This is a genomic window from Citrobacter sp. Ce104, from assembly GCF_030334595.1.
GTDB lineage: Bacteria > Pseudomonadota > Gammaproteobacteria > Enterobacterales > Enterobacteriaceae > Citrobacter > Citrobacter europaeus.
Window position 1 is genome coordinate 1 of the sequence record NZ_JAOWDP010000046.1, and the last position, 57,671, is coordinate 57,671.

Sequence of the window (57,671 nt, forward strand, 5' to 3'; positions counted from 1 at the left end):
TGTAAATAGACCCGTTTTAGTTCCATGCATTTTTTGAGATCCCGGCCAAATAATGGTGCTGTCGGTATTCCTCCGGTGTCATATTGTTCAGTGATTCATGCGGGCGTTCACAGTTATATTCTGACAACCATTTCTCCGTAATTTCCCGCACTTCACTCAGCGTTCTGAACAGATAAAAATCGAGTATTTCTGTACGGTATGTCCGGTTAAAGCGCTCAATAAAAGCGTTCTGCGTCGGCTTACCCGGCTGAATAAATTCCAGTTTTACTGCATGTTGCTCTGCCCATTCAGCCAGTGCCAGAGAGATAAATTCCGGACCATTATCCATGCGTAGCATGACCGGATAGCCGCGATTTGCCGCAATCCTGTCGAGTACACGGACCACGCGCAAAGCTGGCAGATTCAGATCGATTTCAATCGACAATGCCTCACGGTTAAAGTCATCAACGACATTGAACGTGCGAAAACGACGGCCACAGACCAGAGCATCATGCATAAAATCGACAGACCAGCTCTGGTTCAGCGCTTCCGGTGTGGCCAGTGGCGAGGGATTACGCACCGGCAACCGTTGTTTGCCTTTACGGCGAAAATTCAGCTTCAGCAGACAATAAATACGATGGATCCTTTTGTGATTCCACGGGTATCCCTGCCGCCGCAGAACCTGGAAAAGTTTTGGAAAACCGTATCGTGGGTATCGCTCTGCCACTGCCTGCAACGCGACAATAACAGGTTCGTCACGCGTGGTATCCGGACGGTAATGGTAAACCGTTCTGCTCAGGTTCAGACTCCGGCAGGCCTGACGGATACTGAGTCCAAATGTCGTTATCAGATGAGTGACCAGCTCACGCTTAAAGGCTGGTTTTAAAGCTTTTTTTCGATAACGTCTTTCAGCGCCCGGTTCTCAAGGCTCAGGTCGGCAAACATCTGTTTGAGACGCCGATTCTCGTCCTCAAGATCCTTGATCTTTTTAATATCAGAAGCCTCCATGCCGCCGTATCTGGATTTCCAGTTGTAGTAGGTGGCTTCAGAGATACCGGCCTCCCGGCAGACATCTTTAACGGTTCGTCCGGCTTCAACCGACTTAATCACAGCGATGATCTGATGCTCAGTAAAACGGGCTTTACGCATAGCGCTCTCCTTCGTTGGCAGATTGATTATGCCGGATGAGCTCTAAATGTGAATGGCACGATTATGCGGGATACTTACACCTGAACCATATGAAAGTCTGCTGTAAATGGTGCTCATTCTGGTCATAACCTCACCTCCGATAATTCGGATGGCACTGTGTTTTTTAAATGGGTAGGTTTCACAGGCTGGATTTATCAACAAAGCACTTAGCGGGTATTTCTCTCGGACGCGAAATAAAAACTGTTCACCACAACAAAATTGAGATTATCTGGATTATTTACCAGCACAGGAAAATCCAGTCCTCTGAATTCATTAGAGCGATATGCCAAATAGTATAAAAGTACCAATTCACAAAATTTGCCCGCCAAGACACATTTCTTTTCAACCACGAGACTAAAATCAAATCCGAACAAAAAACAGGAGGACTAAAGTGTACAATTCAATTTTAGTACCAATTGATGTTTCTGAAGCCGATTTGACGCGTCAAATCATACCCTATGTTCAGGTGCATTCCGTATTGAACACAGCCAGGGTTCACTTGTTAACTGTAGTTCCTACACTACCCTATTACTCATCATTCGGTGTGGCATATACAGCCGAAATGCCAAAAATAAAAGAATTTCAACATGCTGCATTATTAAAGCTGGATGAAATTGTAAAGCAATTCAAAATTCCTCTGGAAAAAATACAAACACACGCAGTCTCGGGTTCCCCAAAAGACAAAATACTTGAGCTCGCTAAAGCTATAGACGCTGATTTAATTATTATCGCCTCACATCGACCGGATATCACAACCTATCTCTTAGGTTCTACTGCCGCCGCAGTTGTTCGGCACGCAAATTGCCCTGTTCTGGTGGTTCGGTAGCAAACTTAAGCCCGTGCGTCGCGGGCTTAACAGATAGTTCACCTGAAACAACGTTTAAGCTCTCCGCTCCTGGATTAACCAATTAGCTAACAACAATTAAACCTGATCAGATACTCTGCCCTCAGGGGAGTTCACCATCCGGATAGCGAACCTTTCCAAGAGTCTCGCGTCATAAAAAATGACATGATATCGATGTAATTATCCCTAAAACTGTTTACAGGGTGTACTATCAGAAGCGGATTACAGTAAAAGATAAGGAGGTAAAATGTTCCACCAGATAGTTAAATCTTCGAAAATAAAATCCATAGGTTACTTTCCTTCAGAGAAAATTCTGGAGATAGAGTTTATTAAGTATGGAACCTACCAGTACGTTAGTGTTTCAGCAAAAACTTACAACGCCTTTCTGAAGGCAAAATCTAAAGGGCGTTTCTTTGATGGCGTGATCAAGGATAAATATCTTTGCCGAAAAATTGGATAATTCAGTACTATGATTCTGCGTTAGTTATTTGCCGCTGTCGCCACATAAAAACTGTAGCAAAAATGAGCCAAATACCACGCCATAATCAATACCATTTACAAGGTCAAACACGCCAGCATCCATCAGGTCACCAGCAGCAGTCGTGCCGGGAACATGATCGGACATTAGCCTCCCTCTTCGCTGTAAGTTCTCTCAAAACGAGGGGAAGTAGCTTCAGCCTTCATGAGCTTGATTTATCAACAAAGCACGTAGCGGATGATTCCCCGTGAGCCTGAAATTGATGAGCATGTCTGAAAAATCAGAGACTTTATTAAAATAACTCGATAAGTGTGTTTAAATGAGAGTACGTTCTTAAAATTCAATTAGTACAAATGATAACCAAACCCTGCCCTTTTTGTGGATAACTTATCGCCCCACAATCTCTGATATGTTCACACTGCCTCGTAGCTACCCCTTTTGTGAAAGCGGCTCGAAGAGAGCGATTAAGGAATGTGCTTGCATTCACCACGGTTGCTTTGCTTCTGGTCGCATTAATGGTCTTACTTTATTTGTAAAGGTTATAATATAGAATCAACTGGAACGCCCAGCGGGGAATCACAGCATAGTGCGTGAAGCATCAGAGGCTATGATTGGACGACTCTCGCTGAGATGAGATTCGCCACGATTCAATACTACTCCTGGGCATGAACAGGGGATTTGCGAAAATCTACACAGAAAGGCGGCATGACCTGGGTGCAACAAACTATTCATGGGAGTATTTATTGAAAAAGCAATATAGCCTTCATGACTGGAGCACTGGACTTAAAGCCCTGGCATCAACCTTCATGTTTATCATGTTTATCATGTTTTTGGTTTACGCTGTCTAATGTTGATAACAGAATCAATACCTACCAAGCGCTGTCACTCATAAAAGATTAACACTATACCCGCCGGCTGGCTGGGATGTTTGGTCTGGTCCGCCACCGGGGTCTCGAACCTCGTACTAAAACATTATGTTGTCGCTCTTCCCGATGAGCTAGTGGCGGTTGGTGGCTCTTGCTGGACTTGAACCCGCGACCGGGCGATTATGAGTCGCACGCTCTAACCAACTGAGCTTAAGGGCCGGGAGCAGGATAATACATAGTTCGCGCAGTCCATTCAAATAATGTGAGCACTTTCAGAACATTCAAGTCACTGAAATGAAAAGGCTCCACTTAGTTGCGAGGCTTTATATTTGTGGAAGATTAGATCGACGATATGACAGGGGTACTGGTGCAATGCACCTCGCGAATACCCCTGTCGTATCGCCGGAAAGCAAAAACCCCGCGCTGGCGGGGTCTTCGTTATATTCAAATTGTTCGCTTTTCGTCGCTGCCATCGTGGCGCAGCTCTGCCAAGCATGAATGGATTATCTAACTTTCTGGGTAGTTTTCAATACCAGACACAAAAAAACAGCACAAAAAAGCAAAAACGTTATTCCTCGCTTTCCAATAGTGCTTTCGCTGACAGGTACACCTTTGCTCTGAAAATCTGTAAACACCACTTCACTCGCTCTCTGGCCTTTTCTTGTGTCAGCCAGGGCGCAATCGCCTGCAGTTCCCGGGTTATATCTGAGATTTTTTTTCGTGTGGTGTAATACTGAAGACCAACAACATAAACCGGATCGTTAATATCCAGCGCCTGCAGTACACATTGCTCAACAAAATCGACATCATCATTATGCAGGGCTTCATCAATCACACTGGCAGGTGACTGGGGCCAGAGAATGCTGTGCGCCCTGTTCATTGCCTGCTGCCCACGGAATCCCTCTTCTCGAGCCTGGTTCAACGCCGCGGTGAAGCGCTCTAACGCCTTATCTGACCAGTTCCGTCCCTTAAGTACATTCCAGCACGCGTGTCCTCGCGGCATACGTGGTGCTATTTTTCCACCCACACCATCACCCCATGTAGTGAGCAGGGATTTAATCCATCCGGACTGGATCCCTGTAAGGAGAATACATTTACCCAGCCAGCTTTTGCGTGGAGCAGAAGCCGCTTTACCCAGCGCTTCCAGATGATTGCGGCGTTGACGTGGTGTCATCCTGTTCTTCTCCTTACGCCAGAACACCGAGCCCATAAGCCCGGTCCAGCACTCTGATAATCATTACCGGCTGAGGTACATGTTTTTGCTCAAACTTCACCGGGTCGTTATGTAGTTCTGTATGGCACTGGCGACACAAAGGGATCGCGAAAATATCATGCGCCTTCGTTGCCATACCTCCCTGCCCCCAGCCAATTAAATGGTGTGGGTCATCTGATGATTTACCGCAGGATTCGCAGGGTTGTGTTTTAATCCATTCCAGATACCTGGGGGCCGTCCAGCGGACCCGCTTTGGACGTTTCATATAGGTTTGCGGGGACTCAGGATCGACCAGAACACCAACTATGGGCTTAACCGCAGGTACCTGCGCTGGTGGCAAGTTCACGGGTATTGTGCTGGCTTTAGCTGTAATGATGCTGGTGGCGGTTACACCCGGTTTGATATCGCATTCACGCATGACTGACTGATGTTCTTCCGAAGGAATACGGAGCGCCCGGCTGGCTACTGATTCGGGAATTACGTCGGTAATCCCCATACGAACAGCCCACCAGCAAAGCTCCGCTAGCGACAACTCTCTGGAAGAATCCATATTCAGCGCCACCATGATGCTGTTAATAATCCAGTTAACAACATTACGTCTCGCCAGCTCTGAAAGTTGTTCGCTGTAGTGGTCACGCAAATGGTTATCACAATGTCCACACAGGAGAACCGATCCAGGTTCATGACGCAGAGTGGTTAGCTCGTGATAATGGTAATCGCTGTGTGGCCACTGGCAGCAGCTACCGCCATAACGCAGAAGCCAGTAATCAAGGCCACTCAAATCACCAGCAGCCTTAATAACTTTTTCATCCAGGAAGAACGGCTTCAGGGAGTCGTCACTGGCAAGTGGCTGGCGAACGTCAGGAACACGGCCAGCAGGCAACCTTTCCATGCTTGCCGGCTGGCTTTCCACCAGCACACGTTCACAACTGAATAATGACATCAGCTCACTGCCCGGTTTGAGCAGCACAATTCCAAGCTCACGCGCAACCACCGGCTTCAGCAGCGCCCTCATTCTGCTATCTCCCCGATAATTATTTGTCCCTTCTCTCCCCATAATTTAGTGACGCGTGAATCCCAGATGTGAGCGTCATCTTCGTAAATGGCATCCATCAGCGCTTTCATCATGTTGTCGAAATCGGGTTTAGCCTGGTGTGGTTTACCGTTTAACTCAGCCCGTTTCTTTTTGCTCCAGCTCGCTGGCATCGGAAGCATGAAGGTGACATGCGAACCGCTTTCCGGCAGCTCAACACCCTGCAGACGAACTTCATCACAGAAAGCCCGGTAACGCAGAACCTCAGGACGCTTTTTCCATTTGTCAGCGCGCGTCATTCGGGGCTTGCCCATTGGGGTGATATCGTAGACTTTCACATTCACCTCCAGATCCGCTGTTGCCAGGTTCTGTCCTGGCGAGGAGGCTTAGATGCTTCCGGCAAGAACGCGCTGATCGTCCAGTGAATAAAGTCATTATCCAGACTACGCTCGGTCTTAATCTGCTTTGCTTTATAGCTGGCTTCCAGTTCGTCAGCCTGCTCAGTGGTGAGTTGTGTATGTTGAAACCAGCTTTTCTTCATAACGCACCTCTGGATGCGGCAAAAAGAAAATCGCTGGCGTTGGTTAACGTCAGTATGAGGGATTGCTTGAATTGATCTTGCGCCATGGGGCTTTTCTCCTGTGGCGCAGCAGGTATAGGTTGTTCAGGCCTATGACGGGAGTGTAACAGATTTTTGGGTAACGCGATAACCAGCCCTTTCCAGCATCTGGGTAAACAACGTAGGTGTACCAATAATTTCATTATCCTGAAGAGGCATGAAAGACACCATGCTACCGCGACGGTACATCAGGGCGCGCTCACACTCAGGAAATGATTGCAGCCTGGCAACGATGACTCCATCGTGACATCTGATGACTGCGTAGCCTTTTTTGGGCAATCCTAATTTTTCTTTCACTTAAACTCCCCCATGCAAACGGGATAAAAGTAACACCCAAAATAATTAATAAAACCAGTCGTCAGCACTTTCCCAGGTTTCCTGGAGGATAGTCTCTATTTTCTTTTTATCTTCCTTGTCACCACCAAGAACACTTAAGCCATCAGAGCCTGTACGACGTATGCTCAGGCTGCAGTTCTCATACTGATTACCCAACCTTTTAAGTAACTCTTTCTCCAGCGCCGGCACTGCTCCCTTTGGAAGTTCTTTAGTACGATCAATGGTGAGTTCAACTTTCATATTAGCCTCCACTGCATATACTGTATATTTGTACAGTACACCGATACATTGAAATGATCAATGACTTAAGAGCACAAATTGTTAACCTTAGCCTATAAATGAGATGCAAAAAAAACCCGCCGAAGCGGGTTCAATCCAATGAGGACTTGTTGTTTTGACACCATTGTAAGTATTGAGATATCAACGTCCTTAAATTTGGATAACTGCTTTGATTGGGATTGATTGCGCAACTTTCATATGCTCGTCTCCCCCTGCAACTTTTTCAGGTTCTGTCTAACATACCCAATCAAAATAACAACTGTGTCAGGTATCCCATAATAATCGCCATGCCCAAAATAACGGTCAGAAATGCAGCAATCAAGGGTGTTTTGAACATTGATTTAAGCAGTATTACTTCCGTCAGACTAGCTCCTGCGCTACCAATAATCAGAGCCATTACTGCTCCCGTTCCCATGCCTTTATCCATCAAGACTGATGCCAACGGAATTACTGCCTCAGCACGTATATACAACGGTATTCCAATAATTGCACTTAGTGGAATCGCAAACGGATTATCATTCCCAGCATGAGCAGCAATCCACTCTGCAGGTATAAAACCGTAGATAAACGACCCTATAACAATACCTAACATCAGATAAGGTAATACATCTTTAAATTGAGTCCAGGCATCCTGAAATGCCAGTCGTATCGCACCAGGCTCTCTTACTACACTTTTCGGGAAGAATTGTTTATTTGTTTGGCCCGTCTCGCAGCTCAATTCACAATTTGTGCCCCGAAATGCTGAGAAACTCTTAAACGTTTCTTGTGGTTTAGAACAACTATTAGCCCCTATGTCCTGTTGATTTGATACAGAACAGCAAGCTGAAACACTCTGTAGTTTAGTTTCAGGAGTTTTTCCACTGCTAACACCACAACAGCTAGCCAAGGATTTGGATGTTTCGACAATATGCCTGTCAAAACCAAGCACATCTAACAAAATACTTGCCAGTACAGAAACTGTAGCTGCTATAACAGCGTATAGCAGAGTCACTTTCCAACCAAAAGTAACCCACATCAGACCAATGATTATCGGGTTAAGCAGAGGCGAAACAAACAAGAATGTAAGTGTTGGACCAAAGCCTGCTTTTGCTGATAAGAGCCCGCGTAACATGGGAATTGTAGAGCAACTGCAAAACGGTGTTACAGCTCCTAACAACGATGCAAGAATGTACCCTTTCCCCTTTTTCGCACCTAACATTTTTTGAATCTTTTGGTCGGGTATCTTTTGTCTGATAAGGCTAACACCTGCACTAATCAGAAAAAAAAGGACTGACAACTCGACAGCCAGAAACAGGAACATCTCTGCTGCGCTAGTAAACATAGAAATCAAGCTATTCATAAAACCTCCAATAAACTACATTTCTAGAATATTCGAACTATATGTGTGAGAGCAACATATTTCTGGTATTATCGAAATGTTACTGAATGAGGAAGGCACCATGCAGCTAGAAGAAGTCGCCAAAGCTATGAAAGAGCTAGGCCATCCGACACGTTTGTTTATATTCAAACACCTTGTTAAAGCCGGTGAGCAAGGTTTACCTGTAGGCGATCTACAAAAACAACTTGCGATTCCTGCTTCAACACTGAGCCATCATATCTCCGCTCTAGTTTCTGTAGGACTGGTTAAACAAAATCGCGAAAGCCGCTCCTTAATCTGCGTTTCTCAATATGACAAGTTAGAGTCGATTATTGATTTTCTACGCGAAGAATGTTGCATCAACAGCCTAAAGAATTAAATTGAAGCATTCCATTGTTTTCATTTGATAAAGGAGCCACCCAATTATAGGCGGCTCTTTTGTAGGCTATTTCAGTCTTTTACCTGAATCATCAACAACTTTTTCACCGTCTTCCTTGGCGAAAGCTGCTTTCTGAGCATCTGGAAGGATATCCAGTACCACCTCGGAAGGACGACATAGTTTAGTACCTAGTGGAGTCACTACAATCGGACGGTTAATCAGGATCGGATGTTGCAACATAAAATCTATTAATTGATCGTCAGTAAATTTATCTTCTGCAAGACCCAGTTCCTCATACGGATCGACGTTCTTACGCAGCAAAGCCCGGACGGAAATACCCATATCAGCAATGAGTTTGACCAGCTCATCACGTGAAGGTGGAGTTTCGAGGTAAAGAATCACGGTCGGCTCATTACCGCTGTTGCGGATCATCTCAAGCGTGTTACGCGACGTGCCGCAGGCAGGATTGTGATAAATGGTGATGTTGCTCATATCAGTATCTCATTACAAAGTGAAAGAGAGACGTAGCGCCAGCGCTGCCAGCGTTACAAACAGCACAGGCAGAGTCATGATAATCCCGGTGCGGAAATAGTATCCCCACGTGATGGTCATATTCTTCTGTGAAAGTACATGTAGCCAGAGCAGCGTTGCCAGGCTACCAATAGGTGTGATTTTCGGCCCCAGATCGCAGCCAATCACGTTGGCATAAATCATCGCCTCTTTGATGACGCCGGTTGCGGTACTGCCATCAATAGAAAGAGCGCCAACCAGCACGGTAGGCATGTTGTTCATGATGGAAGACAGGAAAGCCGTCAGGAAGCCAGTACCCAGCGTCGCGGCCCAGAGTCCTTTATCAGCCAGCACGTTCAGAACACCTGAAAGATATTCGGTTAGCCCTGCATTGCGCAGACCGTAAACCACCAGGTACATCCCCAATGAGAAGATGACGATCTGCCAGGGTGCACCATGTAGCACTTTACCAGTGTTAATGGCATGGCCTCGTTTCGCCACTGCAAACAGAATTATCGCCCCAACCGCTGCAATCGCACTAACGGGAATACCGAGCGGCTCGAGGACGAAGAAACCAACAAGCAGGAGAATCAGAACTATCCAACCAGTGCGGAATGTAGCCGGATCTTTTATTGCTTCTGCTGGTTTCTTTAGGAGGGCCAGATCGTAAGTTGGCGGGATGTCCTTGCGGAAAAACAGATGCAGCATAATTAGTGTGGCAATAATGGCGGCGATATCGACCGGTACCATCACCGATGCATATTCGGTGAATCCCAGACCAAAGAAGTCCGCCGAAACAATATTCACCAGGTTCGACACGATAAGCGGCAGGCTGGCAGTATCGGCAATAAACCCGGCTGCCATGACGAATGCCAGCGTGGTACCTTTGCTGAATCCTAATGCCAGCAGCATAGCAATAACGATTGGTGTCAAAATAAGTGCCGCACCATCGTTGGCAAACAGTGCCGCCACCGCTGCGCCGAGCAGGACGATATAGGTAAAGAGCAAACGGCCACGACCGTTACCCCAGCGTGAAACATGCAATGCCGCCCATTCGAAAAAGCCTGATTCATCGAGCAGCAGGCTGATGATAATCACCGCAATAAAGGTCGCTGTCGCGTTCCAGACGATATTCCACACCACCGGAATATCGCCTATATGCACAACGCCAGAAATCAAAGCCAGGCCCGCGCCCAGCATTGCACTCCAGCCGATCCCTAATCCTTTCGGTTGCCAGATAACCAAGACAATGGTCAGGACAAAAATAGCGCCTGCCAGTAACATACACCCTCCTGACAGGGCGGAGCTGCCGCCCTGTATAAACAAAAAATTAACTCGCCAACTCTTTGAGTTTTTCAATACCTGTTGGCTCAGAAGCCAGTACCGGAACGAGCGCTATACGGTCAGCGTGCTGATTCTTAACAGCCTCAATCTGAGGCTGTTCCTGCTGAGCGCGCTGGCAAAGCAACGGAGAACGCGTATCCGCGATGGAAAGGCTGTTATTGATAATCCAGCCCCATGGATGAATCCCCGCTCTTTCAAGGTCAGCCTGTAGGCTTGCCGCTTCCAGTACCGGTGTGGTTTCAGGCAGAGTGACCAGCAGAACTTTGGTTCGTTCCGGGTCCTGAAGCTGCATCATTGGGGTAGTAAAATGACCTTTATCCCCCATTTTTTTGGCAATCTCTCGGTGGTAAGCCCCTGTAGCATCCAGCAACAACAGCGTGTGCCCTGTGGGAGCTGTATCCATGACAACAAACCGCTTACCTGCTTCACGAATCACTCGGGAAAAAGCCTGGAACACGGCAATTTCTTCAGTACAGGGAGAACGTAAATCTTCTTCCAATAGCCGTTTCCCTGCTTCGTCCAGATCTTTTCCCTTCGTCTCAAGAACATGCTGGCGATAGCGTTCGGTTTCATCGTGAGGGTTGATGCGGCTGACCTGCAGGTTTTTGAGGCTGCCGTTCAGCGTTGTACTCAGGTGCGCAGCGGGATCAGAGGTGGTGAGATGCACGTCATATCCCATGTCTGCCAGCCTTACGGCGATGGCAGCAGCCATCGTGGTTTTCCCTACGCCACCTTTGCCCATCAACATAATCAGGCCATGTTCACTGCGGGCGATATCATCGACCAGGTCAGAGAGCGATAAGTTTTCAGGCGTGTACAGGACGTTCGTTACCGGGAGCGGTAATGCATCAGAACGGGTATCCAACAGCCCCTTCAACGCAGACACACCAACCATATTTACTGGCTGGAGTAATAAGGTATCTCTCGGTAGCTCAGATAAACCAGCAGGAAGATTTGCCAGTGCTTCCTGCTCCCGTTGCCATATCGCAGCAGCCAGCGCGTCATGTTCAGCTTCGGCTTTAGGCAGCACACCATTAATAACCAGGTACTGGTTTTTCAGGCCAATTGCGGCCAGTTCTTCATGGGTGCGGGCTACTTCCTGCAGCGTAGATTTTTGCAGTCGTGCAACCAGAACCAGGCGGGTACGTTCAGGATCGGACAACGCCTCTACCGCATGAGCATACTGCTCACGCTGCTTTTCCAGCCCGGCCATTGGGCCAAGACAGGAAGCACCATCCGGATTACTTTCAATGAAACTACTCCAGGCACCGGGAAGCTGGAGAAGGCGAATCGTGTGGCCCGTCGGCGCTGTATCAAAAATGATGTGATCGAAGCGGGTCAGCAGGGAAGCGTCTGTCAATAAGCCGGTGAACTCATCAAACGCCGCAATCTCAGTCGTACAGGCTCCTGAAAGCTGCTCGCTGATACTGTTAACAACGTCTTCAGGCAGAAGACCTTTGATAGGATCAACGATTCTGGAGCGGTATTGTTGGGCGGCTTCCTGAGGGTCAATCTCCAGAGCGGAAAGTCCAGTAACTGCTGTCACAGAGCGAATGGTGTTACCGATAGCCTGGTCGAATACCTGACCGACATTGGAGGCTGGATCTGTACTGACCAGCAAAACCCGCTTACCTTGTTCGGCAAGGCGGATAGCCGTCGCGCAGGAAATGGACGTTTTTCCTACGCCACCCTTGCCAGTAAAAAACAGGTAAGGCGGGATATTCTCTAAGAATTTCATATGTCCTCCTGACATATTCAGCAACAGGAAGTATTACCACCACAGCAGCTGGTGGGAGCTAACCCTACCTTCTCCAGCGGAATACCGAACCAGCGAGCCAGCTCAGCGCGTTTTGGGTATCGCCCAGCCATCACCGTTTCACCGTCCAACAGCAGTAGCGGAAGCCCTTCTGCTCCAGATGCTTCGAGGAATACTTTCGCTTTCTCATTATGAACAAAGCTCATGGGCTGCTGCGCCAGGTTATAACGTTCAACCTGTACGCCACGTCCTTTCAGCCACTGCACATCAGCAGAGAAATCAACCAGAACCTGATCGACATCTGAGCCACATACGCCGGTACTGCAGCACATTGCCGGGTCAAACACCGTTAACGTCTTCATTCTGAATACCTCACATTCGAAAAATCATATATGTTCAGGCAAATTTTTTAGATGCAAACAGCCTTACCGCTACCAGAGCAGTTTGCCGATGCCAGCTTACGGGCGATGGCCTGTACGTCGTCCTGTTGGCTTAACCAAGCCTGCTCAATTACCTGAGCAGCCCATGACGGAATATGCGGAGATAAGCGGTAGTGAACCCACTTGCCCTGCTTGCGATCCAGTAATAATCCACTTTCCCGGAGCATTGCCAGATGACGGGAGATCTTGGGCTGCGACTGATCCAGCGCCGTACAGAGATCGCACACGCATAGCTCTCCCATTTCTCTAAGCAGCAACACGATGCCCAGCCGAGTTTCATCGGAAAGGTTTTTGAAGAGTTGTAGAGAAGTTAGTTCAGCCATTTTAGTCTCCTGAATTCTCTCCGTAGTTTCCTGCAATAGTTGAGTGTCGTCAACCATCACATTCGAAAATTCGAATGTGATGGCTATGTGGTTTTAATATCAGATTTACTGATTGTTCATTATTCAATTTGTTAATCCTGCCGCTTTTCGACGCCTGTATTCATCTATCAGTAATTGTGCTGGCGTTGGTCCTGCCGGATGGCGCGGCGCTTCCAGTTGACGTCGAATTGGTGGGACACTTAGTCCATTACCAACATGCTTCGACCACTTCGTGAGTAACTTTTCTGCCAGTCGTTTCAGCTCCCCCTCTGTCATTTGTCGTTCTACGCCCGTTCTCCGCATTTCAATGCAGATGTGATACAGCACGGGCTGAGGCCATGGATATTTATCGCTTCCTGAATACCGATATGACTCATTGCGCCAGCGCCGGTATTCCGTCATAACCTGCTCCGATTTCAGTCCGAATGGATTCGCCCCACTCTCTGAAACCAGAGAAACAAACTCAGCCAGGTCAGGCGGCCATGTATTTCCCATCGCGCAGCGCTCCATGCACAGCTGACAGACCAGTCTAATTTGCTGTTCAGTCATTGAACCTATCTGGGCTATCCAGATAGGCGAAGGCTCCGCCCCGTTCTTCTGGGTCCATCGGTTCGAATACACCTCCCCCATGACCTGCCACAGACGCCAGGCTGTTTCCGTCGCCATCAAGTCCATTCCTGCGGCGCCACTCTGCGTGGGCTGACTGAATTTGCTGAACTGCCCGGGATGCTGTTGGTTCTGATCCTGCTCCCACATGACTGTTACCTCCGGTTTCTGGTTTTACCTGCGTTCTCACCCGGGCTACATGTCGGGCAAATTTTTGTTCCCACTGGATTTGCGTAAAAACTTTCCCTTCCGACTCCCAGTACGCGGTGAATTCCGCGAGTTCAGTCAGAAGGTAATCTGGTTCAGGCAGGGAGATACCCCACGATGCGGCACGCTGTCTGAAGTCTCTGGAGGGAAGCCAGCTATCTGCCATGCTGAATTTCCCGATCGGTTCATCAACACCGTCCAGATATCGGGGCATGGCCGGGGATGGTAGTTCCTCGCCATTCGAATTATTCATCGCGCCCGCGCTAAGAGAGGGGGTTAAGATCTGTTTACTGCTAACTGCTTTCTGGATACCTGATGGCAAAGGTTTAGCCAAAGACTTAGCCTTATCCTTAGGCAAAGCGAAAGCCTTATCAAAAGCCGTCCCCATAGCGCCAGAAACCCCGTAGCAGGCGGCTTTGAGAGCTTTATATGCTTTATCTTTCAGTGAACATTCAGGCAGTAATTCAAACGATCTTGCCCAGGATTTGATCACATTCACTGATGCTGGCGGGTTATGTTTCACCGCATTAGGCAACCAAAAAACTCTGGCTTTAAGATCGGCTTCCACCATACCTAATGCTATGGCTTCGCCTAAGGCTAAGTCGAAGGCTTCGACATCCCAGTTTAATTCTTCGGCCATAGCCGCCCTTCCCGCCTTATACAGCCCGGGAATAATCCCTGTGAATGGACCTGTAAGCAGGTAAATAAACAGACTCTGCCCACTTGGCGGGAGTGGTGATAAGGCTCGAAACTTAGGATCATCCCACATGGTGATCTTCACCTTACGGTAAGGCTCGTTACTGGCCTTACTCTTAGGCATGGCCTTAGCCAAAGGATTAGGCATACTTCACCCCGCGAGTTGCAGTAATAATGGTCATTGGTCAAAACTCGATTAAAACAATTGCGGCGCTACGGCGCTTATACTCGCCAGTAGTGGTCCCGCCGCGTCAGCAGGTAACATGTTGAACAATGCGATTGCCGCTTCACAAATTTCCTTCTCCAGTTTCTGTAACGGAGCACCGATTAATTTCGCCTGGTGTGCCTCACTGCATTCTTTGATAGCGCTTGCCACCAACTCTGCTTCTGTGCTCGCATTACTTAACCCGTGCTTCCTGGCAATCTGAACTGGCATAACGGCAATAATTGAACCTGACAGCTGCATTACGTAAGTCGTGTACTTTTCTGACCCCCCTTCATTTTTCAAATACCGGAATAAATTCTGTTTATTAACAGCAATTCCGCGGCCATCTGTTTTGGCCCACTCTTCAGCCACCAGCTGAGCGATCCGTTCCTGTGCCTGTCCTGGTAAGGTCGATTCCCATTCACGAACGGCAACCCAGATTTTTTTGCACTTCATCCAATCCCGGCGACAAACAGAAAACTGATTTTTTGTTTTCTGAATTCTCACCATCGTCGGGGTATGGTTTTTAAAAGAGATGGTTTGCATGTTCACTCCTTAGGTAATCCATCCGTTGGATTTGGGTATAAGTCGGGTCTAAGTTCGTGGGGGGTAACCCCTGTAGCGCTAAAGACTTGAAGAACCCGTGATGAAGGAACAGTACCTTTTGCTTTCCACTGACTTACTGCCATTCCGCTTACACCAATCGTGCAAGCTAATTTATTGGCTGAGCCAGCTACTCGAATTGCATTATCAATGGCTGTCATAACTATCTCCTTTATGAATTGGGAGTAATAAACCATAGGTTTATATTAATTGCAAACTTTAAATTTATTGTGACTATAAACCAAACATTTACAATGGGTGTATGAAAAACACTGACGATCTCAATAACCAACTGGTAGCCCGCTTAGAAGAAATTACTCAAAGAGGGATCAGCAAAGCTGATATGGCTCGCATTGCAGGAGTTACGCCTCAAGCTGTGAATGGGTGGTTTAAGAAGGGAGTTATCAGTAAGAAGTCCGCCATAGCAATTGCGGAAGCCGCCAACGTGTCCGTTACTTGGTTGTTAGGTGAGAAAGTATCAGAAGATTCAGGCCTCAAGCCTAACGAGAGCAAAATGCTTAACTTATTTAGGCAGCTACCAGAGGCAGAGCAAGAGCGAATGATCGATACCTTTGCACTGCGGTTAAAGGAAATTGATGATTATGTTGAGAAATATCTTCGTGGTCGTTTTAAGGCTAACGACGTGAACTAAGATTTTATTCCCATCCATTGAAACCGGCGTTTGCCGGTTTTTTTTCGCCCTTTTGTCAGAACTTCCCTCCCTTTAGTTTTCCACGACTGATAAAGCAAATGTTTGCCTTGATATCAATTCTCGATTGACACAAACATTAAACCAATGATTTAATCATTTTGTCGAAAACGTCATCAAGGCAGGACGCCCACGAAGTAGCTGCCGGCGGCATACGAATCACCGGATGAGATGGCGAACATTAATGCGCAGCAGTCAGTACCGTTCCGCTTGCCAGCGATAAGGCTAAATGAAGAACCCCCCTGTATCACTGTTACTGGACACAGGGACAGAATGTTGAGGGAAACATTATGAGGATCGAAATAACTAAAGTTGGAGGCAAGGTTTGCTTAGTCATATCCCCTATCAAGTTCTCTGTCGCGGATCGCATAGCTACTGCCATGGAAAACAGCGAAATCGTTGCAGCTCTTGGTGCTTATTTCACAGCCATTGGAGAGGCACCAAACGGAGAACTCGTTGGGCTCTATCTCTATTTTAATAACTTGGATACCGCTACGTTCGTAACGCTCAATCATTTGATTGAAACGGATGAGCCAGTCCCGATAGTCATCAGGTAATACCCACGAATCGGTCAGAACTTCTTTACAGGAATCATACTGTGCGCGGTTCTTAAACCAAAAAACACTTATTGGTCGAGCGGCCATTTTTATGTCCTTGCTGGCTAGATGGGAAATACCAGCTTACCACCGAGCCTGAAATGGAGAAATGACCGGTAAAACAAGGAAACCAAAATGATTGATTTTGCGCGTAAACCAGTGCGGTGTCAGGCCGTACATCTAAATCGCATTGAAGTAATCATTCGACTGATTTGCTACATGCTCGCCCAGAAGGGCGACCCGTCTGCCGACCAACAGACTGCAGTTCGTTCATAACGAGTTTGACCAATGGCTGTTGCCAGCATCAGTAAGGAAGTGACTATGGAATTTGGAATGAAACGTGTGGTGGCATCTGTTCAGGTGGTTGCCATCCTCAACAGGATTTACAACGGCAGCCCTGTTTCCGTCGCATCTATCAGTAAAGAATCAAAGCTGTCTGTGTCTTACCTCGAGCAGATTTTCTCGAAGCTGCGCAGAAGTGAAATCGTCACCAGCCAGCGTGGCGCTGGTGGCGGGTACCACCTTAGCAAAGCAAACCCCAGCGTGGCTGACGTCGTTCGCGCCGTTACTCACACGCCTGATTCATTTGAGCCCGTGCTGAATGCTCTGGAGTGGGTCCCCGTCGCACAGCTGGCGCAGGGAAAATCCCCTACCCCATAAAGCACAAAACCCGCGCAAGGCGGGTTAAGTACCCGGTCAGCCGACCAAAGCTTTCCGGAACGAGTTTTGACCAATAACCACTACCTTAGGCGGCGATCATCAGCTGCCGGGTATCTTACAATCCTATGGAGCCCGAACGCAATGTTAACGTATGCGTATCTTATTAAAGCCAAAGCGAAAGCAACTGAGGCAAAAAACCTGTTTTGCTGGTTCTCTGCGAAATCAGATTCCCGTGCAGAACGCGAAATCCTCAATATTCTCGAAGACAACGATATTGCCGTCGGTCGTGGCGCCGACTATCAATTACCTGTCCGCACCAACTGGTTTGTTGTTGACGATCTTCCTGAGGAAAGCACACTTGATGACACATGGTGCGATCGTTACGAACTGGCAGAAGACCAGCAAACGTGGCAACTGAAACAGAAGCCGGATAATGAAAATCTGGAGGCTTCCAGCCAGCAAAAACCTGAAACCTCCAGTGCCAATGTACCCACCAGCGATGCGCCAGCATTGCTCCGCCCCATATCTCGCCTGCGCCTGTCTCAGCGGCTGATTGCGCACCTGTTAAATGACGGTGAAGAGAAGGAAATCAGTGAAGCACGGCACGTCCAGATCGGGCAAATGGTACTGGACGAAAATGATCTCTATGTACAAAACCTGTTACTGGCCGTTGCGAATGTGCCGTCGGTGAAAGAACTTTCTGCTCATGTTGAGTGGAAGCTGGCAAATGCAATAAAAGAAGTCTTTGACCGTGAGCAGGTCTATACCGTTGCTTCATTTGAGCAATTTATTTCCGAATGGATTGAAGAACCAGAAAAGCGGGCTCTTACCGTTCAGGAGTGGGTTAATGATAAGAAAGCACGAGTTGCGGGTGATGAACATGCCACTCCACCTGTAACGCCAGAGCTTATTACCGTTGCGACTCTGCCGCTACGCCAGCGCCTCTTAGCTCAGTTTATTTCTGAAGAATATGCTTACCATATTGATACTGAGCAGAAGAAAACCATTCAGGAACTCGAGCTGGATGTAGATAACAGCTATGTGCAGAACCTGCTGCTTGCCGCCGAGAATGTAGAACCATTCAGGAAAGCGCCAGAGATCGATATCTGGAAGATCGTCAGCGCGCTGAAAACCGTTTTTCCGGTTGATGGAAAACGAGTTGATCTGGTCACCGTTATTCAGTTCTTTAAGGCCTGGTTCAACACTGAACACATTGACCGTGGGCTGCTGGTTAAAGAGTGGTGTAAAGGCAATCGCGTGTCGCAGATTCAGCGCACTGACTCCGGAACCAACGCTGGCGGCGGCAATGGGACCGATCGCAACCCGGAACTTGTCCACACGCTGGACACTCTGGACATTGATATTGCGCTGGCCACACTTCCAATGGATTTCAACATCTACGATATTCCTGGTGGCGTTTTCCGTCGTGCAAAAGAGATCATTTCTAAAAACGAAAGCCCGTTCAAAGAGTGGTCCGCCGCCCTGCGCAAACGCGCTGGCATTCTGGATTATTCCCGCGCCGCTATTTTCGCGCTTATTCGTAGTGCAGAAGAAAACACTCACCATTTCCCGGAACTGCTGAGCCGTTACATCAACAAAAACCTGACTGAAACCGACCACCAGCACCCAACTGAAGAAACCCTGGCGGCAGCCGGTCACGTACCAGAAAAAAGCTGGGAAAACGAGATTAAAGAGAAGTCCACAGCTGAACAGAAGGCAATAACCGAGCAACCAGAAATCGCCAACATGGGCAACGGTGTTTTCTCCATTGATGGCCTGATGGGTAACCAGCCGGCGCCAGCGCTTTCTGTCGTAGACCAAGTACGCCAGCGCGCCGTCGAAGAAAAATTACATCAAGCCAATACCGAGGAAACCACCAGCGATGTGCAGATGGAAAAAACTGACAACAGCGAAATCAAAGCCAATCCTGATGTGCCTCAGGGCGAAGCAGCAGCTTTGCCAGTTGAAAGCACTGATGCAACTGGTGAGCCTCCAGCTTCCCTGAATAATGACCCCGTTCACCATATAGATACGGATCACCTGAACGCTTTTTATACTCACCTGATGGTTGATTTGGAAACTATGGGCAGCGGTCCTGATGCACCAATAGTCTCTATCGGCGCCGTATATTTTGATCCTTCAACTGGTAACACTGGTGCCGAATTTTACCAGGTTGTCAGTCTTGAATCATCGATGTCGTTTGGCATGAAACCGGATGCGTCAACAATTCAGTGGTGGTTGAAACAATCATCTGAAGCCCGCTCTGCAATTCTGGTTGATGAGGCCATGGGGCTGCGTGAAACCCTTGAACTACTGGCTGACTTTATTGCTGAAAATGCTGCTAACGGCAGTCACACTGTTCAGCTGTGGGGTAATGGATGCTCGTTTGATAACGTCATTCTCCGCCGCGCATATGCATTAACAGAAACTCCTTTTGCTGTTCCGTTCTGGAATGACAGGGACGTAAGGACCATGGTTGAACTGGGTAAATCTGTCGGTATCAACCCGCGTTTCGACATCCCCTTTGAAGGCGACATGCACAATGCGCTTTCTGACGCCCGGCATCAGGTCAAATACGTATCTGTAATCTGGCAGCGCCTAACAAAAAACTGATTTTAGGTTTTCACTTACAGCCAGCTGCAGCATGTACTGTTGTGGCTGGCGGCATCGGAGTTATGTATGTCGCAACTCATTTTCAGCGAAGAGTGGATGGTTGAAGCGCGACTAACAGAAAAGACCGGCTTGTCGGAAAGACAAATTAAAAGTTATCGGTTGAATTTGTGGATCGAAGGCGTGCATTTCAAACATCTGACAGCTCTCGGGGAAACTGACAATTCTAAAGGTCTGCTTTGGTACAACTATCCAAAGATTAACCAATTAGTACAGGAAGCATGATGGACTTTCCAACCGGCGTTGAGCTGCATAATGGAAAAATACGGATCACATTTACCTATCGCGGCAAACGTTGCCGCGAAGTCCTTCGCGGATGGACGGTGAACAGCAGCAACATCAAAAAAGCTGGAAATCTTCGCGCGCTCATAACAAGCGAAATACAGCTCGGTAAGTTCGACTATGCGGAACGTTTCCCGGAATCCAAAGCGCTTAAGAAGTTCATCACAACCAAAAAAATCACCACGTTTAAAGAACTGAGTGATTTTTTTACAGACACCAAAGCCTTAGAGGTATCTGGCGCAACACTGCTATCGCTTACTTCGGTCGTAAATACGTTACTGCGTGTAATCGGAGAAAATACCCGTCTGGTAGATATTGAGCATGCCGATATTTTGCATTACCGAAAGGAGTTATTGACCGGGACAATTATTAACCCGGCAATGCCGAATCTGACCAGGCAGGGCCGCGCGCCCTCAACAGTCAATAAACAGATGGCAGTTTTATCAGAAATGCTTAAGCTCGCAAACCGAAGCCAGTTTATATTGCATGCTCCTTATGAAGGAGTGTCGCGACTCAAGTTATCTAAAAATGATCCCGACCCACTTTTACTTCATGAGTACCAGGCTCTGATAGCCGCCCTTCCCCGTAGCCAGGCATTAATCATTATTGTTGCCGTACATACGGGGATGAGGCCGGGCGAGATATGCGCCCTGGCATGGGAAGACATTGATTTGGTAAAAGGTGAAATCCACGTATCCAGAAGTTTGACGAATAAGCGAGTATTTGTCCCCCCTAAGACAGATGCCGGAATAAGGACGATAACGTTGCTTAAACCTGCGCTGGATGCACTAAAGGAACAATACGAAATCACCGGCGCTAATCCGAAGCAAGAAATTCGATTTCACCATCGGGAGATCGGAAAAACTGAGCAGCAATCTCTTCGCTTCGTTTTTTCACCGACAGCATATTCGTCCAGGAAAGGCAGTTACTTCTCCAAGAACTCGATTGCCTATGGCTGGAAGCGAGGCACTAAACTTGCCAATATCCGCGAAAGGAATCCTTATCAGTCACGGCATACCTACGCATGCTGGACGTTGATGGCCGGAGCGAACCCGTCATTCATAGCGAGTCAGATGGGACATGAAGATGCGCGCATGGTGTACGAGGTTTACTCCAAGTGGATTGGCGATATGAACCAGGATCAGGTCAACATGCTGAACAATCAGATGCCAACGGCATTGCCCCCAGGACGCCCCCACGGGCAAGGGAGCATGAGAAAAGTTATTTAATTTCATAGCGCTGCTTTCAATCCACATAATCAGCGTTACACTATTCATACCGTTATTTTAGGGAGAAAAGATGATGCGCGTATTGGTCGTCGAGGATAATGCTTTATTACGCCACCACCTCAAGGTTCAGTTACAGGATTTAGGGCATCAGGTGGATGATGCAGAAGATGCGAAGGAAGCGGACTATTATCTGAATGAACATTTGCCGGATATCGCGATCGTTGATTTAGGACTCCCCGATGAAGACGGTTTATCCTTGATCCGCCGCTGGCGCAGTAATGAAGTTTCGCTGCCGATTCTGGTGTTAACCGCGCGTGAGGGCTGGCAGGACAAGGTGGAAGTACTCAGCGCCGGCGCTGATGATTACGTCACCAAACCGTTTCACATTGAAGAAGTGGCTGCGCGCATGCAGGCACTGATGCGTCGCAACAGCGGTCTGGCATCGCAAATTATCTCCCTTCCGCCTTTTCAGGTGGACCTCTCTCGCCGCGAGTTATCCGTCAATGATGAAGTTATCAAGCTCACGGCGTTTGAATACACCATTATGGAAACGCTCATCCGTAATAATGGCAAAGTGGTGAGTAAAGATTCGCTCATGCTGCAGCTTTATCCGGATGCCGAGCTGCGTGAAAGTCACACCATTGATGTTTTGATGGGCCGTTTGCGTAAAAAAATTCAGGCGCAATACCCGGATGATGTCATCACCACCGTGCGTGGCCAGGGATATCTTTTTGAACTGCGCTAATGAATAAATTATTGCGTCATTTTTTTCCATTATCGCTGCGGTTGCGCTTTTTACTGGCAACCGCAGGCGTGGTGTTGGTGCTTTCGCTGGCCTACGGCATGGTTGCCCTGGTGGGCTATAGCGTCAGCTTTGATAAGACAACATTCCGCCTGCTACGGGGAGAAAGTAATCTGTTCTATACCCTGGCAAAGTGGGAGAACGGCAAGATAAACATCGAGCTGCCTGAGAATCTCGATATGCAAAGCCCAACAATGTCACTGATCTATAACGAAAGTGGTGAGTTGTTGTGGGCGCAGCGCAATGTTCCCTGGCTGACGCAAAGTATCCAACCGGACTGGCTAAAAACGAACGGCTTTCATGAAATTGAAGCCAATGTAGACGCCACCAGCACCTTACTGGGCGAAGATCACTCTGCTCAGCAACAGTTGAAAGAAGTCAGAGAAGATGACGACGATGCCGAAATGACCCACTCGGTAGCAGTGAACGTCTATCCCGCCACCGCCAGAATGCCGCAACTGACTATTGTGGTTGTCGATACCATTCCTATTGAGCTAAAACGCTCGTATATGGTCTGGAGCTGGTTTATTTATGTGCTGGTCGCCAATCTGTTGCTGGTCATTCCGCTGTTATGGGTGGCCGCCTGGTGGAGCCTACGACCTATTGAATCGCTGGCGCGTGAAGTCCGTGAACTTGAGGAACATCATCGTGAGATGCTAAACCCCGCCACGACGCGCGAACTGACCAGCCTGGTCCGCAATCTTAATCGGCTTTTAAAAAGCGAACGCGAGCGCTACGACAAATACCGCACCACGTTAACGGACCTCACCCACAGCCTGAAAACACCGCTGGCAGTTTTGCAAAGCACGCTCCGCTCAATGCGTAATGAAAAAATGAACGTGAGCGATGCAGAACCCATTATGCTGGAACAAATCAGCCGTATTTCGCAGCAGATAGGCTATTACCTGCATCGCGCCAGTATGCGTGGCAGCAGCGCCCTGCTCAGCCGCGAACTGCATCCGGTCGCGCCGTTACTGGATAAACTCACCTCGGCACTGAATAAAGTGTATCAGCGTAAAGGCGTTAACATTAATCTCGATATCTCACCCGAAATCAGTTTTGTGGGCGAGCAGAACGACTTTGTCGAAGTAATGGGTAACGTGCTGGATAACGCCTGTAAATACTGTCTGGAGTTTGTCGAGATTTCAGCGCAACTGTCCGAGGATCAACTGCATATTCTGGTTGAAGATGATGGCCCCGGTATTCCGCAAAGCAAACGGGAAGTGGTGTTTGACCGTGGACAACGCGTAGATACGCTACGTCCCGGACAAGGCGTCGGCCTGGCGGTGGCGAGAGAAATCACCGAGCAGTATGACGGACAGATTATTGCAGGCGACAGTCTGCTGGGTGGCGCGCGTATGGAAGTTATTTTTGGCCGTCAGCAGCCGGGTCAGAAAGACGAGTAATCGTCGCATGTAATAAATATGTACTGACTTCACGCTTGAGGTTAAGTATCCGTTATAATCGGTTGCAGATACCAGCCTGCGGGATGCTCATTATGGAATACCAACTCACACTTAACTGGCCCGATTTTCTTGAACGTCACTGGCAGAAACGCCCGGTGGTCTTAAAACGCGGGTTTAACAACTTTATTGATCCACTCTCTCCTGACGAACTGGCTGGACTGGCAATGGAAAGCGAAGTCGACAGCCGACTCGTCAGCCACCAGGACGGTAAATGGCAGGTGAGCCACGGTCCGTTCGAAAGCTATGATCATCTCGGCGAGAACAACTGGTCATTGTTAGTGCAGGCGGTCAATCACTGGCATGAGCCAACCGCCGCGCTGATGCGCCCGTTTCGCGAACTGCCGGACTGGCGCATCGACGATCTGATGATCTCCTTCTCCGTACCTGGCGGCGGCGTTGGCCCACACCTGGATCAGTACGATGTGTTTATCATTCAGGGAACCGGACGTCGTCGCTGGCGCGTGGGCGAAAAACTGCAGTTGAAGCAGCACTGCCCTCATCCGGACCTGCTGCAGGTCGACCCGTTTGAAGCCATCATTGATGAAGAGCTGGAACCCGGCGATATCCTGTATATTCCACCAGGATTCCCGCACGAAGGCTATGCGCTGGAAAATGCGATGAACTATTCGGTCGGTTTTCGCGCGCCAAACACTCGCGAGCTGATCAGCGGATTCGCCGATTACGTTTTGCAACGTGAATTGGGCAGCTCGTATTACAGCGATCCTGACCTGCCGCCGCGCGATCACCCGGCTGACGTTCTGCCGCAGGAGATGGACAAGCTGCGCGAAATGATGCTCGGTCTGATTAATCAGCCGGAACATTTCCAGCAGTGGTTTGGCGAGTTTATCTCTCAGTCTCGTCATGAGCTGGATATTGCTCCGCCTGAGCCACCCTATCAGCCAGACGAAATTTACGATGCCCTGAAGCAAGGGGATGTATTAGTGCGTCTGGGTGGGTTGCGCGTATTGCGTATTGGCGACGACGTCTACGCCAACGGTGAGAAAATTGATTCGCCGCATCGTCCTGCCCTGGAAGCGCTGGCCAGCCATATTGTGCTGACAGCTGAGAACTTTGAGGATGCGCTGGAAGATCCGTCTTTCCTTGCCATGCTTGCCGCGCTGGTCAACAGCGGGTACTGGTTCTTCGAAGGATAATGCGGACAGTGCCTGATGCGACGCTACGCGTCTTATCAGGCCTACTGGAGAGCAATATTCCAGGCCGGATGGCCAAGCGCCATCCGGCATCTACCGAGAAATTTACTGCTGCTTCGCGGTTAACTGCGCAATACGCACAATCACCTGCACCGCCTTTTCCATTCCTTCCAGGGTTACAAACTCATGCTTACCATGATAGTTGTAGCCGCCGGTGAACAGATTCGGACACGGTAACCCCATGAATGACAGCTGCGCGCCGTCAGTGCCGCCACGAATGGGTTTCAGCACCGGTTCAATATCGCAATCGCGCATCGCCTTTTGGGCGATATCCAGAACGTGTGGATGCTCAATCACTTTTTCGCGCATATTGTAGTAGCTGTCTTCAATCACCAGTTCGATATAGCAGTCCGGGTGTAACCCTTTGCCGACCTTTTTGGCAATATCCATGATCTTGCGTTTACGCGCTTCAAACTGCTTGCGGTCAAAATCACGGATGATGTAGTGCATATCCGCCCGATCAACCGTCCCTTTCATGCTCGCCAGGTGATAGAAGCCTTCGTAGCCTTCCGTCGTCTCCGGGCTTTCGTCTGCCGGAACTTCCGCATGAATACGCGCCGCCAGCGACAGCGCATTCACCATCACCCCTTTTGCGGTACCGGGATGCACATTGTTGCCGACAATTTTTATATTAACCGACGCGGCGTTGAAGTTTTCAAACTCCAGCTCCCCTACGCCACCGCCATCAACGGTGTAGGCCCACTGCGCATCGAATGCCGCAACGTCAAAATGCTTCGCCCCTTTGCCGACCTCTTCGTCTGGCGTAAAGGCCACGCGGATATCACCGTGCGGAATATCTTTTTGGATAAGCACAGCCAACGCGGTCATGATTTCCGCCACACCTGCTTTATCATCTGCGCCCAGCAGGGTTTTACCGTCTGTGGTGATCAGCGTCTGGCCCAGAAGTTGATGCAGTACCGGAAACATCACCGGCGACAAAACTTCATCACCAATGCCTAACGCAATATCGCCGCCGCGATAGTTTTCAACGATTTGCGGATTAACGTTTTTACCGCTGAAATCCGGTGAGGTATCCACATGGGAAATAAAGCCGATCGCGGGAATATTGCCAGCAACGTTAGCGGGCAGCGTCGCCATCAGCGTCCCCTTTTCGCTCAGTGAAATATTAACCAGCCCCATCTCTTCGAGCTGTTGTTTGAGCAGTTGTAATAACTTCCACTGTCCTTCGGTGCTGGGTACCTGCCGCACGCCCGATTTTGATTGGGTGTCCAGCGACACGTAGTGTAAAAAACGCTCAAGTAGTTTATCCATGCAGTCACCCTCACTTTTTGTGACAACATTATCAATAAGCAACAAAAGACAAATATTGCGTCAGGTCACTTTTATCCCCGCAAATGAGAATATTTCGCCCTGACATCCCCTCTGACTATAGGGCTAAGTCAGTAATTAGCAACAAGGATTGGCGATTACCATGGTTTGCCGTAGAATAACGGCCCTCATTAAGAGTCATCAAGGTGGTTAACCACAAACCCCGCATCGGTCAGCCATCCGTTGCGTTTACATGGGACAGAGTAAAAAATTGAATAAACAACCGCGTTCGCTTTCTCCACTGGTGCAATTAGCGGGAATTCGCAAAAGTTTCGATGGCAAAGAGGTGATTTCCAGCCTGGATTTGACCATCAATAATGGCGAGTTTCTCACGCTGCTCGGCCCCTCTGGCTGCGGTAAAACAACCGTTCTTCGCCTGATAGCCGGCCTGGAAACAGTTGATTCCGGTCATATTATGTTGGACAACCAGGACATCACTCACGTTCCTGCGGAAAACCGCTACGTGAACACCGTCTTCCAAAGCTATGCCTTATTTCCCCACATGACCGTGTTTGAGAATGTAGCTTTTGGCTTACGCATGCAAAAAACGCCCGCAGCCGACATTTCTCCCCGCGTTACCGAAGCTCTACGCATGGTGCAACTGGAAGAGTTCGCCCAGCGAAAACCGCATCAACTCTCCGGTGGACAGCAGCAGCGCGTAGCGATAGCCCGAGCTGTGGTCAACAAACCCCGCTTACTCCTGTTAGATGAATCCCTCTCTGCGCTGGACTACAAACTGCGTAAGCAGATGCAGAACGAACTGAAAGCGCTGCAGCGTAAGCTGGGTATCACTTTTGTCTTTGTCACACACGATCAGGAAGAAGCGCTGACCATGTCAGATCGCATCGTGGTGATGCGCGATGGCAAGATTGAGCAGGACGGTACGCCGCGCGAAATCTACGAAGAGCCGAAAAATCTGTTCGTCGCCGGATTTATCGGCGAGATCAATATGTTTAACGCCACGGTGATAGAACGTCTGGACGAACAGCGTGTTCGTGCTAACGTTGAAGGCCGCGAGTGCAATATTTATGTTAACTTTGCGGTGATTCCCGGGCAGAAGCTGCACGTTCTGTTACGACCTGAAGACTTGCGCGTTGATGAAATCAACGATGATAATCATATCGAAGGCTTGATCGGCTACGTGCGTGAACGCAACTACAAAGGCATGACGCTGGAGTCGGTTGTGGAACTGGAAAATGGCAAGATGGTGATGGTCAGTGAATTCTTCAACGAAGACGACCCTGACTTTGACCACTCTCTCGACCAGAAAATGGCGATTAACTGGGTAGAAAGCTGGGAGGTCGTACTGGCTGATGAAGAACACAAGTAAATTCCAGAGTGTGGTGATTGTCACCATTGTCGGTTGGCTTGTGTTATTTGTCTTTCTGCCCAACCTGATGATCATCGGCACCAGCTTTTTGACCCGCGACGACGCCAATTTCGTCAAAATGGTCTTTACGCTGGAAAACTATACGCGCCTGCTCGATCCGCTCTATTTTGAGGTGCTGGTTCACTCCCTCAATATGGCGCTGATTGCCACGTTCGCCTGTCTGGTTCTCGGTTATCCGTTTGCCTGGTTTTTGGTGAAACTGCCGGAAAAAGTGCGCCCATTGCTGCTGTTCCTGCTGATTGTTCCGTTCTGGACCAACTCGCTTATTCGCATCTACGGACTCAAAATTTTTCTCAGCACCAAAGGCTATCTCAACGAGTTTCTGTTGTGGCTTGGCGTTATTGATACTCCCATTCGCATCATGTTTACCCCCAGCGCAGTGATTATCGGGCTGGTGTACATTCTGCTGCCGTTTATGGTGATGCCGCTCTATTCCAGCATTGAAAAGCTCGATAAACCGCTGCTGGAAGCCGCACGCGATTTAGGCGCCAGTAAACTTCAGACTTTTACCCGCATCATTATTCCGTTGACGATGCCGGGGATTATCGCCGGATGCCTGCTGGTTATGCTGCCCGCAATGGGCCTGTTTTACGTTTCCGACCTAATGGGCGGAGCAAAAAACTTGCTGATTGGCAACGTGATTAAAGTTCAGTTCCTGAACATCCGCGACTGGCCGTTCGGTGCCGCCACCAGTATTACCCTGACCATCGTGATGGGTCTGATGCTGCTGATCTACTGGCGCGCCTCCCGCTTGCTGAACAAGAAGGTGGAACTCGAATGATCGGTCGACTGCTTCGCGGCGGTTTTATGACCGCTATCTACGCGTATCTGTATATTCCAATCATTATCTTGATTGTGAACTCCTTTAACAGCTCGCGCTTTGGTATCAACTGGCAGGGTTTCACCACCAAATGGTACGGCCTGCTGATGAATAACGACAGTCTGCTGCAGGCGGCGCAGCACTCGCTGACGATGGCGGTGCTCTCCGCCACGTTCGCCACGCTGATCGGCTCACTTACAGCGGTCGCACTGTACCGCTACCGCTTTCGTGGCAAACCGTTTGTCAGCGGCATGCTGTTCGTGGTGATGATGTCGCCGGATATCGTGATGGCGATTTCTTTACTGGTGCTGTTTATGCTGATCGGTATTCAGCTCGGTTTCTGGTCGCTGCTGTTCTCGCATATCACTTTTTGTCTGCCTTTTGTGGTGGTGACGGTTTACTCACGCCTGAAAGGTTTTGATGTACGCATGCTTGAGGCAGCCAAAGATCTCGGCGCCAGTGAAGTGACTATTCTGCGCAAGATCATACTACCACTGGCTATGCCTGCCGTAGCTGCAGGCTGGCTACTGAGCTTTACGTTGTCGATGGATGATGTCGTCGTTTCGTCCTTCGTTACCGGGCCGGGTTATGAAATTCTGCCATTAAAAATCTACTCGATGGTTAAGGTCGGCGTATCACCAGAGGTGAACGCGCTGGCGACCATTTTGTTGGTTCTGTCGCTGGTTATGGTGATCGCCAGCCAGCTTATTGCACGTGATAAAACCAAGGGCCGCTAAGGCCCTTAATTCAGGGGACGTTAAATGATGAAAAAATGGTCACGCCACCTGCTCGCGGCGGGTGCTCTGGCACTGGGCATGAGCGCCGCTCACGCGAATGACAACAACACGCTCTATTTCTATAACTGGACCGAGTATGTCCCGCCTGGGCTGCTGGAGCAGTTCACCAAAGAGACCGGCATTAAGGTTATCTATTCGACCTACGAGTCGAATGAAACCATGTACGCCAAGCTCAAAACCTATAAAGACGGCGCATACGATCTGGTGGTACCGTCCACCTATTATGTCGACAAAATGCGCAAAGAAGGCATGATCCAGCAGATCGACAAGTCGACGTTAACCAACTTCCACAACCTCGACCCGGAAATGCTCAATAAGCCGTTTGACCCGAACAATGACTACTCCATCCCGTATATCTGGGGTGCGACGGCCATTGGCGTTAACAGCGATGCCATCGACCCGAAAACCGTAACCAGTTGGGCCGATCTGTGGAAACCGGAGTACAAAGGCAGCCTGTTGTTAACGGATGATGCGCGTGAAGTGTTCCAGATGGCGCTGCGCAAACTGGGATATTCCGGCAATACCACCAACCCTAAAGAGATTGAAGCCGCCTATAACGAGTTGAAGAAGCTGATGCCTAACGTCGCGGCGTTTAACTCTGACAACCCGGCCAACCCGTATATGGAAGGCGAAGTTAATCTGGGAATGGTGTGGAACGGCTCCGCGTATGTGGCGCGCCAGGCGGGTACTCCACTGGAAGTGGTATGGCCAAAAGAAGGTGGCATTTTCTGGATGGACAGCCTTTCTATACCGGCTAACGCCAAAAACAAAGAAGGTGCGCTGAAGCTGATTAACTTCCTGCTGCGCCCGGACGTGGCGAAAGAAGTTGCGGAAACTATTGGTTATCCGACGCCAAACCTGGCAGCACGTAAGCTGTTAAGTCCTGAAGTCGCGAATGATAAAACGCTCTACCCTGACGCAGAAACCATCAACAAAGGGGAATGGCAGAACGATGTCGGTTCCGCCAGCGCTATCTATGAAGAGTATTATCAGAAGCTGAAAGCAGGACGCTAATACTCGTGCAACCCGGCAGGCCTCGCTGCGCCGGGTTGCTACCTGCCAACCCGACTTTTACGTCTTTCGACTGACTCCCGCTCTCCAGTTTCTGGCTATGCTTACAGTATTCCAGGTCGGCTTCTGAGGCTTCCAATGGCAACGCTCTGGCTGATACTTGAATTGGCTAATCTGATCGTATTTACGTTGGTGATCTTCCCTCGTAAACAGCCGGTAAACGCTCGTCCTTTGCTGCCCATCACCGCAACCCGCCTGCTACGACTCACTTTTTTAATACCGATCCTGGTTTTTGGCTACAGCCTGTTTTTCAATCATCAGATTGGCCCGGTGGAGTGGGGATGTCTCATTCTGGCGATCGTCGGTAACGCGCTGGTCATCAAAGGAAAATGGGATTTAGGTGAAAGCCACACGTGGACAGGCTACTATTTACCCAGCGCCAAACGGGTTACGCGCGGTATTTTTGCCTGGATTGCACACCCCATGTATACCGGAATTATTCTGGTGATTATCTCGTGCAGCCTCGTCTACATTACCCGGCTACCCGTGTGGCTGAGCGCGTTAGCGCTGATCTGTTGTTTTTACATCGCAGGATTTTTGATTATGGCGGCCCTGCGTGAGGACCGCCAGCTTGTACAAACTTAAGCAGTATTGCCCGGATAGCCGTTACAGTCCTTTCAATAACTTCTCAACAAACTCAGGCACCACCTGGCTTGCCGGACCGTAATACTTCTCTTCAAATTCGCTTCCCACCTGGCTCGGTTCGAGATTGAGCTCTACCGTATGCGCCCCGTGCAGTCGTGCCTCATGCACAAAACCCGCTGCCGGATAAACATGACCCGATGTGCCAATGGCAATAAACACATCCGCCATTGCCAGCGCCATATAAATTTCATCCATGCCCAGTGGCATTTCACCAAACCACACCACGTGGGGTCTTAGCGGCGCAGGAAACTGGCAGCAATGACATTTATCTTCCGGGGTCACATCGCCCGTCCACTCCAGGATCTGCCCGCTTTGCGAACAGCGAACCTTCAGCAGTTCGCCGTGCATATGGATAACGTTCTGGCTGCCTGCACGTTCATGCAGGTTATCAATGTTCTGCGTCACCAGTAAAAAACGGTCGCCCAGCTCGGCTTCGAGTTTTGCCAGCGCGATATGCGCCGCATTAGGCTGGATTTCTGGCTGCTGCAACTGATGGCGACGGGCGTTATAAAACGACTGAACCAGTTCCGGGTTTCGACTAAATCCTTCCGGAGTCGCAACGTCCTCGACCCGATGTTCTTCCCAGAGACCATCCGCCGCGCGGAATGTTCGAATTCCTGACTCAGCGGAGATTCCCGCCCCCGTCAGTACCAGCACTCTTGGTTTTTCCATCAATTCAGGCACCACTCTGTCTCTGAAAAAGATTCGTTGACGCAGGCGATCGCGCAAATGGCGTTTATTTTTACGAAAGCGGCTTAACCGATGACCCCGACGCGACAGCATAACAACCTCTTTGTATTAATCGGTAAGATGTAGGAAAGCGGCCCCGCGCATCCCGCCCGCATCACCGTGCCGTGCCTGCTCAATACGCGGCACCCGGGCAACCGGCAGCAGATGACGTGGCAGTCGGTCCGCCAGTTGCGTCGTAATAGCGGTAAAATTCGACAAGCCTCCGCCAATCACCACCAAATCGGGATCGACGATAGTCAGGATATTGCCAAGACACACCGCCAGCAAATCCAGATAGCGTTCAACGTGGGCACGCGCTTGTTCATCACCCTGCTCCCACAGTGCGATAATTTCACGGGCATCCAGCGGTTGATGGTAGTAATGCTGGTACAACCACGCAAATCCACCGCCGGAAAGATAGCTTTCGATGCATCCCAGTTGACCGCATCCACAGCGGCGCAGCGGGAAATCAAAGCCCATCAGCGTCAGCGCATCGACTGGCAAACGAATATGACCAAACTCGCCGGTGATATAGCTGCGTCCGGTAATGGATTTCCCGTTAAGCACCAGACCGCCGCCGACGCCCGTGCCGAGGATCAACCCCATCACGAGCGGATATTGGGTAAACTCGTCATCCCAGGCTTCGGAGAGGGCAAAACAGTTCGCATCGTTGTCCAGACGCACATCGCGGTCAAGGCGAGCGCTGAGATCGGCGCGGAGCGGTTTACCACTGGCGGCAGGAACGTTGGCCGCGTACAGCGTGCCGTCTTCCGTTTCCGGCATGCCAGGAATGCCAATGCCAACCGAACCTTTGACACCAAATCGCTGGTCCGCTTCCGTTACCAGATTGCAGACCGCATCAAGGAAAGCATCGTAGCTGTCACGAGGTGTAGGCACGCGAGTCTCCCACTGCAGACGACGTTGCTTATCAAACACGCCCAGCGCAATTTTGGTCCCGCCGATGTCAAATCCGTAATACATCACCGCTCCTTGATACACGTCATCCTTCAAGATGCCTCTGCGTTGTCTACGCCTTGATGCAGCATGAATGCTTTAGTGTATTTTTGTTGTTATTGGCCGCTAAGCACTCTCGCAGGATCAATATTGCTGGCGCGACGCGCCGGATACCAACTTGCCAAAAGACTCAGCACGAGTGCTGTCACCAGCACGTAAATCACATCCAGCCAGTGTAATTCCGATGGCAGGAAGTCAATGAAATAGATATCACCGGACAGGAACTGATGCCCGATAAGCGCTTCAATCCCGTTTATTATCGGCGTCAGTTGCAACGAGACAATCACCCCAATAACGACGCCTATCAGGCTACCGAAAAGCCCCGCCAGCAGGCCGTACCAGACAAAAATGGCACGGATCAACCCATCTTTCGCCCCGAGGGTTCTTAATACCGCAATATCGCCGCTTTTGTCTTTTACCGCCATCACTAACGTGGAAACGATATTAAAACAGGCCACGCCAATCACCAGCACCATCGCCAGATACATAATGGCGCGGATCATTTGGATATCACGATACATATAACCGTAAGTACCGATCCAGCTCTTAATATAAACATAGTTATTGGTGACTTCACCTGCGTCTCGCACCAGTTTATTGGCGTTAAACACGTCGTTAACTTTCAGCGCGATCCCGGAAACACTGGTTCCCATGTCCAGGTATTGCTGCGCATCTTCCATTGGGATCATGGCAAAGCTGTGATCGAGCTGACCGCTCAGTTGCAGGATCCCCGTAACGTGCAAACGCACGCGTTTAGGCTGCTGTAACTTATGATCCGCACTGGCGTTAGGGATCATAATCGACACCCAGTCGCCCTGCTTCACCTTCAGCGCATCGGCAATACCCTTACCAATGATGATTTGTTGCTCACCGGCTTTGAAATTATCCCAGGCGTGGTTTTGCACGAAGGATGGCAGCGCGCTTAAACGCTGTTCCTGTTTTGGGTCAACGCCCTTCACCTGCACCGCGCGTAGGTTCGCCCCACTCTCCACCAGTCCGGTAAAGTTAATATAAGGTGCCGCAGCGACAATACCCGGCACCTTTTGTACCTTCTCGAGCGCTTCCTGCCAGTTATTCCACGGCTGATTTACAGCTTCAATCTCTCCGTGAGGGACTACGGCCAGAATACGGTTGTTAAGCTCACGTTCAAATCCGTTCATGGCGCTTAAACCGACGATCAACACCGCCACGCCCAACGCGATACCAACGGTGGATATCACGGAAATCAACGAAACCATACCGCCACGCCGCCGACCACGACTAAAGCGCAGACCAATCAATAATGATAAAGGCGAAGCCATTACTCAGCTCCCATCAGGCTCAGTTCAGCCGTCAGGCGACCATCGCGCATCTCAAGCTGACGGCTCATCCGCTTCGCCAACTGCAGATCGTGCGTCACTACCAGGAATGCCGTACCCTGAGAGCGGTTCAGCTCACCCAGAAGTTCGAAAATGCTGTCCGCGTTACGCGCATCAAGGTTACCCGTTGGTTCATCTGCCAGAACCAGGCGCGGGTTATTTACCAACGCACGGGCGATGGCCACGCGCTGGCGTTCCCCGCCAGACAGTTCGGATGGGCGATGACTGGCACGATGGTCCAGCCCTACCGCTTTCAACATATCCCGCGCGCGCTCGGTGATTTCAGCCGGTTTTTTCTTGCCGATCAACAGCGGCATCGCCACGTTTTCCAGCGCGGTAAAGTCCGGCAGCAAATGGTGGAACTGGTAAATAAAGCCCAGCTTCTGATTGCGCAGTTCCGCTTTCGCCGCCGACGAGAGCTTGCTCATTGGCTGACCGCTAAAAATGACGTCGCCGGAAGTCGGCGTATCCAGCCCGCCCAACAGATGCAGCAGCGTACTCTTACCGGAGCCGGAGCTGCCGACAATCGCCATCATCTCACCTTCGCCGACGCAAAAACTGACATCGTGCAGTACATCGGTCTGCACAGTGCCTTCCTGATAGCGTTTGCACAGGTTGTCGCATTGCAACAGGATCTTATTCATAACGTAAAGCCTCAGCGGGTTGAGTGGCGGCAGCGCGCCAGGAAGGATAAAGCGTAGACAGCAACGCGATGGCCATCGCCACCAGCGCAATAACGATAACCTGCAGCGGCTCGATGGCGACCGGCAGCGCAGCGCCATCCAGAAGCACGCCGATAATGGGCATCAGGTTGTTCAGTTGGCTGGCAAGCAATGCGCCCAGCACAGCGCCCAACAGCGCGCCAATAATCCCGGCACTGGCCCCCTGAACCATAAACACCATCATTATCTGCCGCGGCGTCAGCCCCTGCGTTTGTAGAATCGCCACTTCCCCTTGCTTCTCCATTACCATCAGACCCAGTGAGGTAATAATATTAAAAGCCGCCACCGCCACGATCAGGCTAAGCAGCAGCCCCATCATGTTCTTTTCCATGCGCACGGCCTGGAACAATTCCCCTTTGCGCTCGCGCCAGTCCTGCCATTTAGTACCTTGCGGCAGCGTTTGCTGGCTCAGCGTGTCAACCTTCAGCGGCTCGTTCAGCCACAGACGCCAGCCGGTGATATTACCCACCGGATAGCGCATCAGCCGTGAGGCATCCTGAATGTTGGTTAGCATCTGGTAGCCGTCGACTTCGCTGTTGGCGGCGAAGGTGCCAATTACCGTAAACAGACGCTGGCTCGGCAGACGCCCCATTGGCGTAAACTGACTGGCCGAGGGCACCATCACGCGAATTTGATCGCCACGATTAACGCCCAACTGTCCGGCAAGCTGCTCTCCGAGGATGACATTATACTTACCTGGCTGCAGATCTGTTTGCTTCACATTGACCAGATACGGCGTTAACGGATCTTTTTGCGCCGGATCGATACCCAGCATCACACCGACCGCCACGCTACGCGCACTTTGCAGCACCACATCTCCCGTAGTTATAGGCGCAACGCGGTTGACGCCGTTCAACACCACCGCTTTTTCTGGCAGTTGCTGCGGGTTGAGCGAACCCTGTTCAGACGAGAGAACGGCCTGAGGCATCAGGCCAAGAATATTGTTTTGCAGCTCGCGCTCAAAACCGTTCATCACCGACAACACCGTGACCAGCGCCATTACCCCGAGAGTAATGCCAATGGTGGAGAGCCAGGAAACGAAGCGACCGAAGCGATCTGCTGCACGCCCACGCATATAACGCAGGCCGATGAATAGAGCGACAGGTTGGTACATGAAATCCGTCTGGTTGCTGTTAGCAAAGTCACGAGTATATAAGCGAAAGCGGAATGGGTAAATGACTGAACCGTAAGTGTTCGTCAGCACTATTCCTAAAAGTATAAATAAATCAATCCGCTAAAGTTGTCCCTCCGCCCTTCAGTCCGGGTCCCTGATCTTTATCTTAAAAAAACAAAAAGCAGACAGTTACGCATTACAGCGCGCAGCGGGTTGCGCAGGATGGCAGGCTATAGCAATCAATATGGATACGCCGTCTCAATGAGTAAAAAAGAACTATGGATTAATCAGATCAAAGGGTTATGTATTTGTCTGGTGGTGATTTACCACTCGGTAATCACGTTTTACCCGCACCTCATCACCTTTCAGCATCCGCTTTCAGAGATGCTGAGCAAATGCTGGATTTACCTCAATTTGTACCTGGCGCCGTTTCGCATGCCGGTGTTTTTCTTTATTTCGGGGTATCTAATCCGTCGCTACATCGATAGCGTCCCATGGACAACCTGCGTGGATAAACGGATCTGGAGTATTGCCTGGGTGCTGGTGATCTGGGGGGTAATGCAATGGCTGGCGTTAGTGACTCTCAATAACTGGTTGGCTCCACAGCGCGATCTGAGCCATGCAGCCAACGCTGCCTATGCCGGTTCGATCGCGGGTTTCACCCACGGGATGCTGACCGCCAGCACCAGCCTGTGGTATCTGTATGCACTGATTGTCTATTTTGTACTGTGTAAAATTTTCAGCCGTTGGGCGGTGCCGCTGTTGGCGTTATTTGTGGTGCTGAGCGTGGCTATCAATTTTGTCCCAACGCCGTGGTGGGGAATGAACAGCGTGATTCGCAATTTGCCCTGGTATAGCCTCGGCGCGTGGTTTGGCGCAACGCTGTTGGTGTGGATCAAGGAGGTGCCCCTGCGCCGCCATGCAATCATTTTTCTGGTTAGCGCAATCGCCGCCGTCATCGCGTGGCTGGCAAATGTGTCACTATTGCTTTCTCTTCTTTCCATTGTGCTAATCATGAAGCTGTTTTATCAATTTGAACGCCGCTTTGGCATGCGCGCATCCAGTCCGCTAAGCGTGATTGGCGCCAATACCATCGCCATCTACACCACTCACCGTATTCTGGTTGAACTGTTCAGCTTAACGCTAATCCCCAAAATTAATCATGCCGTCTGGCCTGCATACACGGAGCTGGCCCTGCTGCTGGTGTATCCGTTCGCCTGCCTGCTGCTGTGCACCCTGTTTGGCCTGTTGGTGCGTAAAATCTCACAGAAAACCGTGGCCGATCTGCTCTTTTCTCCACCCTCTTTATCGACCGCCTCGCGCTAACCCCAACGCGCATTTTGCCCCCATTCGGGGGCGAATCAATTTGCTTATGAGAAACGATCACGGATAATAAAGAACATTGCTTATCAGATGTATATCTAAACGAGATCCTGACAACCGAATGCCTGAACAACATCGTTACACGCTCCCTGCGAAAGCAGGCGATCAGCGCCAGTTGGGTGAGCTTACCGGCGCGGCCTGCGCAACGCTGGTTGCCGAAATCGCCGAACATCACGCCGGCCCAGTGGTACTGATCGCGCCGGACATGCAAAATGCTTTACGTCTGCATGATGAAATTCGTCAGTTTACCGACCAGATGGTAATGAACCTGGCCGACTGGGAAACGCTTCCCTACGACAGCTTTTCTCCTCATCAGGAGATAATCTCCTCGCGTCTCTCCACGCTGTATCAGCTGCCTGCCATGCAGCGCGGCGTGCTGATCGTTCCGGTAAATACCCTGATGCAGCGTGTTTGTCCGCACAGCTATCTGCACGGCCATGCGCTGGTCATGAAAAAAGGTCAGAGGCTTTCGCGCGACGCCCTGCGCGAACAGCTGGACAGCGCTGGCTATCGCCATGTTGATCAGGTCATGGAACACGGTGAATACGCCACGCGTGGCGCGTTGTTGGATCTGTTCCCGATGGGTAGCGAGTTGCCTTATCGCCTGGATTTCTTTGATGACGAAATCGACAGTCTGCGTCTGTTTGATACCGACACCCAGCGCACGCTGGAAGAAGTCGATGCCATTAATTTGCTACCCGCACACGAATTCCCGACTGACAAAACGGCCATTGAGCTGTTCCGTAGCCAGTGGCGGGACACCTTTGAGGTGAAACGCGACGCCGAGCATATTTACCAGCAGGTCAGTAAAGGCACGTTACCTGCGGGTATTGAATACTGGCAACCGCTGTTTTTCAGCGAAACGCTGCCGCCGCTATTCAGCTACTTCCCCGCCAATACGTTATTGGTGAATACCGGTGATATCGAGACCAGCGCAGAACGCTTCCAGGCCGATACTTTGTCACGCTTTGAAAATCGCGGCGTTGATCCAATGCGCCCGCTTCTGCCGCCGGAATCCCTGTGGCTGCGGGTTGATGAGCTGTTCTCTGAACTTAAACGTTGGCCGCGCGTTCAACTGAAAACCGAGAGTCTGGCGAACAAAGCTGCGAATACCAACCTCGGGTTCCAGAAGCTGCCGGACATCGCCGTTCAGGCGCAGCAAAAATCGCCGCTAGATGCGTTACGTAAATTCCTTGAGGGCTTTACCGGTCCGGTGATCTTCTCGGTGGAAAGTGAAGGCCGCCGGGAAGCGTTAGGCGAACTGCTCGCCCGTATCAAAGTGGCGCCCAAGCGGATATTGCGACTCGATGAAGCCGTAGGTAACGGTCGTTATCTGATGATTGGCGCAGCTGAGCACGGCTTCATCGATAGCAAACGCAATCTGGCGCTGATTTGTGAAAGCGATCTGCTTGGGGAACGCGTGGCGCGCCGCCGCCAGGATTCTCGTCGCACCATCAATCCGGATACGTTAATTCGTAACCTCGCAGAGCTGCATCCTGGTCAACCGGTGGTGCATCTGGAGCACGGCGTGGGCCGTTATGCCGGGATGACCACGCTGGAAGCGGGCGGTATCACCGGTGAATATCTGATGCTCACCTATGCCAACGACGCCAAACTGTACGTGCCGGTGTCGTCACTGCATCTGATCAGCCGCTATGCCGGCGGTGCAGAAGAGAATGCGCCGCTGCATAAACTTGGCGGCGATGCCTGGTCCCGCGCCCGACAGAAAGCCGCTGAGAAGGTACGCGATGTCGCAGCAGAGCTGCTGGATATTTATGCCCAGCGCGCGGCGAAAGAAGGCTTCGCCTTTAAGCATGACCGTGAGCAGTACCAGCTGTTTTGCGACAGCTTCCCGTTTGAAACCACGCCTGACCAGGCGCAGGCGATCAACGCGGTACTCAGCGATATGTGCCAACCGCTGGCCATGGACCGCCTGGTATGTGGTGACGTCGGCTTTGGTAAAACCGAGGTCGCGATGCGCGCTGCCTTTCTTGCCGTAGAGAACCACAAGCAGGTTGCCGTGCTGGTGCCGACCACCCTGCTCGCGCAGCAGCACTTCGACAACTTCCGCGATCGCTTTGCCAACTGGCCGGTACGCATCGAGATGTTGTCCCGTTTCCGTAGCGCCAAAGAGCAAGCGCAGATTCTGGAGCAGGTTGCCGAAGGTAAAATCGATATCCTCATTGGCACGCACAAACTGCTGCAAGCGGATGTGAAGTTAAAAGATCTGGGTCTGCTGATTGTCGATGAAGAGCATCGTTTCGGCGTTCGCCACAAAGAACGCATCAAGGCGATGCGCGCAGATGTCGATATTCTGACCCTGACGGCAACGCCAATTCCGCGTACGCTTAATATGGCAATGAGCGGCATGCGCGATCTGTCGATCATCGCCACACCGCCTGCCCGTCGTCTGGCAGTCAAAACCTTCGTGCGCGAATATGACAACCTGGTCGTGCGCGAGGCAATCCTGCGTGAAGTTCTGCGCGGGGGACAAGTTTATTATCTGTTTAACGATGTCGAAAATATCCAGAAAACTGCTGACAGACTAGCGGAACTGGTGCCTGAAGCGCGGATTGGTATCGGCCACGGACAAATGCGCGAGCGCGAACTGGAACGCGTGATGAACGATTTCCACCATCAGCGTTTTAACGTGCTGGTGTGTACCACCATTATCGAAACCGGGATCGACATTCCCACCGCTAACACCATCATCATCGAACGAGCCGATCACTTCGGTTTGGCGCAATTGCACCAGTTGCGCGGTCGTGTGGGGCGCTCACACCATCAGGCATACGCCTGGCTGCTGACGCCGCATCCAAAAGCGATGACCACCGACGCGCAAAAACGCCTGGAGGCCATCGCCTCGCTGGAAGATTTGGGCGCAGGTTTTGCGCTGGCGACCCACGACCTCGAAATTCGCGGCGCCGGGGAATTGCTGGGTGAAGATCAGAGTGGTTCCATGGAAAGCATCGGCTTCTCGCTGTATATGGAGCTGCTGGAAAATGCCGTCGATGCGCTCAAAGAGGGACGTGAGCCTTCGCTGGAAGATCTCACCAGCCAGCAAACCGAAGTCGAACTACGCATGCCGTCACTACTGCCAGATGACTATATCCCGGATGTTAACACCCGACTGTCGTTCTATAAGCGGATTGCCAGTGCCAAAGGTGAAAACGAGCTGGAAGAAATTAAGGTCGAACTGATTGACCGTTTCGGCCTGCTGCCCGACCCGGCTCGTACGTTGCTGGATATCGCCCGTTTACGCCAGCAGGCGCAGAAACTGGGGATCAGAAAGCTCGAAGGTAATGAAAAAGGCGGTACTATTGAATTTGCCGAGAAAAACCACGTTAACCCGGTCTGGCTGATTGGGTTACTGCAAAAACAGCCGCAGCACTTCCGCCTCGACGGTCCAACCCGGCTGAAATTTATGCAAGATCTGAGCGAGCGTAAAACCCGAATTGACTGGGTACGCCAGTTTATGCGCCAGCTTGAAGAAAACGCCGTAGCATAGTGAACAGGCCGGGGGAGTCCCCTCACCCGGCCTGATGAATTTACAAACTCTTTGCACTTCCCTGCACTTCCCGACACAGCAAACCGCCATAATCCTTGTTTACTTTTACATAATAAAAACCACGTAAAAACAATGGATTTATGGTGATGTTAAACAATAAACGACTCTCTCGCTGGTTAGCGTTTTTTACGCTTGCCGCGACCTTCGCGTTAGCACTTCCGGCTCAGGCAAACACCTGGCCGCTGCCGCCACCGGGAAGCCGCGTGGTGGGTCAGAATGCCGTTCATGTTGTTGAAGACAATGGCGGTTCTCTGGAAGCGATTGCGAAAAAGTACAATGTCGGCTTTCTGGCGCTGCTGCAGGCCAACCCTGGCGTTGACCCTTACGTACCACGCCCGGGCAGCGTGCTGACTATCCCGTTACAAACTTTGCTGCCGGATGCGCCGCGCGAAGGCATTGTTATCAACCTCGCCGAACTGCGCCTTTATTATTATCAGCCGGGGACCAATTCGGTGACCGTGTATCCTATTGGTATTGGCCAGTTAGGTGGTGACACGTTAACGCCAACAATGGTAACCACCATTTCAGATAAACGCGCCAACCCCACCTGGACGCCTACGGCAAATATCCGCGCGCGATATAAAGCAAACGGGATCGACCTACCTGCCGTTGTACCTGCAGGCCCGGATAACCCGATGGGCCATCATGCGATTCGTTTAGCGGCATACGGCGGTGTGTACCTGCTGCACGGAACCAATGCTGATTTTGGCATTGGAATGCGCGTCAGTTCCGGCTGTATTCGTCTACGCGACGGTGATATCGAAACCCTGTTCCGTCAGGTGAAGCCAGGAACCAGGGTCAATATTATCAATACGCCGATCAAAGCATCTGTTGAACCTAACGGCGCGCGCCTGGTGGAAGTACACCAACCGCTGTCCGAAAAAATCAATGACGACCCGCAGTTGCTGCCGATCGTGCTGAACGCATCCATGCAGACGTTTAAAAATGCGGCGCAAACGGATCCTGCGGTCATGGAACATGCAATGGAAATTCGCTCAGGAATGCCGGTCGATGTGACCCGTCATCACGACGTTGCCCAACAACCGATGTAAACTCTGCGCATAAAAAAACCCCCGCTGGATTTTATTCCGCGGGGGTTTTTTATTTAACTCGCAGTGGCATTGCGATGGGTTAAATCTTATTTGTAGATAACTGCAGTCCCGTGAAGGGTGTTAGGACCGGTAACGGAAGTTATACGGAAAGACTTCGCTCCCATCTCATCCGCTTTCTGCGCCAGCTGATCTTCCAGAGAACCTAAGTTAGTCCCCGCATTCGCAGAAATAGTACCGACTTTCTCTTGACCAGCAGGTGTGGCCTGAACTTCAACGGCGGCAAAGCTTGCAAATGACAGTGAGCTAAGAACAGCAGCAACAAACAGAGTTTTTACGTTTTTCATGATAGTGACCTTTAGCAGATGAATGTGTGTCGAAAATATTAACTTAACGATCGATAGGTAAATCATAGATGTGATCCAGGTCACACGTCAACATTTTTTTATAATGATCGTTAAATAAAACACAAAGACCTTATTTTTCATACTAATAGCTATATATTATTTTTATCGTTAATCCGCTGGAGTGTGCAGTCGAATATTTTTATAATGGTTATTCAATAAACCTAACAAAGGTACATCGGCGCCATGACAACTGAAACGACAGGTTGTGCTAAAAAAAGCCGTGGCCGACCAAAAGTGTTCGACAGGGAAGCCGCGCTTGATAAGGCCATGACACTCTTCTGGCAGCACGGATATGAAGCGACCTCGCTCGCCGATCTCGTGGAAGCTACCGGCGCAAAAGCGCCCACGCTGTATGCAGAGTTCACCAATAAAGAAGGGTTGTTTCGTGCCGTGCTGGACCGCTACATCACCCGCTTTGCGGCGAAACACGAAGCCCAGCTGTTTTGCGAAGAAAAAAGTCTGGAGTCCGCACTGGAAGACTATTTCACCGCCATAGCGACCTGTTTCACCAGCAAGGACACCCCGGCGGGATGTTTCATGATTAATACTTCTGCGACGCTGGCAGCCTCTTCCCGCGATATTGCGCACACGGTGAAATCCCGCCATGCAATGCAAGAACAGACGCTTACCCAGTTTCTTCACCAGCGCCAGCAGCGAGGCGAAATCCCGGCCCATTGCGACGTGCAAAAACTGGCCGAATACCTGAACTGTATTTTACAGGGTATGTCGATCAGCGCCCGTGAAGGTGCAACATTTGAAAAACTGATGCAGATCGCACATACAACCCTGCGGCTTTGGCCCGAGCTCATCAAAGCCTAAGCCTTTCCCGCTTTTCCCCGCTGTATTGACATGACCGGGAGCTGATACAGCCCCCGGTTAAAACTCCGCGCATTACCCCTACATTTTCCATTGTTTTCATCATCTTATCTGATCATTTTTTGTAAAACATATTGATAACAACAATTATTATCAGCAATATTCGCATTTGTTTTAACGCCTGTTTCACAATGTAACCATCGGTTTCTTTACCGCCATAACCAAAACAGATCGACTCTTTTTTAAAAGGAATACAAATGCATAAGCGTCTCTGGGTGCTCAATCCTCTCCTGTTATCTTTAACCCTCCCGGCCATTGCGGCTGAGGAAGATAACCTCATCGTCAGCGCCAACCGTAGCCAACGTACCGTGGCAGAAATGGCACAAACGACCTGGGTTATTGAAGGAAGCGAGATTGAACAACAGGTTCAGGGTGGTAAAGAGTTCAAGGATGTTCTTGCTCAGTTAATCCCAGGAATCGATGTCAGTAGCCAGGGACGCACAAACTACGGCATGAATATGCGCGGTCGCGCCATCGTCGTACTCATTGACGGCGTTCGTCTGAACTCCTCGCGAACCGACAGTCGTCAGCTTGACTCCATTGACCCATTTAACATTGCGCATATTGAAGTCATCTCTGGCGCAACCTCACTTTATGGTGGCGGCAGTACCGGCGGATTAATCAACATCGTCACCAAAAAAGGTCAGCCGGAGCGTGAAGTAGAACTCGAATTGGGGAGTAAAAGCGGCTTCAACAACAGTAACGATCATGATGAACGCGTTGCCGCGGCGGTGAGCGGAGGAACCGATCGTGCTTCCGGGCGCATGTCCGTCGCGTATCAACGGTTTGGTGGCTGGTATGACGGTAATCACGATGCTCTGATGCTGGATAACACCCAAACCGGCCTGCAGCACTCCGATCGTCTGGACGTGATGGGCACCGGAACAATTGAACTTGACGACAACCGTCAGTTGCAACTGGTTACGCAATATTATAAGAGCCAGGGGGATGACGATTACGGGCTGGATCTCGGCGAGAATATGTCAGCCGTGACCGGAAACGGTAAAGCGTATACCAGCAGCGGACTGAATTCCGATCGTATTCCCGGCACCGAACGTCATCTGATCAGCCTGCAATATTCAGATGCGGATTTTTTCGGCCAGAACCTGGTCAGCCAAATCTATTACCGCGACGAATCCCTGAAATTCTATCCTTTCCCGACGCTCAGCAAAGGTAAGGTTACCAGCTTCTCCGCATCACAGCAGGACACAGACCAGTTTGGCGCCAAAATTACCCTCAACAGCCAGTTGATGGATAACTGGGAGCTGACGTGGGGTATCGATGCCGATCACGAGACCTTCGATTCTAATCAGAAATTCTTCGATCTGGCCTGGTCCTTGCCCTCCGGCGGCATGGATAACCGCACCGCTTATACCACCGGGCGTTATCCCGGTTATAGCATCACCAACTTCGCGCCGTTCCTGCAAAACAGCTATGACATTAACGACATCTTTACCCTCAGCGGCGGCGTACGCTATCAATGGACCGAAAACAGGGTTGATGATTTCGTGGGCTATGCTCAACAGCAGGGAATCGCGACCGGGCTTGCGAACTCTGCCGATACCATTCCGGGTGGCAAAACCGATTACGATAATTTCCTGTTCAACGCCGGTATCCTCGCCCACCTGACCGACCGTCAGCAAACGTGGTTTAACTTCTCTCAGGGCGTGGAGCTTCCGGATCCAGGGAAATATTACGGGAACGGCACCTATTCGCTGGTTGGCGATCATTATCAGCTTCAGCGCAGCGTCAACGTGGCGGATTCACGCCTGGAAGGGATTAAAGTTAACTCGTACGAACTGGGATGGCGTTACACCGGCGATAGTCTGCGCACGCAACTGGCCGCTTATTACTCAACTTCGGATAAATCGATCGTTATCAATCGCAGTGATATGACCATTAACGTTCAGCCCGACGATCGCCGGATTTATGGTATGGAAGGTGCGGTGGATTATTTCATTGCGGATACGGACTGGAGTCTGGGCGGCAACTTTAATGTCATTAAATCGGAAGTGAAACAGAACGGTAAATGGCAGAAATGGGATGTCACTCTGGCCTCTCCGTCCAAAGCAACCGCATGGGTCGGCTGGGCGCCTGAACCGTGGGCATTACGCATACAGAGCCAGCAAACATTTGATCTGACCGATGCCAGCGGTAACAAGCTGGATGGCTATAACACCATGGACTTTATCGGCAGCTATCAGCTCCCGTTGGGTAAGCTGACCTTCAGCGTGGAAAACCTGCTGAATGAAGAGTACACCACGCTGTGGGGACAACGTGCGCCACTGCTGTACAGCCCAACCTACGGTAGCCCCTCACTGTATGAATACAAGGGCCGGGGCCGCACCTTTGGTCTGAACTATGCCTTAACCTTCTGATAAAAAAAGCCCCCCAGCCTGAGCGAATGGGGGGCTAATGTTCAGGATAATGCTATTTTACGCTTTGTTATTCAGTATCAACTGTCCGTTATTGTCTAACGGAATTTGCGCGCCGGGGTCCTTATCCATGCGGATTTTCCCCTGCTGATCGCCAATTTTGTACGTCACGTCGTAGCCCAGCATTTTTTCAGATTTGTCATACACCGTTTTACAACGCTGCTGCGTAGTGGTGTAAGTATCATTTTCCTGCATCGAACCCTGAATCTGGTTACCTGCATAGCCGCCGCCTAAAGCACCGGCCACGGTGGCAATATCTTTACCTCGTCCGCCGCCAAACTGATGGCCAATAACACCACCCGCAACAGCACCCAGCACGGAACCTGCGATGCGGTTCTCATCCTGTACCGGCTTACGGTGCGTGACCGTCACGTTCCGGCACTCCTGACGCGGTGTTTTTACCGACTCTTTAATCGGTGTTGCAGAGACAACTTGCGCATACTGTGGGCCACGCTCGAAAACGTTCAGACTGGCCACCGCTGCAACACCCAGCGCAGCAGCTACGCCAATCCCTATACCCGCCAACATTGATTTATTCACGGGAGTTCCTCCTTTTTTGCTATTAGCAACAACTTTGCAACAGAAGGTAAGGAATGCCAATCAGATTACGGATGAAAATAGCAGGAGGAGGCACGAACGCAGGATGATTCGGAGAACTCTGAAGGAAGGCGCAGGATGCATAAATCATCCGGCGCCACAAGTCGATATTAATGCAGTTTCAGACGCGGGCGAATCACCCGGTTAATGCTGCCGACCAGCATCATCAGACCGGTCTTGAAGTAGCCATGCAGAGCTATCTGGTGCATGCGATACAGTGAGATGTACACAAAGCGCGCAATACGCCCTTCCACCATCATCGAACCACGGGTCAGGTTACCCATCAGGCTACCCACGGTAGAGAAGTTAGAGAGCGAGACCAGAGAGCCGTGATCTTTGTACTGATACGCTTTCAGTGGCTTGCCGTTCATCTGCGCCAGTATGTTGCTCATTGCGCAGCTTGCCATCTGGTGCGCAGCCTGAGCGCGCGGCGGCACAAAACCCCCTTCCGGGCGAGCGCAGGAGGCGCAGTCACCAATCGCGTAGACATCAGGATCGCGCGTGGTCTGCAGAGTGGGTTCAACCACCAGTTGGTTAATACGGTTCGTTTCCAGACCGCCAATGTCTTTCATAAAGTCTGGCGCTTTGATACCTGCCGCCCACACCATCAGATCGGCTTTAATGTATTCGCCATCTTTGGTGTGCAGTCCGCCTTGATCTGCGCTGGTAACCATCGTCTGGGTCAGTACGCGTACGCCCAGTTTGGTTAATTCATTATGTGCTGCGCTGGAAATACGCGGCGGCAGCGCAGGCAGAATACGCTCACCAGCTTCGACCAGCGTAACGTTCAGAGCGTCGTTGGTCAGCCCTTTGTAACCATAGCTGTGCAGCTGTTTTACCGCATTATGCAGCTCGGCGGAGAGTTCAACCCCCGTCGCACCGCCGCCCACAATAGCAATATTCACTTTGCCGTTAGCGCCCAGATTCGCGGAATACTTCAGGAACAGATTCAGCATCTCCTGGTGGAAACGACGCGCCTGATGTGGGTTATCCAGGAAAATGCAGTTTTCTTTGACGCCTGGGGTGTTGAAATCGTTGGAAGTACTGCCCAACGCCATCACCAGCGTGTCATACGGGACTTTACGCTCAGGAACCAGTAGATCGCCCTTCTCATCGCGCAGCTCGGCGAGAGTAATGGTTTTCGCGTCACGATCGATATCCACCACCGACCCCAACTGGAACTGGAAACCGTGGTTACGGGCATGCGCCAGATAGCTCAGCGCATCCACACCTTCGTCCAGGGAACCTGTCGCCACTTCATGCAGCAACGGTTTCCATAAGTGGCTGTGGTTTCTGTCCACCAGCGTGATTTTGGCCTTTTTCTTGCGTCCCAGCTTTTTACCCAGCTGTGTCGCCATTTCCAGTCCGCCAGCACCGCCGCCGACAATCACGATCCTTTTCAATGGTGTAGTCAACGTGACCCCCTCAAATTTATTAACCAATTGTTAATTAAAAGTTATGAGCATAGCCTTTAATTAACAACAAGTTACGATAATGAAAATGTTCTTCGAGAGTGAGAATAACACGAACGGTGCATTGGTCATACCAAAATTGATATGTATCAAGTTTTGATGCTGAAAAGATAGACAACCGGAACTTTAAGAACAAAAAAACCAGCCCGATGGCTGTAATGCCAGTCAGTTAGCGCCTCAGTTTCAGAAAGCTTCAACCTGTGCTGACCGAGGTAAAGAACATGCTATCTCGGAGGAAAAGTTCCGTTCACCTCATGCTCATCATTTCTCTGAAGCACCGATTCCTGTGAACGTGTAAAGGGCGTTCTCCGCCACGCCCTTTACAATCCCGGCTCCCGGCAGGAAAATTGTTGCTGCGCAATACCCTCCGCTTATTCCTCCAGGCTACCGGGCCGGGCGCGAGGAAGCGTCCTTGCAAAGCGCGCCCTGAGCCAGCATCCATGCTGGCTCTCCCGGCCTTACGGAAACACGTCGGCAATTTTCAGCCGGACCAGCCACACCTGACCTCCTGCAATTTTATTTGAATATATTTGAACAGCAAAAAAGATTTAACTGGAAGTCAGTGCGTTGAAGCGATGACCCCGGTCCGGCTGAAAATCGATGAGGCGTTGACGGCTGACCGGGGCTGTCCGCAGGGATGCGGACAGAGGGGACGGCCTGCATGGACGCAGGCTCGACCCCGACCCAACAGGCAGACGGCATAAGACGAATAACTCGCGCAGCGACGATTTTCCCGCCGGGAGCCTGGGTTGCAAGGGAGGCGGCGGTGAGCCTCCCTTGCACGTTCACAGGTATCTGCGCTTCAGAGAAATGACACCGCTGAGGTGAACGGAACCCTCAGCCGGAATCACATGTTCACCATACGTTCGTAACTGACGAGCATTAGCCTGGCGGCTGTTTTTTTAAAAGCTCAATAAGGATTAACCTAACGTCTTGAACGCTTTGATTCGCTGCAAATGCGGCGAGATATTCTTAAACTTGTGCGTCTGTTCTTCATCCCAGACTATCTCGTAATAATGATGCAGCTCTTCTGACGCACGCTGGCTATTGAGCGCTTCATCATGACGTGACAGGATCACCAGGCAGCGATCGCGATTCTTTTCGCGGAAATTGGTCACGCATTTTGTCGCGATATCTGCATACTCTTCAGGCCGGTCAATTTTTCCTTCCATGTTCTCATACGGGAACAGGTTAGGATTAAACACGACCTGACGAATATCACACAGAAAACCAATGCGTTCAGCCCAATATCCCCCGAGCCCCACGCCACAAATCAGCGGACGGTCGTCCACATTAAGCTGCAGCATTTTGTCCACTTCTTTCAGCAGATGCTGCATATCATGTTTAGGATGCCGCGTACTATAGCTAATCAGCCTGACATCCGGGTCGATGAACTGCAGTTGCAACACCTTTTCATGGTTGCCCGGGCTGTTAGAGTCAAAACCGTGTAAATAGATAATCATCGCATCCTCGCCAAACTTGCGTTAATGACCTGCTTTCTCTTCCTGCCAGCGCTCATGAAGCTGGTTGAGCTGGGCGCTTACCGTCTTCCAGCGTGCAGAGTCCATCAGTTCCTGACGTGAAAATGAACCTTTATGATACAAACGTGTAACACGTTCTGCATTGATCGGCGACAGATTATCTAACACACTGACCGCTCCCTTACGATTATTGCAGACCAGGATCATATCGCAACCGGCATCCAGCGATGCCTGACCGCGCTCCGCATAGCTTCCCATAATCGCCGCCCCTTCCATCGACAAATCGTCGGAGAAAATGACGCCATCGAAGCCAAGCTCCTGACGTAATACCGTTTTCAGCCAGTGCGGCGAGCCGCTCGCCGGACGTGGATCCACGTCACTGTAGATGACGTGCGCAGGCATAATGGCATCGAGTTTGTTTTCAGTAATCAACGTCTGGAACACGGACATATCTTTCGCCCGAATGTCAGCTTCTGAGCGTGGATCGGTTGGCGTTTCTTTGTGTGAATCCGCCGTCACCGCCCCATGTCCGGGGAAATGTTTACCGGTGGTTTTCATGCCAGCAGCGTGCATACCGTCAATGAAGCGGGTCGCCATAGCCAGCGCTTTCAGCGGATCGGCATGGTAAGAGCGCTCGCCAATTGCCGCGCTGATATGCCCCACATCCAGTACCGGCGCAAAGCTGATATCGATGTCCATGGCGATCATTTCGCTGGCCATTAACCATCCGGCGTCCTGAGCCAGTTTGCCGCCCTCTTCCAGACCGTGCAGCGCGGCAAAGGATTGGGCCGCTGGCAAACGCGTAAATCCTTCACGAAAACGCTGTACGCGCCCGCCTTCCTGATCTACCGCCACGACCAGATGATTGCGCGATGACGCGCGGATCTGGCGCACTAACTCACGTAACTGTTCCGGGTCATGATAATTTCGGGTAAAGAGAATCAACCCACCTACCAGCGGATGCGCCAGAATCTCACGCTCTTCAGCGTCCAGCTCATACCCTTCGACATCCAACATTACTGGGCCCACACTGCTCTCCTTATCCTTTCATTGTTAGCTGCCGCCAGGTTTCATCGGCCAGCCTGATAAATTGTCGATCGCCGGTTTGTCGCCAGCGATACTCAAACCACCCCGCCTTTAGCATCATTACCCAGGGCCGCCATCGTCTGACCTGTCGCCACAGCGCGTTTTGCTCAATGTGCGATCGCTGAGCGTAGGCGTTAACCAGCCGCTGGTGCTGGGATTCATCACTGACCCATACCGCCGCCAGCTCCAGGGCGATATCACCGTCACCAGCATATTCCCAGTCAATCAGCCGCAGCCCTGAGGATGTACGTACGATGTTGTCACCGTGGACATCCATATGCAGCGGCCCCAGACGCAAAGGTCGAGGCTCACCGCGTTTCCGTAGCCGCTTCAGCGCACGTAACCAACATGGCGTACGACGCGCCGGATCGCCACACTGCCAGTACTGCTCAAGTAACGGCAGCAGACTGATTCGCCAGCCCAATCGGGGTTGCTGGTGCAGATGATACAATAAGCCAGCGAGTTCGTCGGCGTCCGGTAATCTGGATTCTACCTGGCCGTGTAAAAAGTCGACCGCCATCCACCCACGCGTATAAAAGCGAGGGCGCGGCGCAAGACTTTCTGGCAGATGTTTTAACGCATGATAATGGCGTAAGAAATGCGATTCCGGCGAATCAGGGTCGTGATGACGACGCAGCACTAAGCGGTGAGTATGATGTTCGATGATGCAGCTCCCGCCGCTCAGGCCGCTCTGGCTGGCTGCGACGGGATGATACTGTGGGAAATAGCGCGACAAGACTTCGTCGCGCGTCAATCGGTTATTGTTGCTGAACGGCACCTTTACCTGACCAGATTATCTCGCCAGTTTGTACCAGCATTAATTGCATTTGCAGCGCAGGCGAATTGACGTTGCCGGAAGCGCTGGAATAGAGCACATACTGTGCGCCAACGTTGCGGGCGATCCCAATCGCTTTGCTGCGCGTTCCCAAGCTATCGTTCGGCGACAAACCTAACTGCTGCTTGGCGACAGCCAGTTGCTGGGCAGAAACCAGAGTAAACTTACCGTTATTCGCCAGCGCGTTACGCAAGGTCTCGGTGGCTTCACCGCTATTCAACGAGCCGTTGGTGCGGTTATTGACGCTATCAACCAGCAGAACGCCTCCCGCTTTGACGCCGTCAGCCTGCAGCATTTTGCCGACCATCGGCTGCATAGCCCCGTTCCAGTCATAGTGGCGTTGACGTGGCGTCGGCTGCGCCGTTTGGTCCTCATGCTCAATCGGACCCGGCTGCTGCGGTATGGTTGGCACCGTTGGTACAACCGGTACCGGCTGTTGCGGCTGCGCGGGTTGTTCCGGCACCGGCTTCGCTTCCTCTACCGGTGCGGGTTCACGTTGCACCACACAGCCAGAAAGAAACATCGCCAGCGCGGCAATCAGTGCGTAGCGATTCATTTTGATCATCAAGATTCACCCCTTACAAATAAAGATAAAGTCTAACCTTGTGCGCCCCCAGAAAATTGGCGCTGCCGTACAGCATCACCGACGAATGAGCCGGGATAGTCATGCTGCGTGGCGCTTCCAGAGGGTGCATTTCCAGCCCTCTGGCGTCATACCAGTAAAACCGATAATGAACGGTAACGGGTTCTTGTCTTTCGTTATAGAGTCGAGAGGATGCCGAGGCCTGAATATCAGACGTGGTTAACATCGGCTGTTCTGCTGTAATGCCCGCCGCCAGAATCGTTGATTCCATCACCAGCGACTGTTCATCACTTACCGGAATTTCAGGATGTGTCCGACAGCCAGCCAGTAGCAGCAAGCTCAGTGAAAGTGCAATGCATCCTCTGGTCATGCTTACAGACCTTTATGCGCAAGCATTGGACCGAGCGCACGGCCACCCAACAGGTGCATATGAATGTGATACACCTCCTGACCGCCATGACGATTGGTATTCATGATTAGACGGTACCCATCTGCAGCAATACCTTCCTGCTCGGCGATTTTCGCCGCAACGGTGATCATGCGCCCCAGCGCCTGCTCGTGTTCCGCCGTCACATCGTTGACGGTCGGGATCAGGACGTTTGGAATGATCAGAATATGCGTAGGTGCCTGAGGGGAAATATCACGAAACGCGGTGACCAGTTCATCCTGGTACACGATATCCGACGGAATTTCACGACGGATAATTTTGCTGAATATAGTTTCTTCTGCCACGACGTTTTCCTTTTTCATTAACAGCCCAAGCGTTATGCCATGCTACGCCGGGTAACTCTGCGAGTATAGAGTATGAGCGAGTTACTCACGCTCTTTCAACTTTAACCCTCGATTATTTAAGCAAAATCCTTTGCCGCTGCTGTTCTTATAACCATTTCCCATCGCTATCGCTTAAGCATAGTACTGAAACAATATTTCATTTATCGCGTAGCATCTGTTTACACATTGAATGTTAATGCGTATATTTCGCATTTGTATTTACATGCGCACTTAATAATTTACAACCAAAGGGTTCATCACACTACCGGTGATTCGAACTTAATATTAATAATTATCAAGGACTTTTCGATGTCTTTCACAACACTCAACGGGAATGTTCAACGCCAGCCGGGGGTTGCCCCTTCTTTACTGGCAGCCTGCATCACGTTAGCGCTATTGCCCTCCACCAGCCTCGCAGCCCCTTCTGAAGAAACCGTGATCGTGGAGGGTTCTGCTCCAGCCGTATCCAGCGAAGAGCAGGATTACAGCGTTAAATCGACGACCGCTGGCACCAAAATGCAGATGACGCAGCGCGATATTCCGCAGTCGGTCAGCATCGTCAGCCAACAGCGCATGGAAGATCAGCAGTTGCAAACGCTGGGCGATGTGATGGATAACACGTTGGGGATAAGTAAAAGCCAGGCAGATTCAGATCGCAGCAGCTACTACTCTCGCGGATTTCAGATTGATAACTACATGGTGGATGGGATCCCGACCTATTTCGAATCCCGCTGGAATCTCGGTGACGCTCTTTCCGACACGGCCCTCTTCGAGCGTGTCGAAGTGGTCCGTGGCGCAAACGGGCTGATGACCGGAACGGGTAACCCCTCCGCCTCCATTAACATGATCCGAAAGCATGCCACCAGCCGCGAGTTCACCGGTAATGTTTCTGCGGAATATGGCAGTTGGAATAAACAACGCTATGTGACCGATCTGCAAAGCCCGCTCACTGCAGACGGCAACGTGCGCGGTCGCATCGTGGCGGGCTACCAGAATAACGATTCCTGGCTTGATCGCTACAACAGCGAAAAAATGTTCTTCTCCGGGATTGTCGATGCCGATCTGGGCGACACCACCAGTCTGTCTGCAGGTTATGAATACCAGCGCATTGATATCAACAGCCCAACCTGGGGTGGATTGCCGCGCTGGAATACCGATGGCAGTAAAAACAGCTACGACCGCTCGCGCAGCACTGCGCCGGACTGGGCGTACAACGATAAAGACTTCAATAAAGTGTTTGTCACCGTCAAACAACGTTTTGCCGATACCTGGCAGGCGACCATGAACGCCACCCACTCCGAGGTCAAGTTCGACAGTAAAATGATGTACGTTGATGCCTATGTCAACAAGGCCGACGGCACCCTGGTTGGCCCGTATGGCAGCTATGGTCCGGGCTATGACTACGTCGGCGGAACCGGCTGGAACAGCGGTAAACGTAAAGTGGATGCCGTCGATCTGTTTGCCGACGGCGGTTACGACCTGTTTGGTCGTCAGCATAACCTGATGCTTGGCGGCAGCTACAGTAAACAGAATAACCGTTATGAAAGTTCGTGGGCGAACGTCTTCCCCAATGAAATCGGCAGTTTCTATACCTTCGATGGTAACTTCCCGGAAACCAACTGGAACCCGCAGTCATTGGCTCAGGACGATACCACGCACATGAAATCGCTCTACGCCGCAACGCGTATTTCGCTGGCCGACCCACTGCATTTGATCGTCGGCGCGCGTTATACCAACTGGCGTATCGACACCCTGACCTACAGCATGGAGCAAAACCACACCACGCCATATGCGGGCCTGGTATATGATATTGACGATAACTGGTCTACCTACGCCAGCTATACCTCAATCTTCCAACCGCAGAACAAGCGCGACAGTTCCGGCAAATATCTCTCCCCGATTACCGGCAACAACTATGAGCTTGGCCTGAAGTCCGACTGGATGAATAGCCGTTTAACCACCACCCTCGCGGTGTTCCGCATTGAACAGGATAACGTGGCGCAATCAACCGGTGCGCCAATCGCCGGTAGCAATGGCGACACGGCCTATAAAGCAATGGATGGTACAGTCAGCAAAGGGGTCGAATTCGAAGTTAACGGTGCGATCACCGATAACTGGCAGATGACGTTTGGCGCGACACGCTATGTTGCTGAAGACAACGAAGGCAATGCGGTGAACCCAAACCTGCCGCGTACCACGGTCAAACTGTTCACCCGTTATCGCCTGCCGGCTATGCCGGAACTGACCGTCGGCGGAGGAGTTAACTGGCAGAATCGCGTTTACAGCGATACGGTCACGCCTTATGGCACACTCCGCGCGGAACAAGGAAGCTATGCCCTGGTAGATTTGTTCACCCGCTATCAGGTAACAAAAAACTTCTCTGTGCAGGGTAACCTCAATAACCTGTTCGATAAAACCTACGACACCAATGTCGACGGTTCTATTGTCTATGGTGAGCCGCGCAACGTCAGCGTTACCGCCAGCTATCAGTTCTGATTCTAAACACATCACGCTCCACCTGCCCATCAGGTGGAGCGGTATATAGACATTGCGGCCAAAACGCCCCTTTTTTACGCCACGACAGGGGTATCACCTGCCACAACCAGGCGCAAAAATTCATCCCGACGATGACTTTTTATTTTAGGGTTCCACACCACACCAATATCCCAGCGTATTTGCCTCTCCACAGGCATTAATAAGTTAACATTGGCGGGAAAAAAAGTACGAACACTTGCGGGTAAAAAGGCGACGCCATTACCACCAGCAATTAATGCCAGTAGTGATGTCATATCATCCGTAGCGGACACCGGAACAGCCTTCAGTTGGTTACTTTGGAGAAAGTGTGCAGTTTGCTCAGCAAGGCAAGGGTTGGTAGACGGATCGAGTTGAAGTAATGGATATGCCGATAGTGCAGCCTGAATATTCATCTTATTTAAATCGCTATTCTTCGGCATAGCAAGCGCCAGCGTTTCTTCATAAAGAATATATGAAGCCAGGCCTTTACTTACAGGCATCCGCACAAAACCTATATGCAGTCGTCCCTCCAACAGCATTTTCATCTGGACACTGGAAGGAAGATGATTAATAACAATTTCACACTCAGGTACTTGCTGATGAAATTGTTTTATCCATTTAGGAACTTGCTGAAATGTCGAAATTCCAAAACCCATAAATAACTTTTCACGATTTTTTGAATTAATATCTCTCGCATAGTTCAGAAATTCAATATGAGATTGTAAAAGCTCATTGGCTTTAGAAAAAAGCTGCTGCCCAAATACAGTTAAACTTGCGCCATGCCGTCCGCGCAAAAAAAGATCGCCACCTGTCAAATGTTCCAGCGTCTGTATCTGCTTCGATAGTGCTGGTTGCGTCAGGAAGAGAGCTTTTGCAGCATTGCTGTAACTTCCTTTCATCGCCAATGTAACAAATGCACGAAGTAGTTTTATATCTATTCCTTTCATTTATTGAACCCTGAAAAAAATGGAATTATACAAATACCTATAACAGGCTCATGATAGCAAGGTATGGCAATAAAGAAACATAACTGACCAGTAGGAAACTGTAAAAAAGCCCTCTTAATAAATATTTAATTACAATGGAATATAAGTATGCCAAATGTAGCCGTGCTAACAAATGATTTGCAATATGAGTTTACGTATAAAATTACCCGCTCGGCTCAGGAATTAGAACAAAAACTAACGGCATTTAATCAATTTCTTGATGGTGTCAGAAATCAAAACCAGGCTGTCATCCATTTGCAGTTAATAAACGATCCTGACGACCCCGCAGTACAGCGCCGCTATAAAAATCGCGCTGCCGGAATTCCTGCTTTGGCCGGGCGGCCAGAAAACCAAATAATCGACAGTATTTTCCACCCTTCTGACCTCATCGTAGTGAAAGGAAGAGACAGTGGTTTCTTTAACAATAACCTCGATGAAACGCTGCAAAATTTAGCCATCAAAACGGTTATCGTGACCGGTTTGCAAACGCATGTCTGCGTTCAAACCACCGCCGCAGATGCTTTTTTCCGTGGATACAACGTGTGGGTGCCAGAGGATTGCGTTTTTGCTCCTTCTACGGATGATACCACTCGCGCCTTAGGGTGGCTTGCCAGCTACTGCGCTACCGTTGCTCCTTCGACTGAGATTTTATCGCTGTTGGCAAAACATGGCGATCTTCCTGAGCGCAACGAAAGGACATCCGCATGAAAAATCTATCAATACAGGCACTGGAACAGACAGATACCGTTGTTCTGGACCATGGCACAGGCGCTCGCCTTAGTCGGGAACTGGTCGAGCTAATTGCGGAAATTCTCGGCGATACCTATCTGGGGACCATGGAAGACAGTGCCTTGCTCGACCTACCGTCGCGACAAATTGCATTTACTACCGACTCTTTCGTTGTCACACCGCTCATCTTTGGTAATGGGGATATCGGTAAAATTGCGGTATGCGGTACCGTCAACGATCTTGCTGTGAGTGGTGCACGTCCGCTGTATCTAACGCTGAGTCTTATTATTGAGGACGGCATGCCCATATCCGAACTTGTCACTGTTATTGAATCGGTCCGTGATACGGCCGTTGCGGCCGACGTCAAAATCGTTGCCGGGGACACCAAAGTTGTTGGCAAGGGAGAGGCCGATCGTCTGTTCATTAACACAGCGGGTGTTGGCGTTCTTGAACATTCCCCAGTTTCAATTAAAAACGTTCGTCCAGGGCAAAAAATAATACTGAGTGGCTATATTGGGAATCACTCTATTCACCTGCTATCCCTGCGCGAAGGCCTGGGATTTGAACGAAATATCCTTAGTGACTGCGCTCCACTCAACATGATGATTCGCCAACTTCTCGATACCGTTCCTGCCGGGAAAATCACCTCGATGAGGGATGTCACTCGCGGCGGTCTCTCTGCGGTGCTTCATGAACATGCGCGCGCAGCAAAACATGAAATGCGTTGCGAGAGACAATCTTTGCCGATCCAGCCAGAAACGGCGATGGCGGCAAGCATGCTGGGCGTTGACGTCATCAATCTTGCTAACGAGGGGTGTCTTTGCTTGTTTGTAGAATCGGATAGCGCAGAAGAAGTGCTCAGACTCTTACAGGCGCACCCGCTTGGGCAAAAGGCCGCGATTATTGGCGAGGTATTAACTTTCCCACAAGCCAAAGTCAGCATGCTTGAACAGGATGGAACCGTATCAACAATAGAGGAGCCCTA

At 50.5% G+C, this 57,671-nt stretch carries 58 protein-coding genes and 2 pseudogenes (1 of these 60 running past the window's edge); 25 read left to right on the plus strand and 35 right to left on the minus strand.

Translation table 11 applies throughout. The features are described 5' to 3' along the window. Nucleotides 1–16: 16 nt before the first annotated feature. Nucleotides 17–1,128, minus strand: a protein-coding gene (locus tag OGW16_RS03055) for an IS3 family transposase (protein ID WP_218710987.1) whose coding sequence is annotated in 2 segments (ribosomal slippage) — nt 17–867 and nt 867–1,128 — 1,113 coding nt in all. Because the reading frame shifts where the segments join, the coding sequence is not laid out codon by codon here. Between the two features lie 430 nt (nt 1,129–1,558). Here OGW16_RS03055 and uspF point away from each other — a divergent pair. Further along, complete coding sequence (uspF, locus tag OGW16_RS03060) at nt 1,559–1,993, plus strand: universal stress protein UspF (protein WP_182260255.1); 435 nt, start codon at nt 1,559–1,561, stop codon at nt 1,991–1,993. Nucleotides 1,994–2,258: 265 nt separating this feature from the next. Continuing rightward, the gene (locus tag OGW16_RS03065) at nt 2,259–2,471 is read left to right on the plus strand and encodes a KTSC domain-containing protein (protein ID WP_182260254.1); all 213 of its coding nucleotides are present in this window, start codon (nt 2,259–2,261) and stop codon (nt 2,469–2,471) included. A gap of 26 nt (nt 2,472–2,497) precedes the next feature. Here OGW16_RS03065 and OGW16_RS03070 read toward each other — a convergent pair. The 8 genes and pseudogenes from OGW16_RS03070 to OGW16_RS03105 all read right to left on the minus strand — a co-directional run. Beyond that, a pseudogene (locus tag OGW16_RS03070) lies at nt 2,498–2,636 on the minus strand (putative holin); the annotation flags it as partial. 1,287 nt (nt 2,637–3,923) lie between these two features. Next, entirely contained in the window at nt 3,924–4,529 is a 606-nt protein-coding gene (locus tag OGW16_RS03075) for a hypothetical protein (protein ID WP_286517825.1), read from the minus strand. A 13-nt stretch (nt 4,530–4,542) separates the two neighbouring features. After that, entirely contained in the window at nt 4,543–5,583 is a 1,041-nt protein-coding gene (locus OGW16_RS03080; protein ID WP_286517826.1) for a DUF968 domain-containing protein, read from the minus strand. Beyond that, the gene (locus OGW16_RS03085) at nt 5,580–5,939 is read right to left on the minus strand and encodes a RusA family crossover junction endodeoxyribonuclease (RefSeq protein WP_044700591.1); all 360 of its coding nucleotides are present in this window, start codon (nt 5,937–5,939) and stop codon (nt 5,580–5,582) included. The genes OGW16_RS03080 and OGW16_RS03085 overlap by 4 nt, the downstream gene beginning before the upstream one ends. A gap of 2 nt (nt 5,940–5,941) precedes the next feature. Beyond that, nucleotides 5,942–6,142, minus strand: coding sequence for a hypothetical protein (locus OGW16_RS03090; RefSeq protein ID WP_044700593.1), 201 nt, complete (start codon nt 6,140–6,142; stop codon nt 5,942–5,944). A 129-nt stretch (nt 6,143–6,271) separates the two neighbouring features. Continuing rightward, complete coding sequence (locus OGW16_RS03095; protein ID WP_071681812.1) at nt 6,272–6,517, minus strand: hypothetical protein; 246 nt, start codon at nt 6,515–6,517, stop codon at nt 6,272–6,274. Nucleotides 6,518–6,562: 45 nt separating this feature from the next. After that, nucleotides 6,563–6,796, minus strand: a complete 234-nt coding sequence (locus OGW16_RS03100; RefSeq protein ID WP_044700595.1) for a DinI family protein — start codon at nt 6,794–6,796, stop codon at nt 6,563–6,565. 286 nt (nt 6,797–7,082) lie between these two features. Then, entirely contained in the window at nt 7,083–8,174 is a 1,092-nt protein-coding gene (locus OGW16_RS03105) for a permease (protein WP_286517828.1), read from the minus strand. A 100-nt stretch (nt 8,175–8,274) separates the two neighbouring features. On the opposite strand from OGW16_RS03105, the gene OGW16_RS03110 reads away from it, so the two are divergent. Beyond that, a complete protein-coding gene (locus OGW16_RS03110; RefSeq protein ID WP_065554936.1) occupies nt 8,275–8,571 on the plus strand; it encodes an ArsR/SmtB family transcription factor in 297 nt (98 codons plus the stop codon). A 66-nt stretch (nt 8,572–8,637) separates the two neighbouring features. Here the strand turns inward: OGW16_RS03110 and arsC are convergent, their stop codons facing one another. The 9 genes from arsC to OGW16_RS03155 all read right to left on the minus strand — a co-directional run bounded on the left by arsC (nt 8,638) and on the right by OGW16_RS03155 (nt 15,461). Further along, the gene (arsC, locus tag OGW16_RS03115; RefSeq protein WP_286517832.1) at nt 8,638–9,063 is read right to left on the minus strand and encodes a glutaredoxin-dependent arsenate reductase; all 426 of its coding nucleotides are present in this window, start codon (nt 9,061–9,063) and stop codon (nt 8,638–8,640) included. A 12-nt stretch (nt 9,064–9,075) separates the two neighbouring features. Then, the gene (arsB, locus tag OGW16_RS03120; protein WP_286517834.1) at nt 9,076–10,365 is read right to left on the minus strand and encodes an arsenite efflux transporter membrane subunit ArsB; all 1,290 of its coding nucleotides are present in this window, start codon (nt 10,363–10,365) and stop codon (nt 9,076–9,078) included. A 46-nt stretch (nt 10,366–10,411) separates the two neighbouring features. Further along, nucleotides 10,412–12,163: an arsenite efflux transporter ATPase subunit ArsA gene (gene arsA / locus OGW16_RS03125; RefSeq protein ID WP_286517835.1), complete on the minus strand. Its 1,752-nt coding sequence runs from the start codon at nt 12,161–12,163 to the stop codon at nt 10,412–10,414. 17 nt (nt 12,164–12,180) lie between these two features. Further along, the gene (gene arsD / locus OGW16_RS03130; RefSeq protein WP_038641374.1) at nt 12,181–12,543 is read right to left on the minus strand and encodes an arsenite efflux transporter metallochaperone ArsD; all 363 of its coding nucleotides are present in this window, start codon (nt 12,541–12,543) and stop codon (nt 12,181–12,183) included. Between the two features lie 47 nt (nt 12,544–12,590). Beyond that, nucleotides 12,591–12,944, minus strand: coding sequence for an As(III)-sensing metalloregulatory transcriptional repressor ArsR (arsR, locus tag OGW16_RS03135; RefSeq protein ID WP_044700602.1), 354 nt, complete (start codon nt 12,942–12,944; stop codon nt 12,591–12,593). A 123-nt stretch (nt 12,945–13,067) separates the two neighbouring features. Next, nucleotides 13,068–13,613 (minus strand): replication protein P, encoded by a 546-nt coding sequence (locus tag OGW16_RS03140; protein ID WP_286517909.1) that lies wholly within the window; start codon nt 13,611–13,613, stop codon nt 13,068–13,070. Beyond that, nucleotides 13,525–14,640 (minus strand): DnaT-like ssDNA-binding domain-containing protein, encoded by a 1,116-nt coding sequence (locus OGW16_RS03145; RefSeq protein ID WP_286517837.1) that lies wholly within the window; start codon nt 14,638–14,640, stop codon nt 13,525–13,527. The genes OGW16_RS03140 and OGW16_RS03145 overlap by 89 nt, the downstream gene beginning before the upstream one ends. Nucleotides 14,641–14,688: 48 nt before the next feature. Beyond that, on the minus strand, nt 14,689–15,243 hold the full coding sequence (locus OGW16_RS03150; RefSeq protein WP_286517846.1) for a toxin YdaT family protein: 555 nt from the start codon (nt 15,241–15,243) through the stop codon (nt 14,689–14,691). A gap of 2 nt (nt 15,244–15,245) precedes the next feature. Then, nucleotides 15,246–15,461 (minus strand): transcriptional regulator, encoded by a 216-nt coding sequence (locus OGW16_RS03155; RefSeq protein WP_096879056.1) that lies wholly within the window; start codon nt 15,459–15,461, stop codon nt 15,246–15,248. Nucleotides 15,462–15,562: 101 nt separating this feature from the next. Between OGW16_RS03155 and OGW16_RS03160 the strand changes: the two genes are divergently transcribed. Continuing rightward, nucleotides 15,563–15,952, plus strand: a complete 390-nt coding sequence (locus tag OGW16_RS03160; RefSeq protein ID WP_032949520.1) for a helix-turn-helix domain-containing protein — start codon at nt 15,563–15,565, stop codon at nt 15,950–15,952. Nucleotides 15,953–16,338: 386 nt separating this feature from the next. Here OGW16_RS03160 and OGW16_RS03165 read toward each other — a convergent pair whose 3' ends face one another. Beyond that, nucleotides 16,339–16,653, minus strand: coding sequence for a hypothetical protein (locus OGW16_RS03165; protein WP_071681809.1), 315 nt, complete (start codon nt 16,651–16,653; stop codon nt 16,339–16,341). 84 nt (nt 16,654–16,737) lie between these two features. On the opposite strand from OGW16_RS03165, the pseudogene OGW16_RS03170 reads away from it, so the two are divergent. From OGW16_RS03170 to roxA, 8 genes and pseudogenes are all read left to right on the plus strand, one after another. Then, nucleotides 16,738–16,881: pseudogene (locus OGW16_RS03170) on the plus strand (hypothetical protein); the annotation flags it as partial. Nucleotides 16,882–16,926: 45 nt separating this feature from the next. Next, complete coding sequence (locus OGW16_RS03175; protein WP_225624057.1) at nt 16,927–17,265, plus strand: RrF2 family transcriptional regulator; 339 nt, start codon at nt 16,927–16,929, stop codon at nt 17,263–17,265. Nucleotides 17,266–17,406: 141 nt separating this feature from the next. Beyond that, a complete protein-coding gene (locus tag OGW16_RS03180; protein WP_286517848.1) occupies nt 17,407–19,878 on the plus strand; it encodes a 3'-5' exonuclease in 2,472 nt (823 codons plus the stop codon). Nucleotides 19,879–19,944: 66 nt separating this feature from the next. Then, nucleotides 19,945–20,160, plus strand: a complete 216-nt coding sequence (gene xisR / locus OGW16_RS03185; RefSeq protein ID WP_003832298.1) for an excisionase family protein — start codon at nt 19,945–19,947, stop codon at nt 20,158–20,160. Then, on the plus strand, nt 20,160–21,446 hold the full coding sequence (locus OGW16_RS03190; protein WP_048235615.1) for a site-specific integrase: 1,287 nt from the start codon (nt 20,160–20,162) through the stop codon (nt 21,444–21,446). Before xisR ends, OGW16_RS03190 begins: the two co-directional genes overlap by 1 nt. Nucleotides 21,447–21,519: 73 nt before the next feature. Continuing rightward, nucleotides 21,520–22,191, plus strand: coding sequence for a two-component system response regulator PhoP (gene phoP, locus OGW16_RS03195; RefSeq protein WP_003846709.1), 672 nt, complete (start codon nt 21,520–21,522; stop codon nt 22,189–22,191). Beyond that, a complete protein-coding gene (gene phoQ / locus OGW16_RS03200; RefSeq protein ID WP_043015991.1) occupies nt 22,191–23,654 on the plus strand; it encodes a two-component system sensor histidine kinase PhoQ in 1,464 nt (487 codons plus the stop codon). Before phoP ends, phoQ begins: the two co-directional genes overlap by 1 nt. 92 nt (nt 23,655–23,746) lie before the next feature. After that, nucleotides 23,747–24,868, plus strand: coding sequence for a [50S ribosomal protein L16]-arginine 3-hydroxylase (roxA, locus tag OGW16_RS03205; RefSeq protein WP_267440945.1), 1,122 nt, complete (start codon nt 23,747–23,749; stop codon nt 24,866–24,868). 102 nt (nt 24,869–24,970) lie between these two features. Here the strand turns inward: roxA and pepT are convergent, their stop codons facing one another. Continuing rightward, nucleotides 24,971–26,197: a peptidase T gene (pepT, locus tag OGW16_RS03210; protein ID WP_043015990.1), complete on the minus strand. Its 1,227-nt coding sequence runs from the start codon at nt 26,195–26,197 to the stop codon at nt 24,971–24,973. Nucleotides 26,198–26,447: 250 nt separating this feature from the next. Here pepT and potA point away from each other — a divergent pair, with 250 nt between their 5' ends. The 5 genes from potA (at nt 26,448) to OGW16_RS03235 (ending at nt 30,917) form a co-directional block, all read left to right on the plus strand. Then, nucleotides 26,448–27,584, plus strand: a complete 1,137-nt coding sequence (gene potA / locus OGW16_RS03215; protein WP_043015989.1) for a spermidine/putrescine ABC transporter ATP-binding protein PotA — start codon at nt 26,448–26,450, stop codon at nt 27,582–27,584. Then, nucleotides 27,568–28,425 carry a spermidine/putrescine ABC transporter permease PotB gene (gene potB, locus OGW16_RS03220; RefSeq protein ID WP_043015988.1) on the plus strand — a complete coding sequence of 286 codons (858 nt, stop codon included), beginning with the start codon at nt 27,568–27,570 and terminating at the stop codon, nt 28,423–28,425. The genes potA and potB overlap by 17 nt, the downstream gene beginning before the upstream one ends. After that, nucleotides 28,422–29,201: a spermidine/putrescine ABC transporter permease PotC gene (gene potC, locus OGW16_RS03225; protein ID WP_003030794.1), complete on the plus strand. Its 780-nt coding sequence runs from the start codon at nt 28,422–28,424 to the stop codon at nt 29,199–29,201. Before potB ends, potC begins: the two co-directional genes overlap by 4 nt. Before the next feature lie 27 nt (nt 29,202–29,228). Next, nucleotides 29,229–30,275, plus strand: a complete 1,047-nt coding sequence (potD, locus tag OGW16_RS03230; protein ID WP_286517912.1) for a spermidine/putrescine ABC transporter substrate-binding protein PotD — start codon at nt 29,229–29,231, stop codon at nt 30,273–30,275. A gap of 135 nt (nt 30,276–30,410) precedes the next feature. Next, nucleotides 30,411–30,917 (plus strand): methyltransferase family protein, encoded by a 507-nt coding sequence (locus OGW16_RS03235; protein ID WP_087052710.1) that lies wholly within the window; start codon nt 30,411–30,413, stop codon nt 30,915–30,917. 21 nt (nt 30,918–30,938) lie between these two features. Here OGW16_RS03235 and cobB read toward each other — a convergent pair whose 3' ends face one another. The 5 genes from cobB to lolC form a co-directional block, all read right to left on the minus strand. After that, complete coding sequence (gene cobB / locus OGW16_RS03240) at nt 30,939–31,760, minus strand: Sir2 family NAD+-dependent deacetylase (protein ID WP_003832281.1); 822 nt, start codon at nt 31,758–31,760, stop codon at nt 30,939–30,941. Between the two features lie 15 nt (nt 31,761–31,775). Beyond that, nucleotides 31,776–32,687, minus strand: coding sequence for an N-acetylglucosamine kinase (gene nagK / locus OGW16_RS03245; protein WP_043015985.1), 912 nt, complete (start codon nt 32,685–32,687; stop codon nt 31,776–31,778). An 89-nt stretch (nt 32,688–32,776) separates the two neighbouring features. Continuing rightward, nucleotides 32,777–34,021: a lipoprotein-releasing ABC transporter permease subunit LolE gene (gene lolE, locus OGW16_RS03250; protein ID WP_181230522.1), complete on the minus strand. Its 1,245-nt coding sequence runs from the start codon at nt 34,019–34,021 to the stop codon at nt 32,777–32,779. Beyond that, nucleotides 34,021–34,722 (minus strand): lipoprotein-releasing ABC transporter ATP-binding protein LolD, encoded by a 702-nt coding sequence (lolD, locus tag OGW16_RS03255; RefSeq protein WP_003832278.1) that lies wholly within the window; start codon nt 34,720–34,722, stop codon nt 34,021–34,023. The genes lolE and lolD overlap by 1 nt, the downstream gene beginning before the upstream one ends. After that, the gene (gene lolC, locus OGW16_RS03260; protein WP_003030806.1) at nt 34,715–35,914 is read right to left on the minus strand and encodes a lipoprotein-releasing ABC transporter permease subunit LolC; all 1,200 of its coding nucleotides are present in this window, start codon (nt 35,912–35,914) and stop codon (nt 34,715–34,717) included. Before lolC ends, lolD begins: the two co-directional genes overlap by 8 nt. Before the next feature lie 261 nt (nt 35,915–36,175). Here lolC and OGW16_RS03265 point away from each other — a divergent pair, with 261 nt between their 5' ends. From OGW16_RS03265 to ldtC, 3 genes are all read left to right on the plus strand, one after another. Beyond that, nucleotides 36,176–37,240 carry an acyltransferase family protein gene (locus OGW16_RS03265; protein ID WP_043015983.1) on the plus strand — a complete coding sequence of 355 codons (1,065 nt, stop codon included), beginning with the start codon at nt 36,176–36,178 and terminating at the stop codon, nt 37,238–37,240. A 118-nt stretch (nt 37,241–37,358) separates the two neighbouring features. Further along, the gene (gene mfd, locus OGW16_RS03270; RefSeq protein WP_286517854.1) at nt 37,359–40,805 is read left to right on the plus strand and encodes a transcription-repair coupling factor; all 3,447 of its coding nucleotides are present in this window, start codon (nt 37,359–37,361) and stop codon (nt 40,803–40,805) included. A 146-nt stretch (nt 40,806–40,951) separates the two neighbouring features. Further along, complete coding sequence (gene ldtC, locus OGW16_RS03275; protein WP_043015981.1) at nt 40,952–41,917, plus strand: L,D-transpeptidase LdtC; 966 nt, start codon at nt 40,952–40,954, stop codon at nt 41,915–41,917. Between the two features lie 86 nt (nt 41,918–42,003). On the opposite strand, the gene bhsA is transcribed toward ldtC, so the two are convergent. Continuing rightward, the gene (bhsA, locus tag OGW16_RS03280) at nt 42,004–42,261 is read right to left on the minus strand and encodes a multiple stress resistance protein BhsA (protein WP_043017889.1); all 258 of its coding nucleotides are present in this window, start codon (nt 42,259–42,261) and stop codon (nt 42,004–42,006) included. A gap of 243 nt (nt 42,262–42,504) precedes the next feature. On the opposite strand from bhsA, the gene comR reads away from it, so the two are divergent. Both comR and OGW16_RS03290 read left to right on the plus strand, forming a co-directional pair. Then, on the plus strand, nt 42,505–43,140 hold the full coding sequence (comR, locus tag OGW16_RS03285; RefSeq protein WP_087051051.1) for a TetR family copper-responsive transcriptional repressor ComR: 636 nt from the start codon (nt 42,505–42,507) through the stop codon (nt 43,138–43,140). 254 nt (nt 43,141–43,394) lie between these two features. Then, complete coding sequence (locus OGW16_RS03290; protein ID WP_286517856.1) at nt 43,395–45,575, plus strand: TonB-dependent siderophore receptor; 2,181 nt, start codon at nt 43,395–43,397, stop codon at nt 45,573–45,575. A 57-nt stretch (nt 45,576–45,632) separates the two neighbouring features. Here the strand turns inward: OGW16_RS03290 and OGW16_RS03295 are convergent, their stop codons facing one another. The 8 genes from OGW16_RS03295 to hinT all read right to left on the minus strand — a co-directional run bounded on the left by OGW16_RS03295 (nt 45,633) and on the right by hinT (nt 52,418). Beyond that, nucleotides 45,633–46,172: a glycine zipper 2TM domain-containing protein gene (locus OGW16_RS03295; protein ID WP_032936150.1), complete on the minus strand. Its 540-nt coding sequence runs from the start codon at nt 46,170–46,172 to the stop codon at nt 45,633–45,635. Nucleotides 46,173–46,339: 167 nt separating this feature from the next. Beyond that, nucleotides 46,340–47,644 carry an NADH-quinone dehydrogenase gene (gene ndh, locus OGW16_RS03300; protein ID WP_047412019.1) on the minus strand — a complete coding sequence of 435 codons (1,305 nt, stop codon included), beginning with the start codon at nt 47,642–47,644 and terminating at the stop codon, nt 46,340–46,342. 977 nt (nt 47,645–48,621) lie between these two features. After that, nucleotides 48,622–49,164, minus strand: coding sequence for an alpha/beta hydrolase YcfP (ycfP, locus tag OGW16_RS03305; protein WP_047412021.1), 543 nt, complete (start codon nt 49,162–49,164; stop codon nt 48,622–48,624). Nucleotides 49,165–49,185: 21 nt separating this feature from the next. Beyond that, on the minus strand, nt 49,186–50,211 hold the full coding sequence (nagZ, locus tag OGW16_RS03310) for a beta-N-acetylhexosaminidase (RefSeq protein WP_043015976.1): 1,026 nt from the start codon (nt 50,209–50,211) through the stop codon (nt 49,186–49,188). Nucleotides 50,212–50,221: 10 nt separating this feature from the next. Continuing rightward, complete coding sequence (gene thiK / locus OGW16_RS03315) at nt 50,222–51,046, minus strand: thiamine kinase (protein WP_043015975.1); 825 nt, start codon at nt 51,044–51,046, stop codon at nt 50,222–50,224. Beyond that, nucleotides 51,027–51,668, minus strand: a complete 642-nt coding sequence (lpoB, locus tag OGW16_RS03320; RefSeq protein ID WP_286517859.1) for a penicillin-binding protein activator LpoB — start codon at nt 51,666–51,668, stop codon at nt 51,027–51,029. The genes thiK and lpoB overlap by 20 nt, the downstream gene beginning before the upstream one ends. Before the next feature lie 13 nt (nt 51,669–51,681). Next, a complete protein-coding gene (locus OGW16_RS03325; protein ID WP_286517861.1) occupies nt 51,682–52,056 on the minus strand; it encodes a YcfL family putative periplasmic lipoprotein in 375 nt (124 codons plus the stop codon). 2 nt (nt 52,057–52,058) lie between these two features. Beyond that, a complete protein-coding gene (hinT, locus tag OGW16_RS03330) occupies nt 52,059–52,418 on the minus strand; it encodes a purine nucleoside phosphoramidase (protein ID WP_016156204.1) in 360 nt (119 codons plus the stop codon). Between the two features lie 348 nt (nt 52,419–52,766). Between hinT and fhuE the strand changes: the two genes are divergently transcribed. Continuing rightward, on the plus strand, nt 52,767–54,953 hold the full coding sequence (gene fhuE / locus OGW16_RS03335) for a ferric-rhodotorulic acid/ferric-coprogen receptor FhuE (RefSeq protein WP_286517863.1): 2,187 nt from the start codon (nt 52,767–52,769) through the stop codon (nt 54,951–54,953). A gap of 74 nt (nt 54,954–55,027) precedes the next feature. Here fhuE and OGW16_RS03340 read toward each other — a convergent pair whose 3' ends face one another. Beyond that, a complete protein-coding gene (locus OGW16_RS03340) occupies nt 55,028–55,918 on the minus strand; it encodes a LysR family transcriptional regulator (RefSeq protein WP_193144788.1) in 891 nt (296 codons plus the stop codon). Nucleotides 55,919–56,065: 147 nt separating this feature from the next. Here OGW16_RS03340 and OGW16_RS03345 point away from each other — a divergent pair, with 147 nt between their 5' ends. Together OGW16_RS03345 and hypE are read left to right on the plus strand one after the other, a co-directional pair. Then, the gene (locus OGW16_RS03345) at nt 56,066–56,665 is read left to right on the plus strand and encodes a cysteine hydrolase family protein (RefSeq protein ID WP_227093119.1); all 600 of its coding nucleotides are present in this window, start codon (nt 56,066–56,068) and stop codon (nt 56,663–56,665) included. Then, nucleotides 56,662–57,671, plus strand: the 5' portion of a protein-coding gene (gene hypE, locus OGW16_RS03350) for a hydrogenase expression/formation protein HypE (RefSeq protein WP_286517867.1). 28 nt of this gene lie beyond the right edge of the window; the window shows 1,010 of its 1,038 coding nt (coding positions 1–1,010); the start codon lies at nt 56,662–56,664; its stop codon lies beyond the right edge, outside the window. The genes OGW16_RS03345 and hypE overlap by 4 nt, the downstream gene beginning before the upstream one ends.

Bases quoted from the DNA above. Each gene is read 5' to 3' on its own strand.
- OGW16_RS03065 (WP_182260254.1), top strand. From the start codon at position 2,259: ATGTTCCACCAGATAGTTAAATCTTCGAAAATAAAATCCATAGGTTAC.
- OGW16_RS03075 (WP_286517825.1), bottom strand. From the start codon at position 4,529: ATGACACCACGTCAACGCCGCAATCATCTGGAAGCGCTGGGTAAAGCG.
- OGW16_RS03080 (WP_286517826.1), bottom strand. From the start codon at position 5,583: ATGAGGGCGCTGCTGAAGCCGGTGGTTGCGCGTGAGCTTGGAATTGTG.
- OGW16_RS03090 (WP_044700593.1), bottom strand. From the start codon at position 6,142: ATGAAGAAAAGCTGGTTTCAACATACACAACTCACCACTGAGCAGGCT.
- OGW16_RS03100 (WP_044700595.1), bottom strand. From the start codon at position 6,796: ATGAAAGTTGAACTCACCATTGATCGTACTAAAGAACTTCCAAAGGGA.
- OGW16_RS03105 (WP_286517828.1), bottom strand. From the start codon at position 8,174: ATGAATAGCTTGATTTCTATGTTTACTAGCGCAGCAGAGATGTTCCTG.
- OGW16_RS03110 (WP_065554936.1), top strand. From the start codon at position 8,275: ATGCAGCTAGAAGAAGTCGCCAAAGCTATGAAAGAGCTAGGCCATCCG.
- arsC (WP_286517832.1), bottom strand. From the start codon at position 9,063: ATGAGCAACATCACCATTTATCACAATCCTGCCTGCGGCACGTCGCGT.
- arsB (WP_286517834.1), bottom strand. From the start codon at position 10,365: ATGTTACTGGCAGGCGCTATTTTTGTCCTGACCATTGTCTTGGTTATC.
- arsA (WP_286517835.1), bottom strand. From the start codon at position 12,163: ATGAAATTCTTAGAGAATATCCCGCCTTACCTGTTTTTTACTGGCAAG.
- arsD (WP_038641374.1), bottom strand. From the start codon at position 12,543: ATGAAGACGTTAACGGTGTTTGACCCGGCAATGTGCTGCAGTACCGGC.
- arsR (WP_044700602.1), bottom strand. From the start codon at position 12,944: ATGGCTGAACTAACTTCTCTACAACTCTTCAAAAACCTTTCCGATGAA.
- OGW16_RS03140 (WP_286517909.1), bottom strand. From the start codon at position 13,613: ATGGGGGAGGTGTATTCGAACCGATGGACCCAGAAGAACGGGGCGGAG.
- OGW16_RS03145 (WP_286517837.1), bottom strand. From the start codon at position 14,640: ATGCCTAATCCTTTGGCTAAGGCCATGCCTAAGAGTAAGGCCAGTAAC.
- OGW16_RS03150 (WP_286517846.1), bottom strand. From the start codon at position 15,243: ATGCAAACCATCTCTTTTAAAAACCATACCCCGACGATGGTGAGAATT.
- OGW16_RS03155 (WP_096879056.1), bottom strand. From the start codon at position 15,461: ATGACAGCCATTGATAATGCAATTCGAGTAGCTGGCTCAGCCAATAAA.
- OGW16_RS03160 (WP_032949520.1), top strand. From the start codon at position 15,563: ATGAAAAACACTGACGATCTCAATAACCAACTGGTAGCCCGCTTAGAA.
- OGW16_RS03165 (WP_071681809.1), bottom strand. From the start codon at position 16,653: ATGGCCGCTCGACCAATAAGTGTTTTTTGGTTTAAGAACCGCGCACAG.
- OGW16_RS03175 (WP_225624057.1), top strand. From the start codon at position 16,927: ATGGAATTTGGAATGAAACGTGTGGTGGCATCTGTTCAGGTGGTTGCC.
- OGW16_RS03180 (WP_286517848.1), top strand. From the start codon at position 17,407: ATGTTAACGTATGCGTATCTTATTAAAGCCAAAGCGAAAGCAACTGAG.
- xisR (WP_003832298.1), top strand. From the start codon at position 19,945: ATGTCGCAACTCATTTTCAGCGAAGAGTGGATGGTTGAAGCGCGACTA.
- OGW16_RS03190 (WP_048235615.1), top strand. From the start codon at position 20,160: ATGGACTTTCCAACCGGCGTTGAGCTGCATAATGGAAAAATACGGATC.
- phoP (WP_003846709.1), top strand. From the start codon at position 21,520: ATGCGCGTATTGGTCGTCGAGGATAATGCTTTATTACGCCACCACCTC.
- phoQ (WP_043015991.1), top strand. From the start codon at position 22,191: ATGAATAAATTATTGCGTCATTTTTTTCCATTATCGCTGCGGTTGCGC.
- roxA (WP_267440945.1), top strand. From the start codon at position 23,747: ATGGAATACCAACTCACACTTAACTGGCCCGATTTTCTTGAACGTCAC.
- pepT (WP_043015990.1), bottom strand. From the start codon at position 26,197: ATGGATAAACTACTTGAGCGTTTTTTACACTACGTGTCGCTGGACACC.
- potA (WP_043015989.1), top strand. From the start codon at position 26,448: ATGGGACAGAGTAAAAAATTGAATAAACAACCGCGTTCGCTTTCTCCA.
- potB (WP_043015988.1), top strand. From the start codon at position 27,568: ATGAAGAACACAAGTAAATTCCAGAGTGTGGTGATTGTCACCATTGTC.
- potC (WP_003030794.1), top strand. From the start codon at position 28,422: ATGATCGGTCGACTGCTTCGCGGCGGTTTTATGACCGCTATCTACGCG.
- potD (WP_286517912.1), top strand. From the start codon at position 29,229: ATGAAAAAATGGTCACGCCACCTGCTCGCGGCGGGTGCTCTGGCACTG.
- OGW16_RS03235 (WP_087052710.1), top strand. From the start codon at position 30,411: ATGGCAACGCTCTGGCTGATACTTGAATTGGCTAATCTGATCGTATTT.
- cobB (WP_003832281.1), bottom strand. From the start codon at position 31,760: ATGCTGTCGCGTCGGGGTCATCGGTTAAGCCGCTTTCGTAAAAATAAA.
- nagK (WP_043015985.1), bottom strand. From the start codon at position 32,687: ATGTATTACGGATTTGACATCGGCGGGACCAAAATTGCGCTGGGCGTG.
- lolE (WP_181230522.1), bottom strand. From the start codon at position 34,021: ATGGCTTCGCCTTTATCATTATTGATTGGTCTGCGCTTTAGTCGTGGT.
- lolD (WP_003832278.1), bottom strand. From the start codon at position 34,722: ATGAATAAGATCCTGTTGCAATGCGACAACCTGTGCAAACGCTATCAG.
- lolC (WP_003030806.1), bottom strand. From the start codon at position 35,914: ATGTACCAACCTGTCGCTCTATTCATCGGCCTGCGTTATATGCGTGGG.
- OGW16_RS03265 (WP_043015983.1), top strand. From the start codon at position 36,176: ATGAGTAAAAAAGAACTATGGATTAATCAGATCAAAGGGTTATGTATT.
- mfd (WP_286517854.1), top strand. From the start codon at position 37,359: ATGCCTGAACAACATCGTTACACGCTCCCTGCGAAAGCAGGCGATCAG.
- ldtC (WP_043015981.1), top strand. From the start codon at position 40,952: ATGTTAAACAATAAACGACTCTCTCGCTGGTTAGCGTTTTTTACGCTT.
- bhsA (WP_043017889.1), bottom strand. From the start codon at position 42,261: ATGAAAAACGTAAAAACTCTGTTTGTTGCTGCTGTTCTTAGCTCACTG.
- comR (WP_087051051.1), top strand. From the start codon at position 42,505: ATGACAACTGAAACGACAGGTTGTGCTAAAAAAAGCCGTGGCCGACCA.
- OGW16_RS03290 (WP_286517856.1), top strand. From the start codon at position 43,395: ATGCATAAGCGTCTCTGGGTGCTCAATCCTCTCCTGTTATCTTTAACC.
- ycfP (WP_047412021.1), bottom strand. From the start codon at position 49,164: ATGATTATCTATTTACACGGTTTTGACTCTAACAGCCCGGGCAACCAT.
- lpoB (WP_286517859.1), bottom strand. From the start codon at position 51,668: ATGATCAAAATGAATCGCTACGCACTGATTGCCGCGCTGGCGATGTTT.
- OGW16_RS03325 (WP_286517861.1), bottom strand. From the start codon at position 52,056: ATGACCAGAGGATGCATTGCACTTTCACTGAGCTTGCTGCTACTGGCT.
- fhuE (WP_286517863.1), top strand. From the start codon at position 52,767: ATGTCTTTCACAACACTCAACGGGAATGTTCAACGCCAGCCGGGGGTT.
- OGW16_RS03340 (WP_193144788.1), bottom strand. From the start codon at position 55,918: ATGAAAGGAATAGATATAAAACTACTTCGTGCATTTGTTACATTGGCG.
- OGW16_RS03345 (WP_227093119.1), top strand. From the start codon at position 56,066: ATGCCAAATGTAGCCGTGCTAACAAATGATTTGCAATATGAGTTTACG.